The following is a 48,736-nucleotide window of genomic DNA, read 5'->3' on the forward strand; positions in this document are numbered from 1 at the left end:
ACCTCAACGAGTGCCGCCGCATGGGCATCAAGGTGCTCCCGCCGAACGTCAACGAGTCCGAGTCCAACTTCGCCGCGCAGGGCGACGACGTGATCCTCTTCGGCCTGTCCGCCGTGCGCAACGTCGGCACCAACGTCGTCGAGTCGATCATCAAGTGCCGCAAGGCCAAGGGGAAGTACGCCTCGTTCCCCGACTATCTCGACAAGGTCGAGGCGGTCGTCTGCAACAAGCGCACCACGGAATCGCTGATCAAGGCCGGCGCCTTCGACTCGATGGGCCACACCCGCAAGGGACTGATGGCGCAGTACGAGCCGATGATCGACAACGTGGTCGCGGTCAAGCGCAAGGAGGCCGAGGGCCAGTTCGACCTCTTCGGCGGCATGGGCGAGGACGACACCAGCGAGCCCGGGTTCGGGCTCGACGTGGAGTTCTCCACCGAGGAGTGGGACAAGACCTATCTCCTCGCCCAGGAGCGGGAGATGCTCGGCCTGTATGTCTCCGACCACCCGCTCTTCGGCCTGGAGCACGTGCTGTCGGACAAGGCCGACGCGGGCATCGCCCAGCTCACCGGCGGTGAGCACGCGGACGGCGCGGTCGTCACCATCGGCGGCATCATCTCGGGCCTCCAGCGCAAGATGACCAAGCAGGGCAACGCCTGGGCGATCGCCACCGTCGAGGACCTCGCGGGCTCCATCGAGTGCATGTTCTTCCCGGCGACCTACCAGCTGGTGTCGACCCAACTCGTCGAGGACGCCGTGGTGTTCGTCAAGGGACGCCTCGACAAACGCGAGGACGTGCCGCGCCTGGTCGCGATGGAGCTGATGGTCCCCGACCTGTCGAACGCGGGCACCAACGCGCCCGTGGTGCTCACCATCCCGGCGACGAGGGTCACCCCGCCCATGGTCAGCCGGCTCGGCGAGATCCTCAGTCACCACAAGGGCGACAGTGAGGTGCGCATCAAGCTCCAGGGGCCGACCAAGACGACCGTGCTGCGGCTGGACCGGCACCGGGTGAAGCCGGATCCGGCACTGTTCGGCGATCTGAAGGTGCTGCTGGGCCCGTCCTGCCTCGCAGGCTGAGCACTCGCAGGCTGAGCAATCGACGTACGCGAGGGGCGCATCCGGTACCGGATGCGCCCCTTGTCATGTGCCTGGGCTGCAACAGCCCGTCACGCAGATGTCAGTTGTGGCCGAAGCGCTTGTGTCGCCCCTTGCGGGCCATGTCGCCGGGCGTCACCTGCGCAGCGTGCTCCTCGGCGTCCGGCTCCAGCGAGGACTGCCGGCCCTCGTGCTGGCCGCGCTCGGACTGGGGCTGCTTTCGGTCACGGTTCTTGTTCTTGGCCATGGTGATGCCTCCTGTGGGGGATCTAGGGGCCAGGGCCGGGACCAGATTCACATAGGCTGACAACAAGCGCATTTCGGATAATTACCGTATGTAACAGGCGTTGTCGTCGAGCGAATCCCGGAAACGCCACGCCGAAGATCGAGTTCGGGCCGTTAACCCACGCGTGGTCGGGCAGACTCGAAGCAAGCCCGAAGCAAACCTCCCGGGAAGAGGGTGAGTCGTGTGGACCGCTGCATCGTCCTGGTGGACGCCGGGTATCTGCTGGGGGCCGCCGCAAGTCTCCTCGCCGGAGAACCCTCGCGGTCCCGCATCACCGTCGACCACACCGCTCTCATCCACGGTCTGCGTGAACGCGCCGAGTCCGACACGGAACGACCACTGCTGCGCATCTACTGGTTCGACGGCGCCCCCGACCGCGTCCCCCAGCCCGAGCACCGCAGGCTGCGCGTGATGCCCCGGGTCACGGTCCGGCTCGGCGCGCTGACCCGCAGTGACGGCCGCTGGAACCAGAAGGGCGTCGACGCCGCGATGCATGCCGAGCTCACCGAGCTGGCCCGCAACCGCGCCTGCTCCGACGTCGTCCTGGTCACCGGCGACGGCGATCTGCTGCCGGGCATGATGGCGGCCAAGGAGCACGGGGTCGCCGTACACCTGTGGGCCGTGCAGGCCGCCGACGGTGACTACAACCAGTCCGAGGACCTGGTCGCCGAGGCCGACGAGCGGCGGGTGCTCGACCGGGCGTGGATCACCAAGGCCGTACGGGCCAAGGACCTGGGCGGGGTCTGCGCACCGCCGCCCGCGCCGCGGCCCGAGATCGCCGCGATCCTCTCCGCTCCGCTGCCCGACGCCTCGCTCGCCCCGGCCGCCGAGCGGACCGCCCAGGAGGCGTCGCACCCTGCGCCGGCCGCGGCGCAGAACGGCGGCGAGGAGCGGGTGCCGGCACCCAAGGGGGTACCGACGCCGAAGGACCTGGCCGCGCTGCGGGCTCCTGGTGCCCAGGCCGCCCAGCATCCCACCACCGCGACCCTGCGCTGGTCCTCCGACAAGGGGTGGGTGGACCGGTCCGGCGCGGCCGCCGAGCCGCCCGAGGTCGCGACGATGCCGACGCTCGCGCAGCTCACCACCGCGGAGCAGCGGTGGGCCGACCGCGAGGAGGACATCACGACGGTCGGCGGGGACCCCTACGAGGTGGGGCAGGTGTTCGCCCGGCGGTGGATGTCCCGGCTCGGCGACCAGGGGCATCTGCAGAAGCTGTCCGGGATGTATCCGCGGATCCCGCATCGGATCGACGGGGAGCTGCTGCGGTACGCCGCCCGGTTCGGGCTGCTGGCGCACAAGGACGACCAGATCGACGAGCACGACCGGTATGCGATCCGGGCGGGCTTCTGGCGCGAGGTGGATGTGCGCACGGCGGCGGAGCACGCCCCCGCGGGGGAGTAGCGGCCTGCGAGCGGGGATCTGGTCGGCATGGCCGATTCCGGTCTGGCCGGAATGACTGATTCCGACTGTTCTGGGTCAAGAGGCCGCCCCGGGCGTGGGCGGAAGGCGCGGACCCCGTAGTCTCGTCCCTTGTGAGTACGCGTGCGGCACAGGCCTTCCGGGACAGTGGCGAGGTCGTGTGCGCGGTACGCGGACTGACCAAGACCTACCCCGCGGTCCGCGCGCGGCGCGGGGCACCGGGGACGCCCGAGGTGCGGGCCACCGACGACGTACGGCTGGAAGTGCGGCGGGGTGAGATCTTCGGGCTGCTCGGGCCGAACGGGGCCGGCAAGTCCACCCTCGTACGACAGCTCACCGGGCTGATGCGGCCCGACCGCGGCAGTGTCGAGATCCTCGGGCACGACATCGTGCGCCATCCGGAGCGTGCCTCGCGCCTTCTCGCCTACCTCGGGCAGGAGTCCACCGCCCTCGATGAACTCACGGTGTCCCTCGCCGCCGAGACCACCGGGCGGCTGCGCGGCCTGGACGTGCGGCGGGCCCGGGCCGAGCGGGACGCCGTACTCGACGAACTGGGGCTGACCGAGATCGCCGGGCGGCCGCTGAAGAAGCTGTCCGGCGGGCAGCGGCGGCTGGCCTGTGTCGCGGCGGCGCTGGTGGGGGAACGGCCGCTGCTCGTCCTCGACGAGCCGACCGCCGCCATGGACCCGGTGGCCCGCCGGGCGGTGTGGTCCGCCGTCGACCGGCGGCGCGGCGAGCGCGGGACGACCGTGGTGCTGGTCACCCACAACGTCATCGAGGCCGAGACCGTGCTCGACCGGGTCGCCGTCCTGGACAGGGGACGCGTGATCGCCTGCGACTCGCCCTCCGGGCTGAAGGAGCGGGTCGCCGGCGAGGTGCGGGTCGAGCTGGTGTGGCGGGAGCGGGCGCCGCTCGACGTGCCCGAGGTGGCCGCGCTGCGGGACCGGGCCGTGGAGTCCGGGCGCCGCTGGACGTTGCGGCTGGCCCCCGACGAGGCCCGCGCGGTCGTGTCCACGGTCACCGGCGGGGCCGCCTTCGCCGCCCTCGACGACTTCACCCTGGCCACGCCGAGCCTGGAGGACGTGTACATGGCGCTGGGCGGCGCCGCCGAGCAGGGACTGGTGAAGGCGTGAGCGAGCAGGCCGTGGGCACGTCGGTCTTGAATGGAGGGGCCGTCGTATCCGTAAGGAACAGGGCGACCGCCGAAGTGAACCCCAGAAAGGGGAGCAGCGCGACGTGAGTGCCGTACCCACAGAGGTTCTGCCGGGCAGCGCCCGGACCCTGGACGGTCCGGTCGTGGGCCCGGCCGAACTCGCGCCGCCCGCGCGGCTGTGGCCGTCTCTCGCGGCCGTGTACCGGGCACAGCTGTCCCGGGCACGGGTGGCCCGGATCCCGCTGCTGTTCGTGGCGACCTTCCAGTCCATCGGCATCATGATCATGATGCGCGGGGTCGTGGACGGCGGGGGCGAGGCCCAGACGGTGGTGGCCGGCTCGTCGGTCGTGGTCGTCGCCTTCGTCGCGCTGAACCTCCTCGCGCAGTACTTCGGGCAGCTCCGCGCCACCGGCGGGCTCGACCACTACGCCACGCTGCCGGTACCGCCCGCGGCGGTGGTGCTGGGGGCGGCGGGGGCGTACGCGTCCTTCACCGTGCCGGGGACGCTGGTGACGGCCGTCGTCGGGTGCGTGCTGTTCGGGCTGCCGCTGACCAACCTGTGGATCCTGCTCGCGGTGATCCCGCTCGCCGGCGCGGCGCTCTCCGGACTCGGCGCGGTCTTCGGGCTGCTGGCGCCGCGGCCGGAGCTGGCCACGCTGCTGGGGCAGCTGGGGATGTCGGCGGCGCTGCTCCTCGGCGTGCTGCCGCCGGAGCGGATGCCGGAGATCGTGCGGTTCGCCCGGGATCTGCTGCCGTCGACGTACGGGGTGGAGGCGTACGCGCGGACCTTCTCGGCCAGCCCCGAGTGGGCCGTGGTCGCTGGTGACCTCGCCGTCTGTGCGGGGGTCGGGGTGATCTCGCTGGCCGCCGCCACCTGGGCGTACCGCCGGGCTGCCGTCCGGTGACGCGCCGCCCGGGTGGGCCTGGCACGATGTCAGGGTGACAGCTCCGTTGACACCGCCTCCGCCGCCGCATGAACAGTCCTCGCACAGTGCGTGGCCGCCTGCCCCCGGCGGGTCCGGACACGTGGTCGGCGCGCCTGATCACGTCGCTCACGGAACCAAGGATCAGGACGGTCCCGGGATGAAGACCGAAGTGCGGGAGGCCGCCGTGATCACGGTGGCGGTGGCGCTCGGTGGGGCGCTGCTCGGGGTGCTGTGGTGCTGGCTGGCGCCTCGGGTGCCGCTGGTCGGTGACGTGGTGGACGACACATGGGTCGTGTACCTCAAGGACACCGAGGGGGAGCAGTCGATCGGGGTCGACGGAACGTTCACTCTGCTTGCGTTGGCGTTCGGGTTCGTCAGTGCGGTCGTGGTGTTCGTGCTGCGGCGGCGTGGGGGCGTGCCGGTGGTGGTGGCGCTGGGGGTCGGGGGGTTGCTCGGGTCGTTGCTCGCCTGGCGGGTGGGGGTGTGGCTCGGGCCTGCGCAGGATGTGTTGGCGCAGGCCAAGGATGTGGGTAAGGGGGTGACGTTCTCGGCGCCGTTGAGGTTGGGGGCGAAGGGGGCGTTGCTGGCGTGGTCCCTGGCCGGGTTGCTGGTGCATTTGGGGTTGACGGCGTTGTTCGGGCCTCGGGATCCGGAGCCGGTGGGGTATGGGCCTGCGGGGTATGAGCGCCCGTAGGGGTTTGAGGGCGCCCGGTGTTGGCGCTGGGGGCGGGGCGTCGCGCAGCCCGGCGCTGATGGGGTGCCGCCCGCGCCCACCCGTGCCGCCCTGGGGGTCCCCCCTCTGGGGGAGGCACGAATGCCCGCGGTTTGACGTCGGGGTCCCGCAGCTACGTCAGTCAGGCCGGGCGGTGGCCGTGGTTTGAGCGGCGTTTTTTGGTGCGCCACTTGCGCTTGCGTGTTTTCTTCGACATGTCCTTTTTCCTTAACCGAGGAAGGGCATGTCGTCGAGGGGTTACGCGCGGCCGATCCGGGCCAGGGTGGCGTTGGTGAGGTGGGCCAGGTCGTGGGGGGAGAGTTCGGCTTCCAGGCCGCGGCGGCCGGCCGAGATGCAGATCGTGGGGTGGGTGGTGGCCGAGGCGTCCAGGACCGTGGGGAGTTTCTTGCGCTGGCCCAGGGGCGAGATGCCGCCCCGGACGTAGCCCGTCGTGCGTTCCGCGAGGGTCGGGTCGGCCATCGTGGCCCGTTTGCCGCCCACCGCCGAGGCCAGGGCCTTCAGGTCCAGGGAGCCGGCCACCGGGACCACGGCCACGGTCAGGGTGCCGTCGACGTCCGCGACCAGCGTCTTGAAGACCCGGTCCGGTGAGACGCCCATCGCCTCGGCCGCCTCCTCGCCGTAGGACGGGTGGGCGGGGTCGTGGTCGTAGGAGTGGATCGTGTGGTCCACGCCCGCGGCCGTCAGCGCCACCGTCGCGGGCGTGCCGCCCACCCGTCGCCCGCCACCACCCCTATTCGAATGCGCTCCGCGCGCCCCTTTTTCCTGCTGCTGTTTCTTCGCTTTCTTCGCCATCCGGGTGTTTCCCTGTTCAGTTCAGACTCGTCGGGCCGCGCGTCAGATCCGACGCGGGCAGTGACGGCAGGCTACGGATGACGGCCGTCTCGGAGCGAAGGAGTTTCAGTTCGTCGCGCAGGCGGGACGCGGTGTCCGGCGCCTGCAGGAGCCGCTGCTTGGTCGGGATGTCGTGCATCATCGCCGCCGCCACCAGGTACGACACCACGGACGGTTCGTCCGGCAGGTCCCCGCCGGTGGTCAGCGACCGCTCCCGCGCTCCCGCCAGCCGCTTCTGGTACTGGCGGAACGCGCGCAGCACGCCCTCGGCCAGCGCCCCCGCCTCGTCGCCCGGCTCCTCCGCCAGCTCCTCCAGTTCGGCCGTCAGATACGGCCCCGACGCGTCCACCGACCGCAGCTGCACCCGGGTCGTCCCGGTCGCCAGCACCTCGAACGTGCCGTCGGGACGCTCCCGGATCGTCGCGGCGTCGGCCACGCAGCCCACGCCGTGGAAGGCCTTGGCCGGGTCGCTGCCGAAGCCGGCCGCGGATCCCCGCTCGGGCAGGGCCGTCGGGTCGGGCATGCCGGGCGCGCTCGGTGCCACCTCATGGCCGTCGCGGATCGCCACGACGGCGAAGCGGCGCGGTTCGTCCTCGGGGGTCTTCAGGAGCGCGCGCATCATGGCGCGATAGCGCTCCTCGAAGATGTTCAGGGGGAGCACGAGCCCCGGGAACAGTACAGAGTTCAGGGGGAAGAGCGGCAGCCGGACGGTGGTCACGACGCAAGAGCCTAATGGTCGTCGGAGGGCACGCGTCCGCCGCGCACGTTCCGCGGGCCGGTGAGCCCGCTCAGTTGCGCCGCAGCAGCCGGGTCGCCCCCGCCGCCACCGTCGTCGCGAGGACCCAGCCCAGCAGGATCAGTGCGGCCGCCAGCCACTGCCAGCCGCCGTGCAGCTGCCAGTAGCCCACCTGGCCCAGCTCGATGACCGGAAGCAGCAGGTCGAGGGCGAAGAGGGCCGGGTTCCAGGGCGGGTCCCCGGCATTGGCACCGGCCTGGGGCCGCCCGGCGTACCAGAAGGCGAGCGAGCCCGCCGCCCACAGCACCGCCATCCACACCGCGGCCCGCCCCGGCCGGTATCCGTAGGCCACCGTCAGGTCCTGTGCGTACCCCCAGAGCTTGGCGGCCGGCGGCAGGGTCTCGCGGCGGCGGCGCTGTTTGGCGAGCAGCACCTCGCGGGCGTCCTCGTCCTCACCGCCGTTGCGCAGTACGGCGGCCAGGCGCTCGTACGGCTCCGGGTGGTACTCGGCGGTGGCGGCGGCCACCCAGTCGAGGCGCTCGGACAGCGGGAACGGGCCCTGCGGCACCAGGTTCTCGTACGCGAAACCGGGCATGTGCAGATTGCCCGGGCCCGGCCAGCTGCCCGCCCGGTCGACGAGGTTGACGATCCGCGCCCCGGACAGTACGACCTTGCCGCGCTGCGGCCGCTCCCCGAGAAAACGCAGTTCGGGCACCTGGACGCGGCGCAGCGACAACTCCTGCTCGTCGGTGAAGGTGAAGCGGGCGCGTTCGAGGTCGACCGCGTCGCCGAACCGGCCGTCGTCCAGCCGCACCCCGCCCTGGCACTCGAACCGCTGGATCCGGGTCCCGCGCGCGGGCGTCGTGCCGCTCAGCTGGATGCTGCCGACGGCCGCCGGGCTGAGGTACAGGGTGCGCTCGACGGTCAGCTGGGGCGCGTTCAGGGCGAGGCGGCTGTACGGGTTGCGCAGCCGGGCCCCGCGCAGGCTGAGTGAGACGCCGACCTGCGCGCCGCGCAGACTCAGCTCGCCGTACGACTCCAGCATCTCGGCCTGCAGGTCCTGGCCGACGGTCATGCCGTCCGCGACGATCGAGCGGCCGGTGCGGTCCCGGTGGACGACGGCCTGGTTGAGCAGCAGGTCGGTGCCGATCTGCGCGTCGGTCAGCCGGACCCCGTTGTGGAAGCGGCAGCGCGGAAGGTGCAGGTCGCCCTCGGTGTGCACCCGGGCCGCCTCCAGCCGCGGCACCGAGCAGTTCACCAGCCGTACGGTCTTGAACCGAGCCTCCGGGAGCAGGACCTCCTGCTCGAAGCGGCAGTCCCGCAGCTCGACGTACGGCGTCACCGAGCCGCCCGCGAGGTCCAGGCTGCCGCTGATCCGCACGCCGGTCAGCTTCAGCGAGGAGACGCGGCCGGCGAGGGCGGGCGGCCCGTCGAGGAGCAGCCAGCACACTATGCGGGCCCGCACGGTCCGCTCGGGGCCCCACGCGTGCCCGCCGTGCGGATCGTCGACGACGGTGTCCCCGCTGCTCAGGTCGTACGCGGTGCCGTTGCGGAAGGCCTGCCACATGCCGGCCTCGGCGGCGGTCAGATCGTCCGGCAGGTCCCCGTCCCGGATGCCGGCCCCCTCGCTCACGGTGCTTCTTCCTCCTGTTGCTCATGGGTTTCGTACAACCGTTCATGCCCGCTGAGTGACGCCCCGAACGCTGAAAGTGAAGGGGATCTTCCGGGTCGTGTATCAGCCATTGATACGCGCGAACGGCGTCCCATCCGGGTCTGCGAGAATTGAGCACGTGATCTCCCGAATCGATCTGCGCGGCGACACCCTCCCGGAGGGCCCCGCCCTGCGCGACCTGCTGCCCCGAGCCGACTTCGACGTCTCGGCCGCCCTGGAGAAGGTGCGCCCGATCTGCGAGGCCGTGCATCATCGGGGCGACGCGGCGCTGATCGACTTCGCCGAGAAGTTCGACGGCGTGAAGCTCGACCAGGTGCGGGTGCCGGCCGCGGCGCTGACCCGTGCCCTGGAGGAACTCGACCCGGCCGTGCGCGCGGCCCTGGAGGAGTCCATCCGCCGCGCCCGCCTCGTCCACCGCGAGCAGCGCCGCACGTCCCACACCACCCAGGTCGTGCCCGGCGGCTCGGTGACCGAGAAGTGGGTGCCGGTGGACCGCGTGGGGCTGTACGCCCCCGGCGGCCGGTCCGTCTACCCGTCCTCCGTGATCATGAACGTCGTGCCCGCCCAGGAGGCCGGCGTCGAGTCGATCGCGCTCGCCTCGCCCGCCCAGGCCGAGTTCAACGGCCTGCCGCACCCGACGATCCTCGCCGCGTGCGCGCTGCTGGGCGTCGACGAGGTGTACGCCGCCGGCGGTGCCACGGCCGTCGCGATGTTCGCGTACGGCACCGAGTCCTGCCCGCCCGCCAACATGGTCACCGGCCCCGGCAACATCTGGGTCGCCGCCGCCAAGCGCTACTTCACCGGCAAGATCGGCATCGACGCCGAGGCCGGCCCGACCGAGATCGCGATCCTCGCGGACGAGACGGCCGATCCGGTGCACGTCGCCTCCGACCTGATCAGCCAGGCCGAGCACGACCCGCTCGCCGCCGCCGTCCTCGTCACCGACTCCGTCGAGCTGGCGGACGCGGTGGAGAAGGAGCTGGAGCCGCAGGTCGCGGCCACCAGGCATATCGAGGACCGGATCCGCCCGGCGCTCGCCGGCAAGCAGTCCGCGGTCGTGCTGGTGGACGGGATCGAGGAGGGGCTGCGCGTCGTCGACGCGTACGGCGCCGAGCACCTGGAGATCCAGACCCGCCAGGCCTCCGAAGTCGCCGACCGGGTCCGCAACGCGGGTGCGATCTTCATCGGTCCCTGGGCGCCCGTCTCGCTCGGCGACTACGCGGCCGGCTCCAACCACGTCCTGCCCACCGGCGGCTGTGCCTGCCACTCCTCGGGCCTGTCCGTGCAGTCCTTCCTGCGCGGCATCCACATCGTCGACTACACGCGGGACGCACTGGCCGAGGTCGCGCACCATGTGGTGACGCTGGCAGAGGCGGAAGACCTGCCGGCGCACGGCGCGGCGATCAAGGCGAGGTTCGGTTGGAAGGTACCCGAAGGCAAGTGACAGGCATCGACGATCTCCCCGTACGGGACGAGCTGCGCGGCAAGTCCCCCTACGGCGCGCCCCAGTTGGACGTTCCCGTACGGCTCAACACCAACGAGAACCCCTACCCGCTGCCCGAGCCGCTGGTCGAACGGATCGCCGAGCGGGTGCGTGAGGCGGCCCGGAACCTCAACCGCTACCCGGACCGGGACGCGGTCGAGCTGCGCACGAAGCTCGCCGAGTACCTGACGAACACGTCGGGCTACGAGGTCGGCCCCGCGAACGTCTGGGCCGCCAACGGCTCCAACGAGGTCATCCAGCAGTTGCTGCAGACCTTCGGCGGACCGGGCCGCACGGCGATCGGCTTCGAACCGTCGTACTCGATGCACGGCCTGATCGCGCGTGGCACGGGCACCGGCTGGATCTCCGGGCCGCGGGGTGACGACTTCACCATCGACCTCGCGGCGGCCGAGAAGGCCATCGCCGAGAACCAGCCCGACGTCGTCTTCATCACCACCCCCAACAACCCCACGGGCAACGCGGTTCCGCCCGAGACGGTCCTCGCGCTGTACGAGGCCGCGCAGGCGGCGAAGCCGTCGATGGTGGTGGTCGACGAGGCGTACATCGAGTTCAGCCACGGCGCCTCGCTGCTGCCGCTGTTGGAGGGCCGCCCGCACCTCGTCATCTCGCGGACCATGTCGAAGGCGTTCGGGGCGGCCGGCCTGCGCCTCGGCTATCTCGCCGCGCACCCGCCCGTCGTGGACGCGGTGCAGCTCGTACGGCTGCCGTACCACCTGTCGGCCGTCACCCAGGCGACCGCGCTGGCCGCCCTGGAGCACACCGACACCCTGCTCGGCTATGTCGAGCAGCTGAAGGCCGAGCGGGACCGGCTGGTCGGCGAACTGCGCGCGATCGGCTACGAGGTGACGGAGTCCGACGCGAACTTCGTACAGTTCGGGCGGTTCCCGGACGCCCAGGAGGCCTGGCGGAAGATCCTCGACCGGGGCGTCCTGGTCCGGGACAACGGCGTACCGGGGTGGCTGCGGGTCACCGCCGGAACCCCCGAAGAGAACGACGCGTTCCTCGACGCGGTCCGTGAACTACTGAGCTTGGTGGGAGACACCCCCACACCCCCGAAGGAGCAGAGCGCATGAGCCGCGTAGGACGCGTGGAGCGGGTGACGAAGGAGACCTCGGTCCTCGTCGAGATCGACCTCGACGGGTCCGGGAAGGTCGATGTGTCGACAGGTGTCGGCTTCTACGACCACATGCTCGACCAGCTCGGCCGGCACGGTCTGTTCGACCTGACCGTGAAGACCGAGGGCGACCTGCACATCGACTCGCACCACACCATCGAGGACACCGCCCTCGCGCTGGGCGCCGCCTTCAAGCAGGCGCTCGGCGACAAGGTGGGGATCTACCGCTTCGGCAACTGCACGGTCCCGCTGGACGAGTCCCTCGCCCAGGTCACCGTCGACCTCTCCGGCCGCCCGTACCTCGTGCACACCGAGCCCGAGAACATGGCACCGATGATCGGCGAGTACGACACCACGATGACCCGGCACATCCTGGAGTCCTTCGTCGCGCAGGCGCAGATCGCGCTGCACGTGCACGTGCCGTACGGGCGCAACGCACACCACATCGTGGAGTGCCAGTTCAAGGCGCTGGCGCGGGCGCTGCGGTACGCCAGCGAGCGTGACCCGCGCGCGGCCGGCATCCTGCCCTCCACGAAGGGCGCGCTGTGAACGGCACCTCGACCGTCCTGATCGTCGTCGGCCTCTTCCTCGTCGGCGGCATCGTCTCCTTCGTGAAGCAGCAGATGCCGAAGGGGCTGATCGTGCTGCTTTCCATCGGCGCCGCGATGTGTCTGGTCGCGGGCGTCCTGCGGCTGGAGGTGTGGAATTGAGCACGAAGAACGCCAAGAACGTCGTTGTGTTCGACTACGGCTTCGGCAATGTGAGGTCCGCCGAACGCGCTCTCGCGCGCGTGGGAGCCGATGTCGAGATAACCCGCGACTTCGACAGGGCCATGAACGCGGACGGCCTGCTGGTGCCCGGCGTCGGTGCCTTCGCCGCCTGCATGACGGGCCTGAAGGAGGCGCGCGGCGACTGGATCGTCGACCGGCGGCTGGCCGGCGGGCGCCCCGTGATGGGCATCTGCGTCGGTATGCAGATTCTCTTCGCGCGCGGCATCGAGCACGGCGTGGAGACCGAGGGCCTCGACGAGTGGCCCGGAGCGGTCGAGCCGCTCCAGGCCGACATCGTGCCGCACATGGGCTGGAACACCGTCGAGGCGCCGGCCGACTCCGAGCTGTTCGCCGGTCTGGACGCGGACGCGCGTTTCTACTTCGTGCACTCCTACGCCGTCCACGACTGGACCCTGGAGACGCACAACCCGACGCTGACCGCCCCCAAGGTGACCTGGTCGACGCACGGCAAGCCCTTCGTGGCCGCCGTGGAGAACGGCGCCCTGTGGGCCACGCAGTTCCACCCCGAGAAGTCCGGCGACGCCGGCGCGCAGCTGCTCACCAACTGGATCGGAACCCTGTAGAGACATGGCCAAGCTCGAACTCCTCCCCGCCGTCGACGTCCGCGACGGCCAGGCCGTCCGCCTCGTGCACGGCGAGTCCGGCACGGAGACCTCCTACGGCTCCCCCCTGGAGGCCGCCCTCGCCTGGCAGCGGGCGGGCGCCGAGTGGCTGCACCTGGTCGACCTCGACGCCGCGTTCGGCACCGGCGACAACCGGGAGCTGATCGCCGAGGTCGCCGAGCGCATGGCGGAGCTGCACATCAAGGTGGAGCTGTCCGGCGGCATCCGCGACGACGCCTCCCTCGCGGCTGCCCTCGCGACCGGCTGCACGCGCGTGAACCTCGGTACGGCCGCCCTGGAGACCCCCGAGTGGGTCGCCAAGGTCATCGCCGAGCACGGTGACAAGATCGCGGTCGGTCTCGACGTACGCGGCACGACTCTGCGCGGCCGCGGCTGGACTCGCGACGGCGGTGACCTCTACGAGACGCTGGAGCGCCTCGACAAGGAGGGCTGCGCGCGCTACGTCGTCACGGACATCGCCAAGGACGGCACGCTCCAAGGCCCGAACCTTCAGCTCCTGAAGAACGTCTGCGCGGCGACCGACCGGCCCGTCGTGGCCTCCGGCGGCGTGTCCTCGCTGGACGACCTGCGCGCCATCGCGGACCTCGTCCCCCTCGGTGTCGAGGGCGCCATCGTCGGGAAGGCCCTGTACGCGAAGGCGTTCACCCTGGAAGAGGCCCTGGAGGCTGTGTCGCCATGACGTCGGATGCCGTGCGGCGCATACAGAGCGGAAGCCCCTGGGAGGAGTCCTTCGGTTTCGCGCGTGCCGTCGCGGTGGGCGACCGTGTCCTGGTGGCGGGCACGACGTCCTTCAAGGGCAGCGTGCTGTACGGGGAGGGAGACCCGTACGAGCAGGCGAAGGTGGCGTTCACCAGCGCGATCGAGGCGATCGGTGAGTTCGGGCTCGGTGTCGAGTCCGTGATCAGGACGCGGATGCATCTGGCGCATCTGCGGGACATCGACGAGGCGGGACGGGCCCACAAGGAGCTCTTCGACTCCGTACGGCCCGTCACGACCCTGCTGGTCGTGGAGGGCTTCGTCGACCCACGTGTCCTGGTCTCAGTGGAACTGGAAGCATTCAGAGGAGCCGTGAACTCATGACCCTGGCGGTCCGAGTCATCCCCTGCCTGGACGTCGACAACGGCCGGGTCGTCAAGGGTGTCAATTTCCAGAACCTGCGCGACGCGGGCGACCCCGTCGAGATGGCCAAGGTGTACGACGCGGAGGGCGCCGACGAGCTGACCTTCCTGGACATCACGGCGTCGTCCGGCAACCGGGAGACGACGTACGACGTGGTGCGCCGCACCGCCGAGCAGGTGTTCATCCCGCTCACCGTCGGCGGTGGCGTGCGCACGGCCGAGGACGTGGACAAGCTGCTGCGGGCCGGCGCGGACAAGGTGGGCGTGAACACGGCCGCCATCGCCCGTCCCGACCTCATCCGCGAGATCGCAGAGCGTTTCGGCCGCCAGGTCCTGGTTCTTTCCGTGGACGCCCGGCGCACCGAGTCGGGCTCCTTCGAGGTCACGACCCACGGCGGCCGCCGCGGCACCGGTATCGACGCCGTCGAGTGGGCGCACCGGGCCGCCGAGCTGGGCGCGGGGGAGATCCTGCTCAACTCGATGGACGCGGACGGCACGAAGGACGGCTACGACCTCGAGATGATCGCCGCGGTACGCAAGCACGTCACCGTGCCGGTGATCGCCTCCGGCGGCGCGGGCAAACTGGCCGACTTCCCGCCGGCGATCGCCGCGGGCGCGGACGCCGTACTGGCGGCGTCGGTCTTCCACTTCGGCGATCTGCGCATCGGCGAGGTGAAGGCGACGCTGCGGGGGGCGGGGCATCCCGTCAGGTAAGCGGAGCTGAGCCCCGGCCGACGGCCGGGGTTTTCTCTCGGGCAGATACACAAGAGAAATTGCGCAAAATTTGTTGTGCAACTTTTCTTTCATATCTACGGTGGCGTCATGGCACGCGAGGAGAACCGCCCCATCACCGACCTGGGCACACTCAAGGCCCTGGCCCACCCACTGCGGATGCAGCTGTACCGGGGGCTGTGCGTGGCCCGCACGGCGACCGCCTCCCAGCTCGCCGACCAGGTCGACGAGGCTGTCTCGCTGGTCAGTTACCACCTGCGGAAACTCGCCGAGCACGGGCTCATCGAAGAAGCCGAGCCGCAGAGCGCGGACGGCCGGGAGCGCTGGTGGCGGCCCTCCTCGGAGGGCGTGAGCATCCGGGACAAGGACTTCCGGGACGCACCCGAGCGGGCAGCCGCGCACCTGGCGGCCACCCGGCTCTTCCACGAGCAGCGCACCGACATGTACCGCCGCTATCTCGACGAGCGGCCGACCTGGGGCCCCGAGTGGAACTCCGCCGCCCCCGACAGCGAGTCCCTGCTGCGGCTGACCGCCGCCGAGCTGGACGAGCTCCGTCAGGAGCTGGAGGCGCTCGCCAGGAAGTACGAGGCAAAGGGCCGGGCCGCCGAAGCCGCCGGCGACACCGAAGGGCGCGAGAGCGTCGCGCTGCACGTGTACGGGTTTCCGTTCCGCGTCTGAGAGAGGCCGCCTCCGTGACCGTCACCGCGCCCCTCCTACCCGAGCAGTACACCGAACGCCCCGCCCACCGCGACGGCAACGTTCTGCGCTGGCTCGCCGCCTACACCTCCTCGATGGTCGGCGACAGCGTCTACTACATCGCCCTGTCCTGGGCCGCCGTCCAGGCCGGTACGCCCTCGCAGGCCGGTGTCGTCATGTCGGTCAGCGCGCTGCCGCGAGCCGTGCTGATGCTCGGCGGCGGCGTGATCGCCGACCGGCTCGGGCCGCGCAGGGTCGCCATAGGCAGTGACGCGGTGCGCTGCGTGGCCGTGCTCGCGGTGGCCGGGCTGCTGTTCCTCACCAGCCCGGGCCTGTGGCCGCTGGCCCTGCTCGCGCTCGTCTTCGGCACCGTCGACGCCGTGTTCATGCCCGCCGTGGGCGCCCTCCCCGCGCGCGTGACCGGTCGAGGTCAGCTCGCGCGCGTGCAGGGCATGCGAAGTCTCGCGATCAGGTTCGCGAGCGTCGTCGGTGCCCCGCTCGGCGGTCTCGGTGTGGCGGTGGGCGGCGCGGCGGCCGCGTTCACGCTGGCCGGACTGCTGATCGCCGTGTCGGTGCCGCTGCTGGTCTCCGTACGCGTCCGGGAGCTCCCCCCTGACGACAACACGGCCGACAAGGCCACCGCCCGCGGTTCCACCGCCATGGGGGTCCCCCCGCTCATGGGGGTTCCCCCGCGCGAGCGAAGCCGAGCGTGGGGGAGCGACCTGGTCGCCGGACTGCGCCACATCCGCCGCCACCGCGTCCTCGCCCCGCTGATGCTGGCCATCGCCCTCGGCGACCTCGGCTTTGTCGGCCCCCTCAACGTCGGCCTGACCCTGCTGGCCGACGAACGCGGCTGGGGCGCCGCCGGGATGGGCTGGGTGCTCGCCGGGTTCGGCGGCGGCGCGGGCGCCGCATCGCTGCTGCTGACCGTGCGGGGGCGCCTGCCGCACGCCGGACAGGTCGCCGCGTACGCGATCCTCGCGGGCTCCGTCGCGATCGGCGCCCTCGCCTACGCCCCGGGTGTCGTCGCGGCCACCGGCACGGCCCTGCTCATCGGGCTGCTGGCGGGGCTCAGCGGGGTGGTGTGCGGCGCCCTGCTGCAGACCCAGGCCGACCCCGCCTACCTGGGCCGGGTCACCGCCGTCGCCGGCCTGGTCAGCCTCGGCTTCGCCCCGTTGAGCATGCCGCTGTCGGCGGCCGCCATCGGTGTCTGGGGCACCGGGCCGGTGTTCGTCGTCAGCGCGGCGGTCTGCGGGCTCGGTGGGGTCGTCGTCCTGTGCGTCCGGGATCTGCGCCGGGCCGAGCTGCCCGGCTGAGCGGCGCCCCTCAGATGCCGAGTTGCTTCGACTCCTGCAGCTTGGCGATCGCGTCCTGGTCGCCGTCCACGTCCACCTCGGCGGCGCTCTGGCGGCCGTAGACGAACAGCAGCAGTTCCGACGGCTCGCCGGTCACCGTGACGACCGGCGTGCCGCGGTGGGCGACGGCGGTCTGGCCGTCGGGGCGGCGCAGCACCAGGCCCGTGGGGGCGCTGCGGCCCATCAGGCGGGCGGTGCGTTCCAGACGGGACCACAGGGTGTCCTGGAAGACCGGGTCGAGCTCGCGGGCCGTCCAGTCCGGCTGGGCGCGGCGGACGTCCTCGGTGTGGACGTAGAACTCGACCGTGTTCGACATCTCGTCGATCTGCTTGAGCTGGAAGGGGGAGAAGCGGGGCGGGCCGGTGCGGATGAGCTGGATCAGCTCCTCGTACGGCTTCGCCGTGAACTCCTCCATCGCCTTCTCCAAGCGGGGCGCGAGCTGCTTGATCAGCATGCCCCCGGCGGCGTCGGGGCGGCGCTCGCGCACGACCACGTGCGCGGCCAGATCACGGGTCTGCCAGCCCTCGCACAGGGTGGGGGCCTCCGGACCTGCGGTCTCCAAGAGGTCGGCGAGAAGGAGCCGTTCACGCTTGGCAAAGGTCGACATGCAGTCAGCCTACGACCGGGTAGCGGGTCCGGACAGTGGACGCCGCCCGGGCTTGTCGGTGCCGCGCGGCACAATGGCCCCATGACCAGCTCGCCTCCGCCCAGCAGCCTCGACCCCGAGATCGCCGCGCGCCTCAAGCGCAGCGCCGACGGGCTCCTGCCCGCCATCGCCCAGCAGTACGACACCGGAGAGGTACTGATGCTCGGCTGGATGGACGACGAGGCACTGCACCGCACGCTCACGACCGGCCGCTGCACCTACTGGTCACGCAGCCGCCGGGAGTACTGGGTCAAGGGCGACACCTCCGGCCACGTCCAGTGGGTGAAGTCCGTCGCCCTCGACTGCGACGCCGACACCGTGCTGGTCAAGGTCGACCAGGTCGGCGCCGCCTGCCACACCGGGGCCCGCACCTGCTTCGACGTCGACGTGCTGCTGAAGGAAGCGGAACTCGGCGTACCGGCGCGCTCGGAACACCAGGATCAGTAGGGTCGGCCGCCATGGATCTCGAGACCTTCCGCAAGCTGGCCACCGACCGCCGCGTCATCCCCGTCACGCGCAAGCTCCTCGCCGACGGCGACACCCCGGTCGCGCTCTACCGCAAGCTCGCCGCCGAGCGCCCCGGCACCTTCCTCCTGGAGTCCGCGGAGAACGGCCGCGCCTGGTCCCGCTACTCCTTCATCGGCGTGCGCTCCGCCGCCACCCTCACCGAGCGCGACGGTCAGACCCACTGGCTCGGCACCCCGCCGGTCGGCGTCCCGGCCGAGGGCGACCCGCTCGCCACCCTGCGCGCCACGATCGAGGCCCTGCACACCCCGCACCAGGACGGTATGCCGCCCTTCACCGGAGGCATGGTCGGCTACCTCGGATACGACATCGTGCGCCGCCTGGAGAAGATCGGCCCCGGCGAGCGGGACGACCTGAAACTGCCCGAGCTGACCATGCTCCTGACCAGCGACCTCGCGGTGATGGACCACTGGGAGGGCTCGGTCCTGCTGATCGCCAACGCGATCAACCACAACGCCCTCGACACGGGCGTGGACGAGGCGTACGAGGACGCCGTGGCCCGCCTGGACGCCATGGAGGCGGACCTGTCGCGCGCGGTCGCCCAGCCCCCGGCCGCGCTCCCGCCGTCCGAACTGCCCGAGTACAGCGCGCTGTGGGGCGGCCCCGACTTCCAGGAGGCCGTCGAGGACATCAAGGAGCGCATCCGGGCCGGCGAGGCGTTCCAGGTCGTCCCCTCGCAGCGGTTCGAGACACCGTGCACGGCAAGCGCGCTGGACGTGTACCGGGTGCTGAGGGCGACCAACCCGTCGCCGTACATGTACCTGCTCCGCTTCGAGGGCTTCGACGTCGTCGGCTCGTCCCCCGAGGCGCTGGTCAAGGTCGAGGATGGGCAGGCCATGGTCCACCCCATCGCCGGCACCCGGCACCGCGGCGCCACCCCGCAGGAGGACCAGGCCCTCGCCGACGAACTGCTCGCCGACCCCAAGGAGCGCGCCGAGCACCTGATGCTCGTCGACCTCGGCCGCAACGACCTCGGGCGGGTCTGCGAGCCCGGCTCGGTCGAGGTCGTCGACTTCATGTCCATCGAGCGGTACTCGCACGTCATGCACATCGTCTCGACGGTGACCGGACGCGTCGCGGCCGGCCGCACCGCCTTCGACGTGCTCACGGCCTGCTTCCCGGCCGGCACCCTCTCCGGGGCGCCCAAGCCGCGCGCGATGCAGATCATCGACGAACTCGAGCCGTCCCGCCGGGGCCTGTACGGCGGCTGCGTCGGCTACCTCGACTTCGCCGGCGACTCCGACACCGCCATCGCCATCCGTACGGCCCTGCTGCGCGACGGCACGGCCTACGTCCAGGCCGGCGCGGGCATCGTCGCCGACTCCGACCCGGTCGCCGAGGACACCGAGTGCCGCAACAAGGCGGCGGCGGTACTGCGCGCGGTGCACACGGCGAACCGGCTGGGCCGACAGGACGCGAACCCTCCGGCGCAATGGGGCGCTTCTCACTGAACCCCGGGTGACGGTTCGCCCGAGGTTCAGGCGATAGTGGGGTACGTGACTGCTGTTCCTCACCCCCGTTCCGAAGCCGCGGGTTCCGCCCGGGCCGGCCGCATGAGTCTCGCCGTGGCACTGTTGGCCGGTGCGCTCGGCGCGGCCGTGGCGTTGCTGGCGACCCGGCAGCAATGGTCGGAGGGCACCGCCACGGTGGCCGGCGGCCCCTTCCCGCTGACTGCCAAGGGCAGCGACGTCACGGGCGTCCCCGCGGCCCTCGCCATAGTGGGCCTCGCCGCGCTCGTCGCCGTCTTCGCCGTCCGCCGCGCCGGTCGCCTCGCCGTGTCCGTGCTGCTCACGCTGTGCGGCGTCGGCACCGTCGCCGCGGCCCTGTCCGGCGCCTCCGACAGCTCCGCACTGGACGAGAAGGCCGCGCAGGCCTCCGGCGACACCTCCGCCACGGTGGACGAGCTCACCCATACCACGTGGCCGTACGCCGCGGCCGCGGGCGGCGTCCTGATCCTCCTCGCCGGGCTGCTCGCCCTGCGCTACGGCTGGCTGTGGCCCGCGATGTCCGGCCGCTACGAGCGCAGCGGCGCGCCCCGTCCACGCCGTACGGCCCCCGTCGTCGACCCCGACCGGCCCGAGGACGTGTGGAAGGCGCTCGACCGGGGCGAGGACCCGACCGGCACCGAACCGGCGTAGCGAGCGGCCCGGGCCACCGGTCCCGACGTCCCGGGCCACTGGTCCCGATGTGGCGAAACAGACGCCCCGGCGGGGCGACCCCCGCACACGTCACCCGCGCGCGTACGGGACAATGGGCGACAGACATCAGGCTCACACACCCACACGGCAACGAGGAGCAAGCAATGGCGGGCAGCAGCCACGGTCACGGACACACCCCGGCCGCCTGGACCGGTTCCATCATCATCTTCATCGGTTTCTGCGTCTCGGGCGCCTACATGGTGATGGACAACCCGGTCGGCTTCTGGCTCGGCTTGGCGATCGTGCCTCTGGGTGGTGTCGTCGGCGGGATCATGAGCGCGATGGGTCTCGGCCAGCCGAAGGCGAAGCCCCTCAAGATGGTCCAGTCCGCGACGACGGCGACGGCGGCGCCCAAGGCGACGCGCGAGCCGGTGGCCGCCGAGAGCTGAGCCCGTACGGCTGTCCCGTGCGACCTCGTCGAGGGGCGGCCCGGCAATCTTGCCGGGCCGCCCCTGACGCGTGTTCGGGGCCCGCGCGGGGCACAATGCGAGGCGTGAACGCCGACAGCCGGCGCATGCCGACGCCCTCCGCCCCCGTGCTCGGGCGCCTGGCCGCGCCCGCAGGAGTCCTGGCGGCCGTCGCCGGGGCGTTCACGTACGTAGGGGTCGTGGACCCCAACGAGCCCGGTCACTACCCCGTCTGCCCGCTCCTGCAGTACACCGGCCTCTACTGTCCCGGCTGCGGCGGCCTGCGCAGCGCGCACGCCGTCGTGCACGGGGACGTCGCGGTGGCGCTCCAGGCCAACGCCCTGGCGGTGGCCGGCTATCTGCTCTTCGCCCTGCTGTGGACCCTCTGGACGGTCCGGGCGGCGCGGGGCCGTCCCCTGCGGATCGATCTCCGACCGGCGCAGGCGTGGACCGCAGGGGCTCTGCTGCTGGTCTTCACGGTTGTCCGGAACCTGCCCTTCGGCGGCTGGCTGCACCCTTGATCGACGGTAAACGTCCAGGTAGCGGGACCGCCGTCAACCGGATGCGAGGACTACGCCTTCCTCCGGATACCATCGCAGTGACCACCGGTTTCGCCTTCGGTACCGCCTCCGGCTCGGCTGATGAGGCAGCCGCGGGCAGAGGCCCAAGCGCTTTATCAGTCAACCGTCTGGAAGGGGGCCGCTCGCGTGAGTGTGCTCGACGAGATCATCGACGGAGTGCGGGCCGACCTCGCGGAGCGGCAGGCGCGCGTGAGCCTCGACGAGCTCAAGGAGCGCGCGGCGAAGGCCCCTGCCGCCAAGGACGGTCTGGCCGCGCTGCGCGGCGAAGGCGTCAAGGTGATCTGCGAGGTCAAGCGCTCCAGCCCCTCCAAGGGTGCGCTGGCGGCGATCGCCGACCCGGCCGGCCTCGCGGCGGACTACGAGGCGGGCGGCGCGGCCGTCATCTCCGTCCTCACCGAACAGCGCCGCTTCGGCGGCTCCCTGGCGGACCTGGAGGCGGTCCGCGCGCGGGTGGACATCCCCGTCCTGCGCAAGGACTTCATCGTCACCTCCTACCAGCTGTGGGAGGCCCGGGCCTACGGCGCCGACCTCGCGCTGCTGATCGTCGCGGCCCTCGACCAGCCCGCGCTGGAGTCCCTCATCGAGCGGGCGGTGTCCATCGGGCTCACGCCGCTCGTCGAGGTGCACGACGAGGACGAGGTCGACCGCGCGGTGGACGCCGGCGCCAAGCTCATCGGCGTCAACGCACGCAACCTGAAGACGCTGGAGGTCGACCGCGGCACGTTCGAGCGGCTCGCCCCGGACATCCCGGCCGGCATCGTCAAGGTGGCCGAGTCCGGCGTCCGCGGCCCGCACGACCTCATCGCCTACGCCAACGCCGGAGCCGACGCGGTCCTGGTCGGCGAGTCCCTCGTCACCGGCCGCGACCCCAAGACGGCCGTCTCCGACCTGGTGGCGGCCGGCGAGCACCCCGCACTGCGGCACGGACGCGGCTGATCTCCCGCTAGGCTTGGCCCCGATGACTCTCCCGATCACCCTGGCGACGAGGGACCCGTACGCCCGCCTGGCGCGCGGCTGCCGTCCCCGTGGCTGCCGCGCGCCCGCGCGCAGGGTGCACGGACGCAGGGTGCGGTACGTCATCGGTGACGAACCGGGACAGGTAAACGGTCGCCGATGGCAGCGCCCCTCGAGGGGCGCGGGGCAGTGCCGATATGCGGCTCCGCCGCGTGAGCGCGACCAGCCACACACGGCCTGAGGTCCGCTGACAAGCTCCGCCCCCACGGCGATTGGTGTCCGCATATTCACCGCACTCACCGTGAGGTATCCGCATGCCCAGCGACTTCTTCATTCCCGACCCGGAGGGTCAAACCCCCAGTGCCGAAGGCTACTTCGGCGCGTTCGGCGGCAAGTTCATCCCGGAGGCCCTCGTCGCCGCCGTGGACGAGGTAGCCGTCGAGTACGACAAGGCCAAGCACGACCCCGAGTTCGCCCGCGAGCTCGACGAACTGCTCGTCAACTACACGGGCCGCCCGTCGGCGCTCACCGAGGTCCCTCGTTTTGCCGCGGAAGCGGGTGGTGCCCGGGTGTTCCTCAAGCGCGAGGACCTCAACCACACCGGCTCCCACAAGATCAACAATGTGCTCGGCCAGGCCCTGCTGACCAGGCGCATGGGCAAGACCCGCGTCATCGCCGAGACCGGCGCCGGCCAGCACGGCGTGGCGACGGCGACGGCCTGCGCACTGTTCGGGCTCGAGTGCACCATCTACATGGGCGAGATCGACACCCGCCGCCAGGCCCTCAACGTGGCCCGGATGCGCATGCTCGGCGCGGAGGTCATCGCCGTGAAGTCCGGCAGCCGGACGCTCAAGGACGCCATCAACGAGGCGTTCCGCGACTGGGTCGCCAACGTCGACCACACCCACTACCTGTTCGGCACCGTCGCCGGGCCCCACCCCTTCCCGGCCATGGTCCGCGACTTCCACCGCGTCATCGGCGTGGAGGCCCGACGCCAGCTCCTGGAGCGGGCCGGCCGGCTCCCCGACGCCGCCATCGCCTGCGTCGGCGGCGGCTCCAACGCCATCGGCCTCTTCCACGCCTTCATCCCGGACACCGACGTCCGCCTCATCGGCTGCGAGCCCGCCGGACACGGCGTCGAGACCGGCGAACACGCGGCCACCCTGACCGCGGGCGAGCCCGGCATCCTGCACGGTTCGCGGTCGTACGTCCTCCAGGACGACGAAGGCCAGATCACCGAGCCGTACTCGATCTCGGCCGGACTGGACTACCCCGGTATCGGCCCCGAGCACTCCTACCTCAAGGACACCGGCCGCGCCGAGTACCGCGCCGTCACCGACGACGCGGCGATGCAGGCGCTGCGCCTGCTGTCGCGGACCGAGGGGATCATCCCGGCGATCGAGAGTGCTCACGCCCTCGCCGGCGCTCTGGAGGTCGGCAGGGAGCTGGGCAAGGACGGGCTGATCGTGGTCAACCTGTCCGGGCGCGGCGACAAGGACATGGACACGGCCGCCCGTTACTTCGGCCTCTACGACACCGACGCCGAGGTCGCCGCCGATGCCAACGGCGGTGCCGCCGAGATCCAGGGGGACGCCAAGTGAGCGGCAACATCCAGCTGTTGACGGACACCCTCCACGCCGCCAAGGCGGAGGGCCGCTCCGCCCTCATCGCCTACCTCCCGGCCGGCTTCCCGACCGTGGACGGCGGCATCGAGGCGGTCAGGGCCGTCCTCGACGGCGGCGCCGACGTCGTGGAGGTCGGTCTGCCGCACAGCGACCCGGTCCTCGACGGCCCCGTCATCCAGACCGCCGACGACATCGCCCTGCGCGGCGGGGTCAGGATCGCCGACGTGATGCGGACGGTCCGTGAGGCCTACGAGGCCACCGGCAAGCCGATCCTCGTCATGACGTACTGGAACCCCATCGACCGCTACGGCGTCGAGCGCTTCACCGCCGAGCTCGCCGAGGCGGGCGGGGCCGGATGCATCCTGCCCGACCTGCCCGTGCAGGAGTCGGCGCTGTGGCGGGAGCACGCCGAGAAGCACGGCCTCGCGACGGTCTTCGTCGTGGCGCCCAGCAGCAAGGACAAGCGGCTCGCCGAGATCACCAAGGCGGGCAGCGGCTTCGTCTACGCCGCCTCTCTGATGGGCGTCACCGGCACCCGGGAGACCGTGGGCGCGCAGGCCCAGGACCTGGTGCAGCGCACCCGCGCCACCACCGACCTGCCCGTCTGCGTCGGCCTCGGCGTCTCCAACGCCGCCCAGGCCGCCGAGGTCGCCGGCTTCGCCGACGGCGTGATCGTCGGCTCCGCCTTCGTCAAGCGGATGCTGGACGCCCCGGACCACACGGCCGCCATCGAGGCCGTCCGCGCGCTCGCGGGTGAGCTGGCCAAGGGCGTGCGCGGACAGGTGTTTACGGAAAGCTGACAGGCGTAACGGAAAAATCGGTCACTCGAACGAGTGGACCTGGGGCCGGGGAGGCGCGGTGCGCCTCCCCGGTTCGTTCTGCGGGGTGTGAGCGAGAAGAACCGTGACGGAAAGCGCACCGCCCGGGAGCGGCTGGCGGTCGAACGTGAGAAGCAGAAGGCCGCGGAGAAGCGAAGGCGGACGCTGATCGTGGGCGCGGCAGTCGTCTGCGTCCTGGGCCTTGCGGCGGTGATCGGCGTGGTCGCCGCGAACGCCGGCAAGGACGAAGGCGACGACAGCGCGGGCCCGGTCGTGGCCCCCTCGGGGGCGAACGGCGACGACAACCTCGTCATCCCGGTCGGCCGGGAGGGCGCGAAGTCGACGCTCACGATCTGGGAGGACTTCCGCTGCCCCGCCTGCAAGTCCTTCGAGACGACGTACCGCTCGACGATCCACGAACTGACGGACGCCGGGCAGCTGAGAGCGGAGTACCGGCTGGCCACGATCATCGACGGCAACATGGGCGGCAGCGGCTCCCGCAACGCGGCCAACGCCGCGGCCTGCGCCCAGGACGTCGGCAAGTTCGTCGCGTACCACGACGTGCTGTACGACAACCAGCCGCCGGAGACCGACGACGCCTTCGGGGACAACGCCAGGCTCATCGAGCTGGCCGGCAAGGTGCAGGGCCTGAACACCCCTGCCTTCCGCAGGTGTGTCGAGGACGGCACCCACAACAGCTGGGTCGACAAGTCCGCCGAGGCCTTCAACAAGGGCGGCTTCTCGGGCACGCCGACCGTGCTGCTCAACGGCAAGAACATCTTCGACGACCAGTCGATGACGCCCGCGAAGCTGAAGCAGCAGGTGCAGGAGGCCGCGCAGGGGTGAGGCGCGGGCAGCTGCCTGTTATGGAGCCGTAGCCGGGCCGCCCGCCGTCGGGCGCGTCCGGCAGGGTAGCGTCGACCCTGCCATGGAACTTGCCTACATTCCCAGCCCGTCGCGCGGAGTGCTGTACCTCGGCCCCATTCCGCTGCGCGGCTACGCGTTCTGCATCATCATCGGTGTCTTCGTGGCCGTGTGGCTCGGCAACAGGCGCTGGATCGCCCGCGGCGGACGACCCGGAACGGTTGCCGACATCGCGGTCTGGGCCGTTCCGTTCGGCCTGATCGGCGGCCGGCTCTACCACGTGATCACGGACTACCAGCTGTACTTCAGCGAGGGCCGTGACTGGGTGGACGCCTTCAAGATCTGGGAAGGCGGCCTGGGCATCTGGGGCGCGATCGCATTCGGTGCGCTGGGCGCGTGGATCGGCTGCCGCCGCCGCGGTATCCCGCTGCCCGCGTACGCCGACGCCGTCGCGCCCGGTATCGCCCTCGCGCAGGCGATCGGGCGCTGGGGCAACTGGTTCAACCAGGAGCTGTACGGGCGGGAGACCGACCTCCCCTGGGCGGTGCACATCACGTCCACTGCGGACGGCCGGGTGCCGGGCTACTACCACCCGACGTTCCTGTACGAGTCCCTGTGGTGCATCGGCGTCGCGGTACTGGTGATCTGGGCCGACCGCCGCTTCAAGCTGGGCCACGGCCGCGCGTTCGCCCTGTACGTCGCCTCGTACTGCGCGGGCCGCTTCTGGATCGAGTACATGCGCGTCGACGACGCCCACCACATCCTGGGCCTGCGGCTGAACAACTGGACCGCGCTGCTGGTGTTCCTGCTCGCCGTGGTCTACATCGTGCTGTCGGCCAGGAAGCGGCCGGGCCGGGAGGCCGTGGTGGAGCCGGCTGCCGCTGGCGGTGCGGCCGACGGGGGCAACGAGGGCGACGGTGAGCCCGAGGACGGGGCCGAGGCCGCTGCGAAGTCCGAGGTCGAGGACGGGGCCGGGTCCACGAAGAAGACGTGACGATCGGTCGTACGTCTCATACGTCGATGAGGGCGCTCGGAGTTTTCCGGGCGCCCTCGTGCGTGCCGAGGAACGGGACTCAGTGGCGGTGGGCCAGGGACAGGGTTCGGTTCGCCGCTGTCACGACCGCCGCGTCGATGAACGTTCCGTCGGGCAGGGCCTGCGCGCCCAGGTTGGTGGCTGCTGCCTTGACGATGGTTTCGGCCTTTTCGATCTCCTCCTGTGTCGGGCGGTAGGCCCGCTCGATGACCGGAAGCTGGCGCGGGTGGATGGCGGCACGGCCCAGGAAGCCCAGGGCCCGGCCGTGGGCGCAGCTCGCCGCCAGGCCGTCGAGGTCGCGGGTGTCGGGGTGGACGGACTGGGACGGGGGCGGCAGGCCCGCCGCGCGTGCGGCGACGACGACGCGGGAGCGGGACCAGTCCAGGCCGCTGTCGGCGCGTACGCCCAGGTCGGCTTTGAGGTCCGCCTCGCCCAGGGCGATACCGCGCAGGGACGGGTGTGCGCGGGCGACGGCGTGGGCGTGCTCGATGCCCAGCGCCGTTTCCAGGAGGGCGTACAGGGGAGGTGCCGCGTCGGAGGCCGTGGACTCGGCCACCTGCACGACCTGCCGGGCCGATGTCACCTTCGGCAGGCGGAGGCCCGACAGGCCCGGGAGCGTGGCCACCGCCTTCAGGTCGGCCGCCGCCAGGGGTGTGCCCACGGCGTTCACACGGACGTGTACCGGCACCGGCTGGGCCTCGGAGAGAAGCTCCGCGGTGGCCGCGCGGGCGTAGTCCTTGCGGTCCGGGGCGACCGCGTCCTCCAGGTCGATCACGACGACGTCGGCGCCACAGGCGAGGGCCTTCGTGACGATGTGCGGGCGGTCGCCGGGGACGTACAGCCAGGTCAGCGGGGTCACAGTGCGCCCTCCGTGCGCAGCGACGTCAACTCGGCCGGGGTCAGGCCCAGCTCGGTGAGGACCGCGTCCGTGTCCGCGCCGTGCGGGCGGCCCGCCCAGCGGATCGCGCCGGGGGTGGCGGAGAGACGGAAGAGGACGTTCTGCATGCGCAGCGGGCCCAGATCGGGGTCGTCGACCGTGGTGATCGTGCCGAGGGCCGCGTACTGCGGGTCCGTCATCACGTCGCGTACGTCCTGGACCGGTGCCACCGCCGCTTCGGCCTTCTCGAAGGCGGCCAGGACCTCGGTCCGGGTACGTTGCGCGATCCAGTCGCCCACCGCCTTGTCGAGGACGTCGCAGTGGCGGGCCCGTCCGGCGCCCGTGGCGAACCACGGTTCGTCGATCAGGTCGGGGCGGCCGACCAGGTGCATCACGCGTTCCGCCACCGACTGGGCCGAGGTCGAGACGGCGACCCAGGTGCCGTCGGCGGTGCGGTAGGTGTTGCGCGGGGCGTTGTTCTGGGAGCGGTTGCCGGTGCGGGGCTGGATGTGGCCGAGCTGGTCGTACCAGGTCGGCTGGGGGCCCAGCACCGTCAGGATCGGTTCGATGATCGCCATGTCGACGACCTGGCCCTCGCCGGTGCGGTCGCGGGCGGCGAGGGCGGTCAGCACCGCGTACGCCGTCGCCAGGCCCGTGATCGAGTCGGCCAGGCCGAAGGGCGGGAGGGTCGGCGGCGCGTCCGGTTCGCCGGTGATCGCGGCGAAGCCGCTCATCGCCTCGGCGAGGGTGCCGAAGCCGGGGCGGTGCGCGTACGGGCCGAACTGGCCGAAGCCGGTGACACGGGTGAGCACCAGGCGGGGGTTGGCGGCCGAGAGTTCCGGCCAGCCCAGGTCCCACTTCTCCAGGGTGCCGGGGCGGAAGTTCTCGATGACGACGTCCGCGGTGGCGGCGAGGCGGAGGAGGGTGGCGCGGCCGCCGGGCTTGGAGAGGTCGAGGGTGATGGTGCGCTTGTTGCGGCCGAGGATTTTCCACCACAGTCCGATGTCGTCCTTGGCCGGGCCGTGGCCTCGGGAGGGGTCGGGCCTGGTGGGGTGCTCGATCTTGACGACCTCCGCGCCGAAGTCGCCGAGCATGGTGGCGGCGAGGGGACCGGCGAAGAGGGTGGCCATGTCGAGGACGCGGAGACCGGTCAGGGGTGGGGTGCTCATGGGGGTCATGGGCGGAGGGCCTCCAGGTGGGTCAGGTGGGCCAGGGTGTCGAAGCCGGTGCCGTTGAAGTCGCCGACGGAGGTGGACAGGCGGTTCTTCAGCGGGGTGGTCCAGCGGTCGGGGAGGGCGGTGGGGGTGCCGGCGAGGAGGGCGGCGATGCTGCCGGCCGTCGCGCCGTTCGAGTCGGTGTCCCAACCACCGGACACCGCACGGCAGATGGACCCCGCGAAGTCGCCGTCCGCGTGGGTGAGGGCGGCGGCGATCAGGGCGGTGTTGGGGATGGCGTGAACCCAGTGGTGGGCGGCGTGGCGGGCGTGGAGTTCGTCCACGACCATGTCGAAGTCCTCGTGGGATTCAGCCAGTTGGATGGCATGGTGGACGGCTTCGGCCAGGCGGGAGTGCGGGGGGACGACGGAGAGGCCGGTGCGCAGGCTGGTGTGGATGTCCGTGGTGCCGGTGGCCGCGGTGGCGATGGTGGCGGCGGTGAACATCGCCGCGTAGACGCCGTTGGCGGTGTGGGTGAGGGTGGCGTCCCGGTGGGCCTGTTCGGCAGCGGCGGCCGGGTCGCCGGGGTTGGTCCAGCCGTGGATGTCGGCGCGGATCAGGGCGCCGATCCATTCGCGGAAGGGGTTGCGGTGGCGGGCGGTGTGCGGGGGTTCGATGCTGGTGAGGAGGTTGCGGTAGGCGATGCGTTCGGCGGTGAAGGTGCGGCCGGCGGGGAGTTCGTCCAGCCAGAGGGTTGCTACGTCGGTGGTGGTGAACGATTTGCCGTGGCGTTGGAGCAGGAGGAGGTTGAGGAGGGGGTAGTTGAGGTCGTCGTCCTCGGGCATGCCGTCGATGTTCTCGGCGAGGGAGGTGTGGGCCGAGCGGCGGTTCCAGGGGTGCGTGGACAGGAGCTCGGAGGGGACTCCCTGGGCGGTGAAGTAGGTGGTGAGGGGCCAGTTGCCGGTTGCCTGGGCTAGTTGGCGGATGGCGGTGAGGGGGAGTTTTTCCACCGGCTTGCCGAGGAGGCAGCCGGTGGCTCGGCCCAGCCAGGCGGCTTCCAGGGTGACCTGGGTGGGGGCTGGGCGGGGGTGGGTCGCGCAGCCCGGCGCTGAGGGGGTGCCTCCCCCAGAGGGGGGACCCCCAGCGCCCACCCGTGCCGCCCCAGGCGGCACGACTGCCCGCGGACTGACGGCATGTGCGGGCCAGTCGGGGCACAGGGTCTTGATCTTCGGCAGGTCCGTTGGTTCGGTCTCTGTCAGGCTGCTTGGCAGGTCTGCCAGTTCGTCCAGGAGGTCTTCTGCCAGTTGGCGCAGGTAGCGGGATGCCGGTTGTGGGGAGGCGCCTGCGCGGAGGGGGGCCTTCGGGCCGCCCGCTGCCTCCCAGCGCTTTGCGATCGCTGTCGGTTCGCGGCCGTCCTGGTGTGCCTGGCGGATCTCGTGGCCGATCAGGTCCTCCGGTTGGACCCAGGTCAGTCGGAGCATGCGGTGCCTCCCAGCGCAGTGAACATCTGCTCGTGGGTACGGCGTCGGCGTACGTCCCGTTTGAAGATCTCCCTGGTGACTTCGGTCAGAGTGCGGGCCGGTTCCCAGAGGTCCAGGCGGCTGGCCTCGGCGACCGTCTTCGACCAGTCCTCCGGGACCGGTGAGCCCAGGGCGCCGGCCAGCGCGCCGGACATCGTGGCGATCGAGTCGCAGTCGCGGCCGTAGTTCACCGAACCCAGGACCGCCTGCCGGTAGTCGCCGCCCGACACGACCAACATGCCCAGGGCGACGGGCAGTTCCTCGATCGAGTGGAGGCGGGAGGGGCGGCGGGCGCCCAGGGACGGGGCGCGGTAGTCGGGGCCCACGGTGTCGTACGGGGCCACCGCGTCGCGCAGCGGTGTCAGGGCCGACTCGAAGTCCCTGTGGTGGGACGCCGCTTCGCAGACCTGCTCGATCGCCGCCCGTGTGCCGTCCTTCGCCAGCTCCAGGCACGCGGTCACCACCGAGTCCGGCGTAGCCCCCGGTGTGCACGCCGCGGCCACCGCCGCCGCGAAGACGCCCGCCGCCTCGCGGCCGTACGACGACTGGTGGGCGCCGGCGAGGTCGAGCGCCTCGGCGTAGGCGCCCGCCGGGTTGGCCGCGTTGACCAGGCCGACCGGGGCCATGTACATCGCGGCACCGCAGTTGACGATGTTGCCGACGCCTGCCTCTCGCGGGTCCACATGGCCGTAGTGGAGCCTCGTCACGAGCCACTTCTCCGCCAGGAAGATCCGGTGCAGGGGGAGTGCCTCCGTCTCCAGCTCCGGGATCCAGCGCGGGGTCGTCATCAGGTCGGGGACCAGGTGGTCGGCGATCGCGTAGGCGTCGAGGTGATCGCGGACCTGCGCGTAGACCCGTACCAGCGCGTGCGTCAGCAGGGTGTCGTCGGTGACGTGGCCGTCGCCCTTGTGGTACGGGGCGATGGGGCGGGCGGTGCGCCAGTCGGCGCCGTTCCAAGGGCCGACGATGCCGTGGACGCGGCCGCCGTGGCGTTCGACGATCCGGTCGGGGGAGTAGCCCTCGACGGGGCCGCCGAGGGCGTCGCCGACGGCCGCGCCGACCAGGGCGCCGGCGATCCGGTCGTCGAGAGAGTGCGGACTGTGCGCTCGGCTTTCTTCTCCTTTGGGCGTCATGCCCCGAATCATCCCTCTGGTGGGGCCGGTTGTGCGGCTTCCAGGAGTTCGGCGAGTTCCACCAGGTCGGTGCCGTTGAGGCGGGGGAGGACACAGCCGGGCAGGGTGCGGCAGGTGTCGCGCCAGGACGCCGGGATCGCCGCGCCACCGCCCAGCGCGCCGGTCAGGGCGCCCGCCAGGGCCGGGGCCGAGTCCGCGACCCGGGACAGACAGGCCGCCGCAGGCACCGCATCCCGGATGCGGCCGGCGGAGGCGGTGGAGAGGGCGAGGGCGACCGGGACCGTCTCTGCGGCGGCGATGCCGTAGCTGTAGACGTGGTCGACGATCTGGTGTTCCAGGAGGGGGACCAGGGCGAAGGCGCTCTCGGCGTCCGCCGCCAGCTTCAGCGCGTGGCGGGTGTTGCGGCCGATCTCCGTCTCCTCGGGCAGTTCGGCGAGCGCGGCGCTCACGCACGCCGCCGCGTCGGCACCGGTCAGGGCGAGCGCCACTGCGGCGGCCATCGCGCGGGCGCCGTGCACACCGTCGCCGTCCTGGGTGTAGCGGGCGTCGAACTCGGCGAGGGAGGCGGCGAGTATGGGGTCGCCGGGGTGGGCCACGGCGAGGACGCAGGCCCGGACGCAGGCCGCGTCGTCGAAGTAGTGCGGGTTGTCGTGGCCAGTGGCGGGCGGGCGCAGGCCGGCGGCGAGGTTGCCGAGGCCGGCCCGGACGGAGATACGGGCGCGCAGCGGCAGTACGGCGGACTCGACCTCGGGGGCGCGTTCGGCGGCCGCCGCCACTTCGCTCGCGACGGCGCTCCAGGTCAGGTCGATGGCGGCGCGTATCCGGCGGTCCCGGCTGAGATCGCCGAGCGTGCTGTCGTCGCCGGCCCGCAGCACCGCCTCCGCCGCGAACACCGCCCACTCCGCGTCGTCGGAGGGGCCGAGGCGGAGGGGCTCCGGGGGCTGGTTGAGGGCGATGGGGACGGGGAGGGTGGTGGTCGCGTTGTGCTCGGCGAAGGTGTCCAGCTCGCGGGTGAGGCGCCGGGTCCACTCGGGCATCCGGGCGGCCCGGTGCCGGGCGGCCGGCCAGCCGGCGGCGTCACCGGCGGCGAGGCCCAGCAGCAGCCCCTCGACCCGGCGGCTCACGGCCGCACCTCGTCCTCGTCGGCGGCGAGGACATAGGCGGCGGGGTCGGGCGGCGGGGCGGCGTCGGCGCGCAGGGGAGCGGTGTCCCGTACGAGACCGGGGTCTTCCGCGGGATCGCCGTGCGGTACGGGGTCCCCGTTCCCTGCGACGTCCGCCTCTGGAGGCGTCAGCAGATCCGCCACGTCCAGCACGTGGTGGCCCGCCATCGACGGCAGACAGGTGCCCCGGGCCGGGCCGATGGCAGCCGCCCACTCGGCCGGGATGGCGCCGGCGCCCTGCGTCGCACCGTCCAGGGCGCCGGCGACCGCGGCCGTGGTGTCGGCGTCGCGGCCCATGTTGACCGCGGTGAGGACGGCCCCCTTGAAGTCACCGTCGGCCGCGGCGTACGCGCCGAAAGCCAGGGCGACCGCCTCGGGCGCGAGGTCGGTCCACGGGTAGCCGCCGATCACGACGGCGGAGCGGACCGCGCGTTCGCCGCGGTGGGCGACGGCCACGGCCCGGCGCAGTGAGCGGGCCGTCCAGGAGTCGTCCGGGACGACGGCCAGGGCCGCGGCCACGACGGCGACCGTCGGGGCGCCCGCCATCGCCGCCGCGACCCCGGCCGCGACCGCCTGCCCGCCATAGATGCCCTCGCCGTCATGGCTGACCGAGCCGTCGATCGCGACCAGCCGGGCCGCCTCGGCGGGGCGGCCCGCGGCGAACACCCCGAAGGGTGCCGCCCGCATGGCGAGGCCGTCGCTCCAGGCGTGGCGGTGCTGGGCGGAGATGGGCGCGGCCAGGCCGCGGCGGAGGTTCTCCAGCGTGCCGCGTTCGCTGAAGCCGGCGCCGCGGAAGGGGCCCTCGGCGCGGTCGGCGATCCAGGCGTGCCAGGCCGCCTCGGCGTGGGCGGGGGTGAGGGCGGAGCCGTGCCGGGCGAGCAGCAGGCCGGAGAAGATCGCGTACTCGGTGTCGTCCGTGCCCGACGGCCGGTCGGCGACGTAACCGGTGATGCGGCCCCAGCGGGCGCGGATCTCGGAGGGCTTCAGGTTCTCCGCGGGTGCGCCGAGGGCGTCGCCGACGGCGAGACCGAGCAGAGCGCCGCGGGCCCGGTCGCGGAGTCCGGCGGTGTCCTCGCGGGCCGGGACCGAGGGAATGCAGGCGATCGATGCCATCGCGGCCTCCTCTCTTTGCGGATCTGTCCCCGGTGCGGTGTGCGGCGCAGCCTCTCGGGCCTCAGCGTCACCCGGTCGACATCTGAGCGGGACTTCGAACGAATGAGCAAGAAACGGTAAAACCGCAGGTTAGCCCAGCCTTTCCTTGCTGGCCGGTGGGAAATTTGCGACGTAGTCTGGGCGTTGTCGAAAAGTAGAACTCGTCCAAAGAATCTACAGGGGGAACGGTATGGCCATCATCGAGACCGAGGCGGCGCTGCACGAGGCGCACCGCGACAACCACACGCACCGGGACGTGAACGGCGGCTGGCTGCGCCCCGCCGTCTTCGGTGCGATGGACGGCCTGGTCTCCAACCTCGCCCTGATGACCGGTGTCGCGGGCGGCGCGGTCAGTCAGCAGACCATCGTCCTGACCGGACTCGCGGGCCTCGCTGCCGGCGCCTTCTCGATGGCCGCCGGTGAGTACACCTCCGTCGCCTCGCAGCGCGAGCTCGTCGAGGCCGAACTGGACGTGGAGCGGCGCGAGCTGCGCAAGCACCCGAAGGACGAGGAGGCCGAGCTCGCGGCGCTCTACGAGGCGAGAGGCGTCCAGCCGGGGCTGGCCCGGGAGGTCGCCCGGCAGTTGTCGAAGGATCCCGACCAGGCGCTGGAGATACACGCCCGCGAGGAGCTCGGCATCGATCCCGGGGACCTGCCGTCGCCGCTGGTCGCCGCCGTGTCGAGCTTCGGCTCCTTCGCGCTGGGCGCCCTGCTCCCCGTACTGCCGTATCTGCTGGGGGCGACCGCGCTGTGGCCCGCCGTGCTGCTCGCGCTGCTCGGGCTCTTCGGCTGCGGTGCCGTAGTGGCCAAGGTGACCGCGCGGACCTGGTGGTACAGCGGGCTCAGGCAGCTCGCCCTGGGTGGCGCGGCGGCCGGTGTGACGTACGCCCTGGGCAGTTTGTTCGGGACGGCCGTAGGATAAAGCGGCTCGGACTTATGCGTTGGGCCGCATAAGTAGCCGTTACTCGCTGGTTTCGAATGCTTAACCGCGGGGCATGAGCCGTAAGCGCTGTGGGCAATGAGGCCTGCGGCGCACCCCAGGGTGGCGACGCTGCTTCCCTGATCTTTCGGGTCGTCGGACACCGATCTGTCCGCTTCGGCCCCCATACCTCCGCCGCCCGTGCGCGGTACCCCGCCGCCACCCGCGGCGTCCGCATGTTGGAACGGAGTATCCGGTTCCCGAGAACCGCTCCATCATGTAACCTGCACGAAATTTTGGTCTCATCGGAGATCTCACGCAGAGGGCCAGCGTCGTCCCTCGGCACCCTTCCCCCAGAGCCGAAGGCCTGGGAGGACCTCAAGCCACATGACGACGACGGGAGAGCCGATGCGTACGCCGCGCCAGCCGTCCCAGCAGTCCACGAATGGCCAGAACTGGTCGTTCATGGATGCTCGCCCTGCTGCGCAGGGTATGTACGACCCCCGCAACGAGCACGACGCCTGTGGCGTCGGCTTTGTGGCCACCCTCACCGGCGAGGCGAGCCATGCGCTGGTCGAGCAGGCGCTCACGGTTCTGCGCAACCTCGAGCACCGCGGGGCCACCGGCTCCGAGCCGGACTCCGGAGACGGCGCCGGCATCCTCGCCCAGGTACCCGACGCCTTCCTCCGCGAGGTGGCCGGATTCCAGCTGCCCGAGGCCGGCGCCTACGCCGTAGGCATCGCCTTCCTGCCCGAGGACGGGACCGACGACGCCGTCTCGCAGATCGAGACGATCGCCGCCGAAGAGGGCCTGACCGTCCTCGGCTGGCGCGAGGTCCCCGTCGCCCCCGAACTGCTCGGTGCCACCGCCCGTTCGACGATGCCGGCCTTCCGGCAGATCTTCGTCAGCGACGGCGTCTCGGAGGGCATCGCGCTCGACCGCAAGGCCTTCGTGCTGCGCAAGCGCGCCGAGCGCGAGGCCGGCGTCTACTTCCCGTCGCTGTCCGCGCGGACCATCGTCTACAAGGGCATGCTGACCACCGGCCAGCTGGAGCCCTTCTTCCCGGACCTGTCCGACCGCCGGTTCGCCTCCGCGATCGCGCTCGTGCACTCCCGGTTCTCGACGAACACGTTCCCGTCGTGGCCGCTGGCCCACCCGTACCGCTTCGTCGCGCACAACGGTGAGATCAACACCGTCAAGGGCAACCGCAACTGGATGCGGGCCCGCGAGTCCCAGCTGTACTCCGAGCTGTTCGGCTCCCCGGAGAAGCTGGAGCGGGTCTTCCCGATCTGCACGCCCGACGCCTCCGACTCGGCGTCCTTCGACGAGGTCCTCGAACTGCTGCACCTCGGCGGACGTTCGCTTCCGCACTCGGTGCTGATGATGATCCCGGAGGCGTGGGAGAACCACGACTCCATGGACCCGGCCCGGCGCGCGTTCTACGAGTACCACTCCACGATGATGGAGCCCTGGGACGGCCCGGCCTGCGTCACCTTCACCGACGGCACCCAGGTCGGCGCGGTTCTCGACCGCAACGGTCTGCGCCCGGGCCGCTACTGGGTCACCGACGACGGTCTCGTCGTCCTCGGCTCCGAGGTCGGCGTCCTCGACATCGACCCCGCCAAGGTCGTCCGCAAGGGCCGTCTGCAGCCGGGCCGCATGTTCCTCGTCGACACCGCCGAGCACCGCATCATCGAGGACGACGAGATCAAGGCCCAGCTCGCCGCCGAGAACCCGTACGCGGAGTGGCTGGAGGCCGGCGAGATCGAGCTCTCCGACCTGCCCGAGCGCGAGCACATCGTGCACACCCACGCCTCGGTCACCCGCCGCCAGCAGACCTTCGGCTACACCGAGGAGGAGCTGCGCGTCATCCTCGCCCCGATGGCCAAGGCCGGTGCGGAGCCGATCGGTTCGATGGGTACGGACTCGCCGATCGCCGCGCTGTCCGACCGTCCGCGTCTCCTCTTCGACTACTTCACCCAGCTGTTCGCGCAGGTCACCAACCCGCCGCTGGACGCGATCCGCGAGGAGCTGGTCACCTCCCTGCGCTCGTCGCTGGGCCCGCAGGGCAACCTGCTGGAGCCGACGGCCGCCTCCTGTCGTAGCGTCGTGCTGCCCTTCCCGGTGATCGACAACGACGAGCTGGCCAAGCTCATCCACATCAACGCCGACGGCGACATGCCCGGCATGAAGGCCGCGACCCTCTCCGGCCTCTACCGGGTCAGCGGCGGCGGCGACGCCCTCGCCGCGCGCATCGAGGAGATCTGCGCCGAGGCCGACGCCGCGATAGAGAACGGCGCCCGCCTGATCGTCCTCTCCGACCGGCACTCGGACGCCGAGCACGCGCCGATCCCGTCGCTGCTGCTCACCGCGGCCGTCCACCACCACCTCATCCGCACCAAGCAGCGCACCCAGGTAGGCCTGCTGGTCGAGGCCGGTGACGTCCGCGAGGTCCACCACGTCGCCCTGCTCATCGGCTACGGCGCCGCCGCGGTCAACCCGTACCTGGCCATGGAGTCCGTCGAGGACCTGGTCCGCGCGGGCACCTTCCTGCCCGGCATCGACCCCGAGAAGGCCATCCGCAACCTGATCTACGCCCTCGGCAAGGGCGTCCTGAAGGTCATGTCCAAGATGGGCATCTCCACCGTCGCCTCCTACCGCGGCGCCCAGGTCTTCGAGGCCGTCGGTCTCGACGAGGCCTTCGTGGAGAAGTACTTCAACGGCACCGCCACCAAGATCGGCGGCGTCGGCATCGACGTCATCGCCAAGGAGGTCGCCGCCCGGCACGCCAAGGCGTACCCCGCCTCCGGTATCGCCCCGGCGCATCGCGCACTCGAGATCGGCGGCGAGTACCAGTGGCGCCGCGAGGGCGAGCCGCACCTGTTCGACCCGGAGACGGTCTTCCGCCTCCAGCACTCCACGCGCACCGGCCGCTACGACATCTTCAAGAAGTACACGGAGCGCGTGAACGAGCAGTCCGAGCGGCTGATGACGCTGCGCGGTCTGTTCGGCTTCAAGTCCGACCGGCAGCCGATCTCCATCGACGAGGTCGAGCCGGTCTCCGAGATCGTCAAGCGCTTCTCGACGGGCGCCATGTCGTACGGCTCCATCTCCAAGGAGGCGCACGAAACCCTCGCCATCGCCATGAACCAGCTGGGCGGCAAGTCCAACACCGGTGAGGGCGGCGAGGACCCGGAGCGGCTCTACGACCCCGCTCGCCGGTCGTCGATCAAGCAGGTGGCGTCGGGCCGGTTCGGTGTGACCTCCGAGTACCTGGTCAACTCCGACGACATCCAGATCAAGATGGCCCAGGGCGCCAAGCCCGGCGAGGGCGGCCAGCTGCCCGGCCACAAGGTGTACCCGTGGGTGGCGAAGACCCGGCACTCGACGCCGGGTGTGGGGCTCATCTCCCCGCCGCCGCACCACGACATCTACTCCATCGAGGACCTGGCCCAGCTCATCCACGACCTGAAGAACGCGAACCCGCAGGCGCGGATTCACGTGAAGCTGGTCTCGGAGGTCGGCGTCGGCACGGTCGCCGCCGGTGTGTCCAAGGCCCACGCGGACGTGGTGCTCATCTCCGGTCACGACGGTGGTACGGGTGCCTCGCCGCTGACGTCGCTGAAGCACGCGGGCGGCCCCTGGGAGCTCGGCCTCGCCGAGACCCAGCAGACGCTGCTGCTCAACGGCCTGCGCGACCGGATCGTCGTCCAGACCGACGGTCAGCTGAAGACCGGCCGCGACGTCGTCATCGCCGCACTGCTCGGCGCCGAGGAGTTCGGTTTCGCGACCGCGCCGCTCGTCGTCTCCGGCTGCGTCATGATGCGCGTCTGCCACCTGGACACCTGCCCGGTCGGCATCGCCACCCAGAACCCGACCCTGCGCGAGCGGTTCACCGGCAAGGCCGAGTACGTCGTGAACTTCTTCCAGTACATCGCCGAAGAGGTCCGCGAGATCCTCGCCGAGCTGGGCTTCCGCTCCATCGAGGAGGCCGTCGGCCACGCCGAGGCCCTCGACGTCACGCGGGCCGTCGACCACTGGAAGGCGCAGGGCCTGGACCTGGCCCCGCTGTTCCACGTGCCCGAGCTGCCCGAGGGCGCGGTGCGCCACCAGCTCATCGAGCAGGACCACGGCCTGGAGAAGGCGCTCGACAACGAGCTGATCAAGCTCGCCGCCGACGCGCTCGCCGTGGACTCGGCGAACGACGCCCAGCCGGTCCGCGCGCAGGTCGCGATCCGCAACATCAACCGGACGGTCGGCACCATGCTCGGCCACGAGGTGACGAAGAAGTTCGGTGGCGCGGGCCTGCCCGACGACGCCATCGACATCACCTTCACCGGGTCCGCGGGCCAGTCCTTCGGCGCCTTCGTCCCGCGCGGTGTCACACTGCGCCTCGAGGGCGACGCCAACGACTACGTCGGCAAGGGCCTGTCCGGTGGCCGGATCATCGTCCGCCCGGACCGCAACGCCGACCATCTCGCCGAGTACAGCGTCATCGCGGGCAACACCCTCGCGTACGGCGCGACCGGCGGCGAGATGTTCCTGCGCGGCAAGGTCGGCGAGCGCTTCTGCGTCCGCAACTCCGGCGCGCTGGTCGTCTCCGAGGGCGTGGGCGACCACGGCTGCGAGTATATGACCGGCGGTCACGCGGTGGTGCTCGGCGAGACGGGCCGCAACTTCGCGGCCGGTATGTCCGGCGGTATCGCGTACGTCATCGACCTCGACCGCGACAACGTCAACGTCGGCAACGTGGAGTCGGTCGAGGCGCTCGACGACACCGACAAGCAGTGGCTGCACGACGTGGTGCGCCGGCATGCGGAGGAGACCGGTTCCACGGTCGCCGAGAAGCTGCTCGCGGAGTGGTCCGTGTCCGTGGAGCGCTTCAGCAAGATCATCCCCAGCACGTACAAGGCAGTGCTCGCCGCCAAGGACGCCGCCGAGCGAGCCGGTCTCTCCGAGTCCGAGATCACCGAGAAGATGATGGAGGCGGCGATCAATGGCTGACCCGAAGGGCTTTCTGAACCACGGCCGTGAGGTCGCCAAGTCCCGCCCGGTCGAGGAGCGCGTCAAGGACTGGAACGAGGTCTACGTCCCCGGCTCGCTGCTGCCGATCATCAGCAAGCAGGCCAGCCGGTGCATGGACTGCGGCATCCCGTTCTGCCACAACGGCTGTCCGCTGGGGAACCTGATCCCCGAGTGGAACGACTACGCCTACCGCGAGGACTGGGCGGCCGCCTCCGAGCGCCTGCACGCCACGAACAACTTCCCGGAGTTCACGGGCCGCCTGTGCCCGGCTCCCTGTGAGTCGGCGTGTGTGCTCGGCATCAACCAGCCGGCCGTCACCATCAAGAACGTCGAGGTCTCGATCATCGACAAGGCGTGGGAGACCGGTGACGTCGCCCCGCAGATCCCCGAGCGCCTGTCCGGCAAGACGGTCGCGGTCATCGGCTCGGGCCCGGCGGGCCTGGCCGCCGCCCAGCAGCTCACCCGGGCCGGCCACACGGTCGCCGTCTACGAGCGCGCGGACCGCGTCGGAGGCCTCCTCCGGTACGGCATCCCCGAGTTCAAGATGGAGAAGCGGCACATCAACCGCCGTATCGAGCAGATGCGCGCGGAGGGCACCCGCTTCCGCACCGGCATCGAGATCGGCCGCGACCTGAAGGCCACGGACCTGAAGAAGCGGTACGACGCGGTGGTGCTGGCCGTCGGTGCGACGACCGCCCGTGACCTCCCGGTCCCCGGCCGCGAGCTCAAGGGCATCTACCAGGCCATGGAGTACCTGCCCCTGGCCAACAAGGTCCAGGAGGGCGACTACGTGGCGCCCCCGATCTCTGCCGAGGGCAAGCACGTCGTCGTCATCGGCGGCGGCGACACGGGCGCCGACTGCGTGGGCACCGCCCACCGCCAGGGCGCGGCCTCGGTGACGCAGCTGGAGATCATGCCCCGCCCGAACGACGAGCGGAACCCGGTCGCCCAGCCGTGGCCGACCTTCCCGATGCTCTACAAGGTCACCTCGGCGCACGAGGAGGGCGGTGAGCGGGTCTACTCCGTCTCCACCACCCACTTCGAGGGCGACGAGGACGGCAACGTCCAGTGGCTGCACCTCACCGAGGTCGAGTTCATCGACGGCAAGCTGACCCCGAAGCCAGGTACGGAGCGCAAGATCCCCGCCCAGCTGGTCACCCTCGCCATGGGCTTCACCGGCACCGACCGGGAGAACGGGCTGGTCGACCAGTTCGGCCTGGAGCTCGACGAGCGCGGCAACATCGCCCGCGACGCCGACTTCCAGACGAACGTGCCGGGCGTGTTCGTCGCCGGTGACGCCGGCCGCGGCCAGTCGCTCATCGTGTGGGCGATCGCGGAGGGCCGCTCGGCCGCCCGCGGCTGCGACCGCTTCCTGACCGGCGCCAGCGACCTGCCGGCGCCGATCCGTCCGACGGACCGGGCGCTGATGGTCTGACGGCCGATCACAGAACGTCCCGTACAAAGGCGTACGGGCTGGTTGTCCGGGGGATTTCCCCCGGACAACCCCCGAAGACGGCGCCTGCCCGCCAGTCCCCGACCGGACGACTGGGCAGGCGCCGTCGCCTTTTTCTCACGTCAGGGCGGTGACCTTCCCGACCGTCAGAACCACCAGCAGCACCAGCAGCGCCACACACGCCCCCGCCTGGATCAGCGAACGCCGTTCCCGCGGCGCGTACGCGAACGCCAGCGTCACCAGCCCACCCGCCAGCAGCCCGCCCAGGTGCCCCTCCCAGGAGGTGAAGCCCGCGGAGATCACCAGCCACAGCAGCAGGGCCGCCATGAAGCGGTTGACGGCGTTCATGTCGTAGCCGAGGCGGCGGGACATCACGTAGTACGCGGCGCCCAGACCGAAGATCGCGCCGGACGCGCCGACGGTGCGGACGTCGGGGGCGAGCAGCAGCACCAGGACCGAGCCGCCGAGCGCCGACAGCAGATAGAGGGCGAGGTAGCGGACCCGGCCGAGCTGATGCTCCACCGTGCGGCCGAGGTTCCACAGCGCCGCCATGTTCATCACGATGTGCAGGATCCCGAACGTGCCCTCGGTGGGCGGGGAATGCAGGAACGCGCCGGTCAGCAGCCGGTACCACTCCCCGTCGACAACTCCCTCCGCCTCGAAGCCCCCCAGGTACACCCCCTGCCAGACGTAGTGCACGCCGTCCGGTCCCACGAGTCCGGCGCCGAGCATCCCGAACCGGTCCACGATCGCCGGGAGTACCAACGCCGCGACGTAGGCAAGGACGTTGAGCGCGATCAGCACGTACGTCACCAGGGGCACCGCCGTGATCCGGCCGCCGAACGCGGTCCGCGCCTGGCGCACCGAGCGGGCGCCCTCCTTCACACACTCCGGGCAGTGGTGGCCGACGGCCGCCTCCCGCATGCAGTCGGGGCAGATGTACCGGTCGCAGCGGGTGCAGCGGACGTGGCACTCGACCTTGGGATGGCGATAACAGGTGGTGACGGCGGACTCGGGTTCCACAGCCGGCTCCTCTTAGGGGTGAACGGACGGCGAGCCGGCGGGGCGGCGGCGATCAAAATAGCGAACGCCTGTGGACGGGGGGAGAGGTGGGGCCCAGGGCCTGTCCGGCGGATCATGCCGCAGACGCGGGGTCTGGCACGCCCTCCCCCACCCTCTCCTTCGCTCGAGCGGGGGACCCCATGCGCGGGGGCACCCCCATCGCCCCCGCTCACCAGCGCCGATCAGTCACCGTCGCTTTCCTGCGACCTGATCCGCCGGACAGGCCCCAGTGCCGTAGCCTCGGCGTCGGTCCAGGTGAGCGAAGGGGGAGCCCGCATGGCGGCGATCAGTCTCAGCAAGGTCGAGGAAACCGCACCCGCACTGGTCAGTCTCTACAAGAGCGCCGGGGTGTCGCTCGCCAGGCACGGGCTGGACGGGCAGAGGGCCGCCGTCTACCTCGTGGTCGACTACTCCGGCTCGATGAAGCCGTACTACAGGGACGGCAGCGTGCAGGCGCTGGCCGACCGGGTGCTGGGGCTGTCCGCGCACCTCGACGACGACGGCCGGGTGCCGGTGGTGTTCTTCTCGACGGACATCGACGCGGAGACCGACATCGCACTCGCCGACCATCGGGGGCGCATCGAACGGATCGTGGCCGGGCTCGGGCACATGGGGAAGACCAGCTACCACCTGGCGATGGACGCCGTCATCGACCACTATCTCGACAGCGGCTCCACGGATCCCGCCCTGGTCGTCTTCCAGACCGACGGCGGGCCGATCAACAAGCTCGCCGCGGAGCGCTATCTGTGCAAGGCGGCTCGGCTGCCGCTGTTCTGGCAGTTCATCGGCTTCGGCGATCCGAACAGCCGGCAGTTCGAGTTCCTGCGCAGGCTCGACGAGCTGCCGGTACCGGACAAACGGGTCGTCGACAACGCGGGGTTCTTCCACGCCGGTGCGGATCCACGGGCGGTGTCCGACGCCGAGTTGTACGACCGACTGGTGGGCGACTTCCCCCAGTGGCTGGCGGCCGCGCGGGCACAGGGGATCGTACGAACCTGAGCCGCCTGCCGCACTGTTGGCTAGAACGGGACGCCGTGTCACCCTGAGGTTGATCCGACGGGGAGGCGATGCAGCTCATGGGTGACGGCGCACGATCGGGGAACACACGGGCCGCCACGGCCCCGCGCGGCGAGCGAGTGGCCGACTGGGCCGACGGACGGCTCGGCCTGTACGCGCTGGCCAAGGCCAATATGCGCAAGGTGTTTCCGGACCACTGGTCGTTCATGCTGGGCGAGGTCTGCCTCTACAGCTTCCTCGTACTGATCCTCACCGGCATCTACCTCACGCTGTTCTTCGAGCCGAGCAGCGCCGAGGTGGTCTACGAAGGGTCCTACACACCGCTCAACGGCGTCGTGATGACCAAGGCGTTCGAGTCCACCCTCGACATCAGCTTCGATGTGCGCGGCGGGCTGCTGATCCGGCAGATCCACCACTGGGCGGCGCTGGTCTTCGTCACCGGCATGCTCGTGCACATGATGCGGGTGTTCTTCACCGGCGCCTACCGCAAACCGCGCGAGATCAACTGGGTGTTCGGCTGGACGCTGCTGATGCTCGGCATCATCACCGGCCTCACCGGCTACTCGCTCCCCGACGACCTGCTGTCCGGCACCGGCATCCGCTTCGCCCAGGGCGCGATCCTGTCGATCCCGATCGTGGGCACGTATCTGTCGTTCTTCCTGTTCGGCGGGGAGTTCCCGGGGCACGACATCATCGCGCGGCTGTACCCGATCCACATCCTGCTGTTGCCCGGGATCATGCTGGGCCTGGTCGTGGCCCATCTGATCCTGGTCTTCTACCACAAGCACACCCAGTACCCCGGCCCCGGCCGCGACCAGAAGTCCGTCGTCGGCATGCCCTTCATGCCGGTCTACATGGCCAAGGCGGGCGGCTTCTTCTTCCTGGTCTTCGGCGTGCTCACGATCATGGGTGGCCTCGCGCAGATCAACCCCGTGTGGGCCTTCGGCCCCTACCGCCCCGACCTCGTCACCACCGGCGCCCAGCCCGACTGGTATCTCGGCTTCTCCGAGGGCCTGATCCGGGTGATGCCGGGATGGGAGATCAGCGCCTTCGGCCACACCCTGGTGCTGGGCGTCTTCATCCCGTTCGCGCTGTTCCCGCTGATCCTGGCCGCCATCGGGATCTACCCCTTCATCGAGGCGTGGATCACCGGCGACAAACGCGAGCACCACATCCTGGACCGGCCGCGCAACGCCCCCGTCCGCACGGGGCTCGGCGTCGCCTGGCTCACGCTGTACGCGGTGTGCCTGATCGGCGGCGGCAACGACATCATCGCGACGCATCTGCATCTGTCGATCAACGCCATCACCTGGTTCGTGCGGATCGCTTTCTTCGTCGCGCCGGTGCTGGCGTTCATCGTCACCAAGCGGATCTGTCTGGGCCTGCAACGCCGCGACCGGGAGAAGGTGCTGCACGGCCGGGAGACCGGCACCATCAAGCGGCTGCCGCACGGCGAGTACATCGAGGTCCACGAACACCTCGCCCAGGACCAGCGGTTCACCCTCACCCAGCACGAGCAGCCGGCGCCGTACGAGATCGGACCGCGCGTCGACGCCAACGGCGTGCGCCGTCCGGTCACGGTCTCCCAGCGGGTGCGGGGCCGGCTGGCCCGGGCCATGTTCGGGCCCGGCAGCCACATACCGAAGCCGACCCGGGAGGAGTACCGGGAGATCACCCGCGGGGGCGGGCACGGGCATTGAGGACGACGGTCCGGCACTCGTCGGGGCCTCCCCAGGCGGTGCGCAGGGCGCGGGCCTTGGTCAGCCAGAGGGACAGGTCGTACTCCGCGGTGTAGCCGATCGCGCCGTGCAGCTGGAGGGCCGTCCGGGCCGTGGTGTACGCCGCCTCGCAGGCCGTCGTCTTCGCGGCGGCCACGTCGGCCGGGCTCATCGTCAGCGCGGCGCCGAAGACCAGCGGCCGCGCGAACTCCAGGGCGATCTTCGCGTCGGCCAGCCGGTGCTTGACCGCCTGGAACGAGCCGACGGGGACCCCGAACTGCGTGCGCTGCCTGACGTACGCGACCGTCCGGTCCAGCAGCGCGAGCCCCACGCCGAGGGCCTGGGCGGCGGTGGCGAGCCGGGCCCAGGTGAGGGCGCGGTCGGCCGGCGGGGCGGGGGAGAGGAGTTCACCGCCGGTCAGGAGGGGGGTGAGGCGGCGGGCGGGGTCGAGGGAGGGACGCGCGGGCGCGTGGCCGGGGGCGAGACGCAGGCCGTCGGGTGTGAGGGAGAGGCGGGTGGCCGCCGCGTCGCCGTCGAGGGCGTACGACCCTTCGGGCGCCAGCGTCACCATCGACTCGCCTGCTGCCAGCCGGGGGAGGAAGCGTTCGGCGAGAGCGTCCGGCTCGGTGAGCAGTACGGCCGCCGCGACCGTCTCCGCCAACGGCCCCGGCACCGCATGCCGCCCCAACTCCACAAAGGCGACGGCGACTTCGACGGGGCGAGGGCCCACTCCGTCGTAGGCCTCGGGTACCGCCAGCGCGAACACCCCCGCCTCGGCGATACGGGACCACAGCTTGCGGCCGCTCGTGTGCTCGCCGCGGCTCCAGTCCCGTATGACGATAGGCGTCTCGGCGGACCTCAGCATCGCGTCCAGGGAGGCGGCGAAGGCACGCTGATCGGAGTCGAGGAGGAAGCGCATCAGCGGCGTCCCTTCGGCAGGCCCAGCAGGTGTTCGGCGACGAGGTCGCGCTGGATCTCGTTCGTGCCGGCGTAGATGGGGCCGGCGAGGGAGAAGACGTACGGCTCGGACCACTCCGTGTCCGCGCACTCGCCGTCCGGCCCGAGGACGTCGAGGGCGGTCTCGTGCAGCGCGATGTCGTACTCGGACCAGAAGACCTTGTTCAGGCTGGACTCCGCGCCGAGCGGTTCGCCCTCGAGGAAGCGGGCGGCGGCCGCGTAGGTGAAGAGCTGGTAGGCGCGGGAGCCGATGAGGGCATCGGCCACTCTCTGCCGTGCGGATTCCGGACTTCCCTGTGCCTGCCAGAGTTCGTGCAGCCGGCCGGCGGCGGCGAGGAAGCGGCCGGGGGAGCGCAGCGTCAGGCCGCGCTCGTTGGCGGCCGTCGACATCGCGATCCGCCAGCCCTGCCCGGGCTCGCCGATGACGTCCTCGTCCGGGACGAAGACAGCGTCCAGGAACAGCTCGGCGAAGGCGGGCTTGCCGTCCAGCCGGGCGACGGGGCGGATCGTGACGCCGGGGGCGCGCAGGTCGAACATCACGTACGTCAGGCCCTGGTGGGGTTTCGGGGTGCCCGGCTCGCTGCGGAACAGGCCGAAGGCGCGGTCGGCGAAGGCCGCGCGGGAGGACCAGGTCTTCTGGCCCGACAGCAGCCAGCCACCGTCGGTGCGGACGGCCCGGGAGGTCAGGGACGCCAGGTCCGAGCCCGCCTCCGGCTCCGACCACGCCTGCGCCCAGATCACCTCGCCGCTCGCCATCGGCGGCAGGATCCGGGCCCGCTGCTCCCTGCTGCCGTGGTCGAAGAGGGTGGGGGCCAGCAGACTGATGCCGTTCTGCGAGACCCGGCCCGGAGCGCCCGCCGCGTAGTACTCCTCCTCGAAGATCAGCCACTTGACGAGGTCCACGCCCCGCCCGCCGTACTCCTCCGGCCAGGAGACCACCGACCAGCGGTCCGCATACAGCCGCGCCTCCCACGCCCGGTGCTCGGCGAAGCCCTCCTCCGTCTCCAGTGAGGCCGGTGGCTCGGCGGGCACGTGGGCCCGCAGCCACTGCCGGGCCTGTGCGCGGAACGCCTGCTCCTCGGCCGACTCGTCCAGGTCCACGGGTGCCCGCTCCCTTCCCTAACAAGTGTTTGGTAGGTTAGCGTGGTGCCATGACAGACGTCGAGGCTCCGTCATACGTCCCCGGGCACGGACTGCTCGCCGGGCGCACCGCCGTCATCACCGCGGCGGCCGGGGCGGGGATCGGCGGCGCCACCGCCCGCCGGTTCCTGGAGGAGGGCGCGCGCGTGCTGATCAGCGACGCGCATGCGCGACGGCTGAAGGAGTACGAGGCAGAGCTGGGGCGTCAGTTCGCGGGCGCGGTGGCGGCGGCCCCCTGTGACGTCACCGATGATGCCCAGGTGCGGGCGCTCTTCGCGGCGGCCGTACGGGAGCACGGGCGGCTGGACATCGTCGTCAACAACGCGGGCCTGGGCGGGACGGCCGACTTGGTCGACATGAGCGACGAGCAGTGGTCCCGCGTGCTGGACGTGACGCTGAACGGCACCTTCCGGTGCACCCGGGCGGCCCTGCGGGCGATGCGGGAGACCGGCGGTGGAGTGATCGTCAACAACGCGTCCGTCGTCGGCTGGCGCGCCCAGGCCGGGCAGGCGCACTACGCCGCGGCGAAGGCGGGCGTGATGGCGCTGACCCGGTGCGCGGCGCTGGAAGCCGCCGAGTACGGAGTGCGGGTCAACGCCGTCGCGCCGAGCCTCGCCATGCATCCGCACCTGGTGAAGGTGACGACGCCCGAGGTGCTCGCCGAGCTCACCGCCCGCGAGGCCTTCGGGCGGTACGCCGAACCCTGGGAGGTGGCCAACGTGATCGTGTTCCTGGCGTCCGGCTACTCCTCGTACATGACCGGAGAGGTCGTGTCCGTCAGCAGCCGGCACCCCTAGGCGCGGGTGCAGACCACAATGGGTCACGTGCCGACCAAGAAGAAGCCCCAGGTGACCGGCGCCGCGCCGGCGCGCCGCCGCGAACTCCTGCGCACCGCCGCAGAGGTCTTCGCCGAGCAGGGCTACAACGCAACAACCGTACGGACCATCGCCGACCAGGCGGGCATGCTCGCGGGCAGCCTCTACTACCACTTCGACTCCAAGGAGTCGATGCTGGAGGAGATCCTGCACACCTTCCTGGACGAGCTCTGGGACGGCTACGACGCCGTCCTGGAGGCCGGGCTCGGGCCGCGCGAGACGCTCCAGGCCCTGGTCACCGAGTCGTTCAAGGAGATCGACCGGCACCGCGCCGCCGTCGCGATCTACCAGAAGGAGTCCCGGCAGCTGGCGGCGCAGGAGCGGTTCGCCTTCCTCGCCGAGTCCCAGAGCAAGTTCGAGAAGGCGTGGCTGACCACGCTGGAGCGCGGCGTCGCGGACCGGGTCTTCCGGGACGACCTCGACGTCCGGCTCACCTACCGGTTCGTGCGGGACACGGTATGGGTCGCCGCGTCCTGGTACCGGCCCGGCGGGCAGCACAGTCCAGAGGAGATCGCCCGGCAGTACCTGTCGATGGTGCTGGACGGGATCGCCGTACGTGAATAGCCCTTTTCCGTGAGGGAGTTGACATGGCCGAGGCCTACATCGTCGAAGCGGTCCGCACGCCCGTGGGGCGGCGCGGAGGAGGACTGAGCGGGGTCCACCCGGCCGACCTGGGTGCCCATGTGCTCAAGGCGCTGATCCAGCGGGCCGGGGTCGATCCGGCCGCCGTCGAGGACGTCGTCTTCGGATGCCTGGACACCGTCGGGCCGCAGGCCGGGGACATCGCGAGGACCTGCTGGCTGGCGGCCGGGCTGCCCGAGGAGGTGCCCGGGGTGACCGTGGACCGTCAGTGCGGGTCCTCGCAGCAGGCCGTGCACTTCGCGGCGCAGGGCGTGCTGTCCGGGACACAGGACCTGGTGGTCGCCGGGGGCGTACAGAACATGTCGCAGATCCCCATCGCCTACGCGACCCGGCAGGCCGCCGAGCCGCTGGGCTTCACCCAGGGGCCCTACGCCGGGAGCGAGGGGTGGCGGGCGCGGTACGGGGACCGGGCGGTGAACCAGTTCGCCGGCGCCGAGATGATCGCCGCCAAGTGGGGGATCGGCCGGCCGGAGCAGGAGGAGTTCGCGCTCGG

General features: G+C 71.4%; 48 protein-coding genes. 34 read left to right on the top strand and 14 right to left on the bottom strand.

All coding sequences use genetic code 11. The features are described from left to right. On the top strand, nucleotides 1-1,079 hold a 1,079-nt coding region (locus tag ACTWQJ_RS02645), incomplete at its 5' end, for a helix-hairpin-helix domain-containing protein (protein ID WP_443304985.1). 100 nt (nucleotides 1,080-1,179) lie between these two features. Here ACTWQJ_RS02645 and ACTWQJ_RS02650 read toward each other — a convergent pair. After that, nucleotides 1,180-1,344, bottom strand: coding sequence for a hypothetical protein (locus ACTWQJ_RS02650; protein WP_443304986.1), 165 nt, complete (start codon nucleotides 1,342-1,344; stop codon nucleotides 1,180-1,182). A 222-nt stretch (nucleotides 1,345-1,566) separates the two neighbouring features. Between ACTWQJ_RS02650 and ACTWQJ_RS02655 the strand changes: the two genes are divergently transcribed. The 4 genes from ACTWQJ_RS02655 (at nucleotide 1,567) to ACTWQJ_RS02670 (ending at nucleotide 5,575) form a co-directional block, all read left to right on the top strand. Continuing rightward, nucleotides 1,567-2,784, top strand: coding sequence for an NYN domain-containing protein (locus tag ACTWQJ_RS02655; protein ID WP_443304988.1), 1,218 nt, complete (start codon nucleotides 1,567-1,569; stop codon nucleotides 2,782-2,784). Nucleotides 2,785-2,960: 176 nt separating this feature from the next. Continuing rightward, on the top strand, nucleotides 2,961-3,935 hold the full coding sequence (locus tag ACTWQJ_RS02660; protein ID WP_129797540.1) for an ABC transporter ATP-binding protein: 975 nt from the start codon (nucleotides 2,961-2,963) through the stop codon (nucleotides 3,933-3,935). Between the two features lie 103 nt (nucleotides 3,936-4,038). After that, on the top strand, nucleotides 4,039-4,860 hold the full coding sequence (locus ACTWQJ_RS02665; protein WP_443304989.1) for an ABC transporter permease: 822 nt from the start codon (nucleotides 4,039-4,041) through the stop codon (nucleotides 4,858-4,860). 34 nt (nucleotides 4,861-4,894) lie between these two features. Further along, complete coding sequence (locus ACTWQJ_RS02670) at nucleotides 4,895-5,575, top strand: AAA family ATPase (RefSeq protein ID WP_443304990.1); 681 nt, start codon at nucleotides 4,895-4,897, stop codon at nucleotides 5,573-5,575. Between the two features lie 276 nt (nucleotides 5,576-5,851). Here the strand turns inward: ACTWQJ_RS02670 and ybaK are convergent, their stop codons facing one another. From ybaK to ACTWQJ_RS02685, 3 genes are all read right to left on the bottom strand, one after another. Then, on the bottom strand, nucleotides 5,852-6,406 hold the full coding sequence (gene ybaK, locus ACTWQJ_RS02675) for a Cys-tRNA(Pro) deacylase (protein ID WP_443304991.1): 555 nt from the start codon (nucleotides 6,404-6,406) through the stop codon (nucleotides 5,852-5,854). Nucleotides 6,407-6,422: 16 nt separating this feature from the next. Further along, nucleotides 6,423-7,163, bottom strand: a complete 741-nt coding sequence (locus ACTWQJ_RS02680) for an LON peptidase substrate-binding domain-containing protein (RefSeq protein WP_443304992.1) — start codon at nucleotides 7,161-7,163, stop codon at nucleotides 6,423-6,425. A 70-nt stretch (nucleotides 7,164-7,233) separates the two neighbouring features. Then, nucleotides 7,234-8,814: an oxidoreductase gene (locus ACTWQJ_RS02685; RefSeq protein WP_443304993.1), complete on the bottom strand. Its 1,581-nt coding sequence runs from the start codon at nucleotides 8,812-8,814 to the stop codon at nucleotides 7,234-7,236. A 157-nt stretch (nucleotides 8,815-8,971) separates the two neighbouring features. Here ACTWQJ_RS02685 and hisD point away from each other — a divergent pair, with 157 nt between their 5' ends. From hisD to ACTWQJ_RS02735, 10 genes are all read left to right on the top strand, one after another. Continuing rightward, nucleotides 8,972-10,297 carry a histidinol dehydrogenase gene (hisD, locus tag ACTWQJ_RS02690; RefSeq protein WP_443304994.1) on the top strand — a complete coding sequence of 442 codons (1,326 nt, stop codon included), beginning with the start codon at nucleotides 8,972-8,974 and terminating at the stop codon, nucleotides 10,295-10,297. Beyond that, nucleotides 10,294-11,430: a histidinol-phosphate transaminase gene (locus tag ACTWQJ_RS02695; RefSeq protein ID WP_443304995.1), complete on the top strand. Its 1,137-nt coding sequence runs from the start codon at nucleotides 10,294-10,296 to the stop codon at nucleotides 11,428-11,430. The genes hisD and ACTWQJ_RS02695 overlap by 4 nt, the downstream gene beginning before the upstream one ends. Further along, nucleotides 11,427-12,020 (top strand): imidazoleglycerol-phosphate dehydratase HisB, encoded by a 594-nt coding sequence (hisB, locus tag ACTWQJ_RS02700; protein WP_030932889.1) that lies wholly within the window; start codon nucleotides 11,427-11,429, stop codon nucleotides 12,018-12,020. Before ACTWQJ_RS02695 ends, hisB begins: the two co-directional genes overlap by 4 nt. Beyond that, nucleotides 12,017-12,181, top strand: coding sequence for a hypothetical protein (locus tag ACTWQJ_RS02705; RefSeq protein WP_165396167.1), 165 nt, complete (start codon nucleotides 12,017-12,019; stop codon nucleotides 12,179-12,181). Before hisB ends, ACTWQJ_RS02705 begins: the two co-directional genes overlap by 4 nt. Continuing rightward, a complete protein-coding gene (hisH, locus tag ACTWQJ_RS02710) occupies nucleotides 12,172-12,825 on the top strand; it encodes an imidazole glycerol phosphate synthase subunit HisH (protein WP_443304996.1) in 654 nt (217 codons plus the stop codon). The genes ACTWQJ_RS02705 and hisH overlap by 10 nt, the downstream gene beginning before the upstream one ends. Nucleotides 12,826-12,829: 4 nt before the next feature. Beyond that, a complete protein-coding gene (priA, locus tag ACTWQJ_RS02715) occupies nucleotides 12,830-13,564 on the top strand; it encodes a bifunctional 1-(5-phosphoribosyl)-5-((5-phosphoribosylamino)methylideneamino)imidazole-4-carboxamide isomerase/phosphoribosylanthranilate isomerase PriA (protein ID WP_443304997.1) in 735 nt (244 codons plus the stop codon). Next, nucleotides 13,561-13,965 carry a RidA family protein gene (locus ACTWQJ_RS02720; RefSeq protein ID WP_443304998.1) on the top strand — a complete coding sequence of 135 codons (405 nt, stop codon included), beginning with the start codon at nucleotides 13,561-13,563 and terminating at the stop codon, nucleotides 13,963-13,965. Before priA ends, ACTWQJ_RS02720 begins: the two co-directional genes overlap by 4 nt. After that, entirely contained in the window at nucleotides 13,962-14,717 is a 756-nt protein-coding gene (gene hisF / locus ACTWQJ_RS02725) for an imidazole glycerol phosphate synthase subunit HisF (RefSeq protein WP_385509336.1), read from the top strand. The genes ACTWQJ_RS02720 and hisF overlap by 4 nt, the downstream gene beginning before the upstream one ends. A gap of 108 nt (nucleotides 14,718-14,825) precedes the next feature. Beyond that, complete coding sequence (locus ACTWQJ_RS02730) at nucleotides 14,826-15,413, top strand: ArsR/SmtB family transcription factor (RefSeq protein ID WP_443304999.1); 588 nt, start codon at nucleotides 14,826-14,828, stop codon at nucleotides 15,411-15,413. A 113-nt stretch (nucleotides 15,414-15,526) separates the two neighbouring features. Continuing rightward, entirely contained in the window at nucleotides 15,527-16,747 is a 1,221-nt protein-coding gene (locus ACTWQJ_RS02735) for an MFS transporter (RefSeq protein ID WP_443305027.1), read from the top strand. Nucleotides 16,748-16,757: 10 nt separating this feature from the next. Here the strand turns inward: ACTWQJ_RS02735 and ACTWQJ_RS02740 are convergent, their stop codons facing one another. Next, entirely contained in the window at nucleotides 16,758-17,393 is a 636-nt protein-coding gene (locus ACTWQJ_RS02740; RefSeq protein WP_443305001.1) for a TIGR03085 family metal-binding protein, read from the bottom strand. Nucleotides 17,394-17,474: 81 nt separating this feature from the next. Between ACTWQJ_RS02740 and hisI the strand changes: the two genes are divergently transcribed. The 11 genes from hisI (at nucleotide 17,475) to lgt (ending at nucleotide 26,398) form a co-directional block, all read left to right on the top strand. Continuing rightward, nucleotides 17,475-17,879, top strand: coding sequence for a phosphoribosyl-AMP cyclohydrolase (gene hisI / locus ACTWQJ_RS02745; protein WP_443305002.1), 405 nt, complete (start codon nucleotides 17,475-17,477; stop codon nucleotides 17,877-17,879). 11 nt (nucleotides 17,880-17,890) lie between these two features. Next, nucleotides 17,891-19,408, top strand: a complete 1,518-nt coding sequence (locus ACTWQJ_RS02750) for an anthranilate synthase component I (protein ID WP_385509332.1) — start codon at nucleotides 17,891-17,893, stop codon at nucleotides 19,406-19,408. 36 nt (nucleotides 19,409-19,444) lie between these two features. Next, on the top strand, nucleotides 19,445-20,095 hold the full coding sequence (locus tag ACTWQJ_RS02755) for a TIGR02234 family membrane protein (RefSeq protein ID WP_443305003.1): 651 nt from the start codon (nucleotides 19,445-19,447) through the stop codon (nucleotides 20,093-20,095). A gap of 164 nt (nucleotides 20,096-20,259) precedes the next feature. Further along, nucleotides 20,260-20,544, top strand: coding sequence for an HGxxPAAW family protein (locus tag ACTWQJ_RS02760; RefSeq protein ID WP_443305004.1), 285 nt, complete (start codon nucleotides 20,260-20,262; stop codon nucleotides 20,542-20,544). Between the two features lie 95 nt (nucleotides 20,545-20,639). Continuing rightward, nucleotides 20,640-21,083, top strand: a complete 444-nt coding sequence (locus ACTWQJ_RS02765; protein ID WP_443305005.1) for a DUF2752 domain-containing protein — start codon at nucleotides 20,640-20,642, stop codon at nucleotides 21,081-21,083. A gap of 186 nt (nucleotides 21,084-21,269) precedes the next feature. Further along, nucleotides 21,270-22,079 (top strand): indole-3-glycerol phosphate synthase TrpC, encoded by an 810-nt coding sequence (gene trpC / locus ACTWQJ_RS02770; RefSeq protein WP_443305006.1) that lies wholly within the window; start codon nucleotides 21,270-21,272, stop codon nucleotides 22,077-22,079. Between the two features lie 22 nt (nucleotides 22,080-22,101). Continuing rightward, nucleotides 22,102-22,338, top strand: coding sequence for a tryptophan biosynthesis modulator TrpM (gene trpM, locus ACTWQJ_RS02775; RefSeq protein ID WP_443305007.1), 237 nt, complete (start codon nucleotides 22,102-22,104; stop codon nucleotides 22,336-22,338). 73 nt (nucleotides 22,339-22,411) lie between these two features. Continuing rightward, nucleotides 22,412-23,698, top strand: coding sequence for a tryptophan synthase subunit beta (gene trpB / locus ACTWQJ_RS02780; protein ID WP_443305008.1), 1,287 nt, complete (start codon nucleotides 22,412-22,414; stop codon nucleotides 23,696-23,698). Beyond that, the gene (gene trpA / locus ACTWQJ_RS02785) at nucleotides 23,695-24,522 is read left to right on the top strand and encodes a tryptophan synthase subunit alpha (protein ID WP_443305009.1); all 828 of its coding nucleotides are present in this window, start codon (nucleotides 23,695-23,697) and stop codon (nucleotides 24,520-24,522) included. Before trpB ends, trpA begins: the two co-directional genes overlap by 4 nt. Nucleotides 24,523-24,609: 87 nt before the next feature. Further along, a complete protein-coding gene (locus tag ACTWQJ_RS02790; RefSeq protein WP_443305010.1) occupies nucleotides 24,610-25,386 on the top strand; it encodes a DsbA family protein in 777 nt (258 codons plus the stop codon). Between the two features lie 82 nt (nucleotides 25,387-25,468). Then, a complete protein-coding gene (lgt, locus tag ACTWQJ_RS02795; RefSeq protein ID WP_443305012.1) occupies nucleotides 25,469-26,398 on the top strand; it encodes a prolipoprotein diacylglyceryl transferase in 930 nt (309 codons plus the stop codon). Between the two features lie 79 nt (nucleotides 26,399-26,477). Here the strand turns inward: lgt and ACTWQJ_RS02800 are convergent, their stop codons facing one another. The 6 genes from ACTWQJ_RS02800 to ACTWQJ_RS02825 are packed head-to-tail and all read right to left on the bottom strand — an operon-like array spanning nucleotide 26,478 to nucleotide 33,396. Beyond that, entirely contained in the window at nucleotides 26,478-27,296 is an 819-nt protein-coding gene (locus ACTWQJ_RS02800; protein ID WP_443305013.1) for an HpcH/HpaI aldolase/citrate lyase family protein, read from the bottom strand. Continuing rightward, nucleotides 27,293-28,483, bottom strand: a complete 1,191-nt coding sequence (locus ACTWQJ_RS02805) for a CaiB/BaiF CoA transferase family protein (protein WP_443305014.1) — start codon at nucleotides 28,481-28,483, stop codon at nucleotides 27,293-27,295. Before ACTWQJ_RS02805 ends, ACTWQJ_RS02800 begins: the two co-directional genes overlap by 4 nt. Nucleotides 28,484-28,488: 5 nt before the next feature. Then, nucleotides 28,489-29,949 (bottom strand): ADP-ribosylglycohydrolase family protein, encoded by a 1,461-nt coding sequence (locus tag ACTWQJ_RS02810; RefSeq protein ID WP_443305015.1) that lies wholly within the window; start codon nucleotides 29,947-29,949, stop codon nucleotides 28,489-28,491. Continuing rightward, complete coding sequence (locus ACTWQJ_RS02815) at nucleotides 29,937-31,121, bottom strand: ADP-ribosylglycohydrolase family protein (protein ID WP_443305016.1); 1,185 nt, start codon at nucleotides 31,119-31,121, stop codon at nucleotides 29,937-29,939. The genes ACTWQJ_RS02810 and ACTWQJ_RS02815 overlap by 13 nt, the downstream gene beginning before the upstream one ends. An 8-nt stretch (nucleotides 31,122-31,129) precedes the next feature. Beyond that, entirely contained in the window at nucleotides 31,130-32,245 is a 1,116-nt protein-coding gene (locus ACTWQJ_RS02820) for an ADP-ribosylglycohydrolase family protein (RefSeq protein ID WP_443305017.1), read from the bottom strand. Continuing rightward, nucleotides 32,242-33,396, bottom strand: coding sequence for an ADP-ribosylglycohydrolase family protein (locus ACTWQJ_RS02825; RefSeq protein WP_443305018.1), 1,155 nt, complete (start codon nucleotides 33,394-33,396; stop codon nucleotides 32,242-32,244). Before ACTWQJ_RS02825 ends, ACTWQJ_RS02820 begins: the two co-directional genes overlap by 4 nt. A 229-nt stretch (nucleotides 33,397-33,625) precedes the next feature. On the opposite strand from ACTWQJ_RS02825, the gene ACTWQJ_RS02830 reads away from it, so the two are divergent. The 3 genes from ACTWQJ_RS02830 (at nucleotide 33,626) to ACTWQJ_RS02840 (ending at nucleotide 40,814) form a co-directional block, all read left to right on the top strand. Next, on the top strand, nucleotides 33,626-34,357 hold the full coding sequence (locus tag ACTWQJ_RS02830; protein WP_443305019.1) for a VIT1/CCC1 transporter family protein: 732 nt from the start codon (nucleotides 33,626-33,628) through the stop codon (nucleotides 34,355-34,357). A 405-nt stretch (nucleotides 34,358-34,762) separates the two neighbouring features. Continuing rightward, nucleotides 34,763-39,358: a glutamate synthase large subunit gene (gene gltB, locus ACTWQJ_RS02835; RefSeq protein ID WP_443305028.1), complete on the top strand. Its 4,596-nt coding sequence runs from the start codon at nucleotides 34,763-34,765 to the stop codon at nucleotides 39,356-39,358. Next, a complete protein-coding gene (locus ACTWQJ_RS02840; protein WP_443305020.1) occupies nucleotides 39,351-40,814 on the top strand; it encodes a glutamate synthase subunit beta in 1,464 nt (487 codons plus the stop codon). The genes gltB and ACTWQJ_RS02840 overlap by 8 nt, the downstream gene beginning before the upstream one ends. A 135-nt stretch (nucleotides 40,815-40,949) precedes the next feature. On the opposite strand, the gene ACTWQJ_RS02845 is transcribed toward ACTWQJ_RS02840, so the two are convergent. Then, a complete protein-coding gene (locus ACTWQJ_RS02845; RefSeq protein WP_443305021.1) occupies nucleotides 40,950-41,855 on the bottom strand; it encodes a rhomboid family intramembrane serine protease in 906 nt (301 codons plus the stop codon). A 315-nt stretch (nucleotides 41,856-42,170) separates the two neighbouring features. Here ACTWQJ_RS02845 and ACTWQJ_RS02850 point away from each other — a divergent pair, with 315 nt between their 5' ends. Together ACTWQJ_RS02850 and qcrB are read left to right on the top strand one after the other, a co-directional pair. Then, a complete protein-coding gene (locus tag ACTWQJ_RS02850; protein ID WP_443305022.1) occupies nucleotides 42,171-42,893 on the top strand; it encodes a vWA domain-containing protein in 723 nt (240 codons plus the stop codon). Between the two features lie 77 nt (nucleotides 42,894-42,970). Then, nucleotides 42,971-44,611, top strand: a complete 1,641-nt coding sequence (gene qcrB / locus ACTWQJ_RS02855; RefSeq protein ID WP_443305029.1) for a cytochrome bc1 complex cytochrome b subunit — start codon at nucleotides 42,971-42,973, stop codon at nucleotides 44,609-44,611. Here the strand turns inward: qcrB and ACTWQJ_RS02860 are convergent. Further along, nucleotides 44,583-45,548: an acyl-CoA dehydrogenase family protein gene (locus ACTWQJ_RS02860; protein ID WP_443305023.1), complete on the bottom strand. Its 966-nt coding sequence runs from the start codon at nucleotides 45,546-45,548 to the stop codon at nucleotides 44,583-44,585. The genes qcrB and ACTWQJ_RS02860 overlap by 29 nt on opposite strands. Next, the gene (locus ACTWQJ_RS02865) at nucleotides 45,548-46,687 is read right to left on the bottom strand and encodes an acyl-CoA dehydrogenase family protein (protein ID WP_443305024.1); all 1,140 of its coding nucleotides are present in this window, start codon (nucleotides 46,685-46,687) and stop codon (nucleotides 45,548-45,550) included. Before ACTWQJ_RS02865 ends, ACTWQJ_RS02860 begins: the two co-directional genes overlap by 1 nt. A 50-nt stretch (nucleotides 46,688-46,737) precedes the next feature. On the opposite strand from ACTWQJ_RS02865, the gene ACTWQJ_RS02870 reads away from it, so the two are divergent. The 3 genes from ACTWQJ_RS02870 to ACTWQJ_RS02880 all read left to right on the top strand — a co-directional run. Continuing rightward, a complete protein-coding gene (locus ACTWQJ_RS02870; protein ID WP_443305025.1) occupies nucleotides 46,738-47,523 on the top strand; it encodes an SDR family oxidoreductase in 786 nt (261 codons plus the stop codon). 27 nt (nucleotides 47,524-47,550) lie between these two features. Further along, entirely contained in the window at nucleotides 47,551-48,165 is a 615-nt protein-coding gene (locus ACTWQJ_RS02875; protein WP_224740052.1) for a TetR/AcrR family transcriptional regulator, read from the top strand. Between the two features lie 23 nt (nucleotides 48,166-48,188). Beyond that, a partial coding sequence (locus ACTWQJ_RS02880) for a thiolase family protein (RefSeq protein ID WP_443305026.1) occupies nucleotides 48,189-48,736 on the top strand: 548 nt, incomplete at its 3' end.

The organism is Streptomyces sp. KR55 (assembly GCF_052245645.1).
Taxonomy (GTDB): domain Bacteria; phylum Actinomycetota; class Actinomycetes; order Streptomycetales; family Streptomycetaceae; genus Streptomyces; species Streptomyces flavusporus.

What these genes read in the sequence shown, in the direction of transcription:
- ACTWQJ_RS02650 (WP_443304986.1), bottom strand. Translation starts at nt 1,344, where the DNA reads ATGGCCAAGAACAAGAACCGTGACCGAAAGCAGCCCCAGTCCGAGCGC.
- ybaK (WP_443304991.1), bottom strand. Translation starts at nt 6,406, where the DNA reads ATGGCGAAGAAAGCGAAGAAACAGCAGCAGGAAAAAGGGGCGCGCGGA.
- hisB (WP_030932889.1), top strand. Translation starts at nt 11,427, where the DNA reads ATGAGCCGCGTAGGACGCGTGGAGCGGGTGACGAAGGAGACCTCGGTC.
- priA (WP_443304997.1), top strand. Translation starts at nt 12,830, where the DNA reads ATGGCCAAGCTCGAACTCCTCCCCGCCGTCGACGTCCGCGACGGCCAG.
- ACTWQJ_RS02720 (WP_443304998.1), top strand. Translation starts at nt 13,561, where the DNA reads ATGACGTCGGATGCCGTGCGGCGCATACAGAGCGGAAGCCCCTGGGAG.
- hisF (WP_385509336.1), top strand. Translation starts at nt 13,962, where the DNA reads ATGACCCTGGCGGTCCGAGTCATCCCCTGCCTGGACGTCGACAACGGC.
- ACTWQJ_RS02730 (WP_443304999.1), top strand. Translation starts at nt 14,826, where the DNA reads ATGGCACGCGAGGAGAACCGCCCCATCACCGACCTGGGCACACTCAAG.
- ACTWQJ_RS02735 (WP_443305027.1), top strand. Translation starts at nt 15,527, where the DNA reads ATGGTCGGCGACAGCGTCTACTACATCGCCCTGTCCTGGGCCGCCGTC.
- ACTWQJ_RS02740 (WP_443305001.1), bottom strand. Translation starts at nt 17,393, where the DNA reads ATGTCGACCTTTGCCAAGCGTGAACGGCTCCTTCTCGCCGACCTCTTG.
- hisI (WP_443305002.1), top strand. Translation starts at nt 17,475, where the DNA reads ATGACCAGCTCGCCTCCGCCCAGCAGCCTCGACCCCGAGATCGCCGCG.
- ACTWQJ_RS02750 (WP_385509332.1), top strand. Translation starts at nt 17,891, where the DNA reads ATGGATCTCGAGACCTTCCGCAAGCTGGCCACCGACCGCCGCGTCATC.
- ACTWQJ_RS02760 (WP_443305004.1), top strand. Translation starts at nt 20,260, where the DNA reads ATGGCGGGCAGCAGCCACGGTCACGGACACACCCCGGCCGCCTGGACC.
- ACTWQJ_RS02765 (WP_443305005.1), top strand. Translation starts at nt 20,640, where the DNA reads ATGCGAGGCGTGAACGCCGACAGCCGGCGCATGCCGACGCCCTCCGCC.
- trpM (WP_443305007.1), top strand. Translation starts at nt 22,102, where the DNA reads ATGACTCTCCCGATCACCCTGGCGACGAGGGACCCGTACGCCCGCCTG.
- trpB (WP_443305008.1), top strand. Translation starts at nt 22,412, where the DNA reads ATGCCCAGCGACTTCTTCATTCCCGACCCGGAGGGTCAAACCCCCAGT.
- lgt (WP_443305012.1), top strand. Translation starts at nt 25,469, where the DNA reads ATGGAACTTGCCTACATTCCCAGCCCGTCGCGCGGAGTGCTGTACCTC.
- ACTWQJ_RS02805 (WP_443305014.1), bottom strand. Translation starts at nt 28,483, where the DNA reads ATGAGCACCCCACCCCTGACCGGTCTCCGCGTCCTCGACATGGCCACC.
- ACTWQJ_RS02810 (WP_443305015.1), bottom strand. Translation starts at nt 29,949, where the DNA reads ATGCTCCGACTGACCTGGGTCCAACCGGAGGACCTGATCGGCCACGAG.
- ACTWQJ_RS02815 (WP_443305016.1), bottom strand. Translation starts at nt 31,121, where the DNA reads ATGACGCCCAAAGGAGAAGAAAGCCGAGCGCACAGTCCGCACTCTCTC.
- ACTWQJ_RS02825 (WP_443305018.1), bottom strand. Translation starts at nt 33,396, where the DNA reads ATGGCATCGATCGCCTGCATTCCCTCGGTCCCGGCCCGCGAGGACACC.
- ACTWQJ_RS02830 (WP_443305019.1), top strand. Translation starts at nt 33,626, where the DNA reads ATGGCCATCATCGAGACCGAGGCGGCGCTGCACGAGGCGCACCGCGAC.
- gltB (WP_443305028.1), top strand. Translation starts at nt 34,763, where the DNA reads ATGCGTACGCCGCGCCAGCCGTCCCAGCAGTCCACGAATGGCCAGAAC.
- ACTWQJ_RS02840 (WP_443305020.1), top strand. Translation starts at nt 39,351, where the DNA reads ATGGCTGACCCGAAGGGCTTTCTGAACCACGGCCGTGAGGTCGCCAAG.
- ACTWQJ_RS02850 (WP_443305022.1), top strand. Translation starts at nt 42,171, where the DNA reads ATGGCGGCGATCAGTCTCAGCAAGGTCGAGGAAACCGCACCCGCACTG.
- qcrB (WP_443305029.1), top strand. Translation starts at nt 42,971, where the DNA reads ATGGGTGACGGCGCACGATCGGGGAACACACGGGCCGCCACGGCCCCG.
- ACTWQJ_RS02860 (WP_443305023.1), bottom strand. Translation starts at nt 45,548, where the DNA reads ATGCGCTTCCTCCTCGACTCCGATCAGCGTGCCTTCGCCGCCTCCCTG.
- ACTWQJ_RS02870 (WP_443305025.1), top strand. Translation starts at nt 46,738, where the DNA reads ATGACAGACGTCGAGGCTCCGTCATACGTCCCCGGGCACGGACTGCTC.